The sequence below is a fragment of the Pseudomonas sp. MIL9 genome, assembly GCF_016887925.1.
GTDB classification, from domain to species: Bacteria; Pseudomonadota; Gammaproteobacteria; order Pseudomonadales; family Pseudomonadaceae; genus Aquipseudomonas; species Aquipseudomonas mohnii.
In genome coordinates this window covers 1-57,671 of record NZ_JAFEHE010000011.1, presented here as the reverse complement: position 1 = coordinate 57,671, position 57,671 = coordinate 1, and the positions used below count along the sequence as shown (strand labels likewise).

The following is a 57,671-nucleotide window of genomic DNA, read 5'->3' as shown; positions in this document are numbered from 1 at the left end:
GGTCTTGCGGCTGTAACGGATCACTGCCGGGAGGCCGTCCGGATCCTTCTTCGGCGCTTCGCAGAGGAAGTGATACTTTGGATCGATCTCATCCTTGTGCGGCAAGATTTCCATGACCAGTGGCGCACGAGTTTCACGGTTTTTCGGGAACTGGCTGGCCGCCAGGAACAGACCGGACGCACCGTCGCGCAGGATGTAGGTGTCGTTGACCTTTTCGCATTTCAGCTCAGGCATCTTCACCGGATCCATCTTCGGCGGCGCCGCATCACCACTCTTGAGCAGTTTGCGAGTGTTCTTGCACGTCGGGTTGGTGCAACCGAAGAACTTGCCGAAACGGCCGGTCTTGAGCTGCATCTCGCTGCCGCACTTGTCGCACTCCAGGCTCGGACCTTCGTAGCCCTTGATGCGATAGGTGCCCTCTTCGATTTCGTAGCCCGCGCAATCCGGGTTGTTACCACAGATGTGCAGCTTGCGCTTCTCGTCGAGCAGATAAGCGTCCATCGCCGTGCTGCAGATCGGGCAACGATGCTTGCCACGCAACACCAGGGACTCCGACTCACCCTCGTCGTCCGCAGCGATTTCATCGCCGGGAACCAGGTTGACGGTGGCCTTGCAGCGCTCTTTCGGTGGCAGGCTGTAGCCCGAGCAACCGAGGAACACGCCGGTCGATGCAGTACGAATCTGCATCGGGCGACCGCAGGTCGTGCACGGAATATCGGTCATCACCGGCTGGTTGGCACGCATGCCGTTTTCCGGGCTTTCGGCCACTTCGAGTTTTTTCTTGAAGTCGCCGTAGAACTCGTCGAGTACGTTTTTCCAGTCGCGTTCGCCCTGGGCCACGTCATCGAGATTCTCTTCCATGCCGGCAGTGAAACCGTAGTCCATCAGGTTGGAGAAGCTTTCGGCCAGACGCTCGGTGACGATGTCACCCATCTTTTCCGAATAGAAACGACGATTGTGCAGCGCCACGTACCCGCGGTCCTGGATGGTCGAAATGATCGCCGCATAGGTCGAAGGACGACCGATGCCGCGTTTTTCCATTTCCTTTACCAGGCTGGCTTCCGAATAACGCGCCGGCGGTTTGGTGAAATGCTGGGTCGGATCAAGCTTGATCAGCTTCATCGCGTCGCCCTGGCCCATGTCCGGCAGTACGTCATCATCGCCCGGCTTGGCGATTTGCGGCATGACGCGGGTGTAACCATCGAACTTGAGGATACGGCCCTTGGCACGCAACTCGAAGTCACCGGCACCGACAGTGACCGTGGTCGACAAGTATTGGGCCGGCAGCATCTGACAAGCGAGGAACTGGCGCCAGATCAGCTCGTAGAGGCGCTCGGCGTCACGTTCCATGCCCGAGAGCTTGCTTGGCTCGGTGTTGGCGTCGGACGGACGAATCGCTTCGTGAGCCTCTTGCGCGCCTTCCTTGCTGCTATAGACGTTCGGCGTTTCCGGCAGGTACTTCTTGCCGAACTCGCCTTCAATATAAGTACGCGCCATCGCCACGGCGTCAGCCGAGAGGTTGGTGGAGTCGGTACGCATATACGTGATGTAGCCGGCTTCATACAAACGCTGGGCCATCATCATGGTTTTCTTCACACCGAAGCCCAGGCGGTTACTCGCGGCCTGCTGCAGGGTGGAGGTGATGAACGGGGCCGACGGCTTGCTGCTGGTCGGCTTGTCTTCGCGCTTGACGATGCTGTAGCTGGAAGCCTTGAGCTTCTCCAGCGCGGCCATGGCCTGGGCTTCGTTGAGCGGCTTGAAGGCTTCGCCCTTCTCGCGAGCGACATCGAAACGCACGGTTGCACCCTTGGCGGTGCCGAGGTCAGCGTGAACTTCCCAATATTCTTCCGGGATGAACGCGCGGATCTCACGCTCACGCTCGACCACCAGTTTCACGGCAACCGACTGCACACGACCGGCGGACAGGCCACGGGCAATCTTGGCCCACAGCAGTGGCGACACCATGTAACCCACGACGCGGTCGAGGAAACGACGCGCCTGCTGGGCATTCACACGATCGATGTCCAGTTCGCCCGGCTGGGAGAAAGCTTCCTGAATCGCCTTCTTGGTAATTTCGTTGAACACCACGCGCTTGTAGCGGCTGTCGTCACCACCGATGGCTTCGCGCAGGTGCCAGGCAATGGCTTCCCCCTCGCGATCCAAGTCGGTTGCGAGATAGATGGTGTCAGCATCCTTGGCGAGCCGGCGCAGCTCTTCGATGACCTTTTCCTTGCCCGGAAGGATCTCGTACTTGGCTTTCCAGCCATGTTCGGGATCGACCCCCATGCGAGCGACCAGCTGCTTGCGTGCCTTTTCTTTCGGCGACAGTGCCGGCGCTTCACCCGCAGCGGCCTTGCCGCGCTTGGCGGCTGGCTCTTTGCTGGCGCTAGCCGAACCGCTGGTGGGCAGGTCTCGGATATGGCCGATACTCGACTTCACCACGTATTGGTTACCCAGATACTTGTTGATGGTCTTGGCCTTAGCCGGGGATTCCACAATGACCAGCGATTTGCCCATGGATCAGAAAATTCCTGAATTCTAGAAGTGAAAGGCGTTGGCGCCTGACGCGGCACCGCTATATATAGTGGCTACAAGGTGAGGTCAAGCGCAGGGTTTTGCGCGCACTCAGCTTATGGCTTGGAAAAAACACTCGGTTCGGGTTGCACCAAAGCAAAGCGTGGCACCTGCTCGCCGTCAACTTCGACCGACTCCAGGAACATGCTCAAGGGACGCACCCAAAAGCCGTAATCGCCATACAGGGCTTGGTAGAAGACCACTTCTTCTTCGGTTTCCGAGTGCCGTGCAACACTGAATACACGGTACTGCGGACCTTTGTAATGTTGGTAGAGCCCAGGTTGTATCGGCATGCTTCGGCCCTCACTCAAATCTTTTCAAAATAAAAATATAAATAAACCCGAAAAAACAAAAACCGGGGCACTTGGCCCCGGCTTCCGTCAGCGAGACGCTTAAACGCGTTCGAAGACGGTGGAGATGCCTTGGCCGAGACCAATGCACATGGTCGCAACCCCGAAGGTGCCGCCATTTTGCTTCATTACATTGAGCAAAGTGCCGGAGATACGCGCACCGGAGCAACCGAACGGGTGACCCAGGGCGATCGCGCCGCCGTGCAGGTTAACCTTCTCGTTCATCTTGTCGAGCACTTTCAGATCTTTCAGCACGGGCAGGGCCTGTGCGGCGAAAGCTTCGTTGAGCTCGAAGAAGTCGATATCGTTGATGCCGAGGCCCGCGCGCTTCAGTGCTTTCTGTGTGGCCGGTACTGGACCATAGCCCATGATCGCCGGATCCACACCTGCCACTGCCATCGAGCGAATCACCGCCATAGGCTGGATACCCAGGTCCTGTGCGCGCTGCGCCGACATCACGATCATGCACGAAGCACCGTCAGTGATCTGCGACGAAGTACCCGCCGTCACGGTTCCGCCCTTTGGATTGAAGGCCGGCTTGAGGGCCGCCAGACTTTCCAGGGTAGTTTCCGGACGAATGGTTTCGTCGTAGTCGAACAGTTTCAGGAAACCGTTCTCGTCGTAGCCCTGCATCGGGATGATTTCGTCTTTGAACTTGCCTTCCACGGTCGCCTTGTGGGCGAGTTGGTGGGAACGCATGCCGAAAGCATCCTGCTGCTCACGAGTGATACCGTGCATTTTGCCCAGCATTTCAGCGGTCAGGCCCATCATGCCCGAAGCTTTCGCCGCGTACAGGGACATGTGCGGGTTCGGATCGACACCGTGCATCATGCTCACGTGACCCATATGCTCGACGCCGCCAACGACGAACACGTCACCATTACCGGTCATGATCGCTTGCGCGGCAGTGTGCAGCGCGCTCATCGACGAGCCGCACAGACGGCTGACGGTCTGGCCAGCCGAGGTGTGCGGGATCTGGGTCATCAGCGACGCCATGCGGGCGATATTCCAGCCCTGTTCCAGGGTCTGGTTCACGCAGCCCCAGATCACGTCTTCGACTTCGTTCGGGTCGACCTTGACGTTGCGTTCCAGCAGTTTGCTGATCAGGTGCGCCGACATGTCTTCGGCGCGGGTGTTGCGGTGCATGCCGCCCTTGGAGCGGCCCATCGGAGTACGACCGAAGTCGACAATCACGACGTCTCTAGGATTCAAGCTCATAAGTTCACTCTCACTCTAGTTGGGGGCGCTTAACCGAAAAAGCTCTGGCCGTTTTTGGCCATTTCGCGCAGCTTCGCGGTCGGGTGGTACAGCGCGCCCAAATCAGCGTACTGGTCAGCCAGGGCAACGAACTCTGCAACACCGATCGAATCGATATAGCGCAGTGCACCGCCACGGAATGGAGGGAAACCAATACCGTAGACCAGACCCATGTCGGCTTCGGCAGCGGTTTCGACGATGCCGTCTTCCAGGCAACGCACGGTTTCCAGGCACAGCGGGATCATCATCCAGTTGATGATGTCTTCGTCAGTGACTTCGCGCTGTTCGAACACGATTGGCTTGAGCACTTCCAGGACCGACGGATCGGCGACCTTCTTCTGCTTGCCCTTCTTATCGGTCTCGTAGGCATAGAAGCCCTTGCCGTTCTTCTGGCCCAGGCGCTTGGCTTCGTAAAGCACGTCAACGGCCGAACGACGGTCGTCTTTCATGCGATCCGGGAAACCGTCCGCCATCACGTCACGACCGTGGTGGCCGGTGTCGATGCCGACCACGTCCATCAGGTAGGCCGGACCCATCGGCCAGCCGAACTTTTCCATGACCTTGTCGATACGGACGAAGTCCACACCGGCGCTGACCAACTTGGCGAAACCGCCGAAGTACGGGAACAGAACGCGGTTGACCAGGAAACCCGGGCAGTCGTTGACCACGATCGGGTTCTTGCCCATTTTCTTGGCGTAGGCAACGGTGGTGGCAACGGCCAGCTCACTGGACTTCTCGCCACGGATCACTTCGACCAGCGGCATCATGTGCACCGGGTTGAAGAAGTGCATGCCGACGAAGTTTTCCGGACGCTTGAGGGCCTTGGCCAACAGGCTGATGGAAATGGTCGAGGTGTTCGAGGCGAGGATGGTGTCCTCTTTGACCTGGTCTTCGACTTCAGCCAGAACGGCTTGCTTGACCCTCGGGTTCTCGACGACCGCTTCAACCACCAGGTCGACGTGGCCGAAGTCACCGTAGGACAGGGTCGGGCGAATGCCGTTGAGCACTTCAGCCATTTTCGCGGCGGTCATGCGGCCTTTCTCGACGCGGCCAACCAGCAGTTTGGCGGCTTCGGCCAGCCCCTGCTCGATACCGTGCTCGTTGATATCCTTCATCAGGATCGGCGTGCCTTTGGAAGCCGACTGATAGGCGATACCGCCACCCATGATGCCGGCGCCGAGTACGGCAGCCTGCTTCACGTCCTTGGCGATTTCGTCATAGGCCTTGGCCTTTTTCTTCAGCTCCTGATCGTTCAGGAACAGGCCGATCAAGCTCTGCGCAGCAGAGGTCTTGGCCAGCTTCACGAAACCGGCGGCTTCGACTTCCAGAGCCTTGTCGCGACCGAAGTTCGCGGCTTTCTGGATGGTCTTGATCGCTTCGACCGGCGCCGGGTAGTTCGGGCCAGCCTGGCCGGCCACGAAACCTTTGGCTGTTTCGAAAGCCATCATTTGCTCGATAGCGTTCAGCTTGAGCTTCTCAAGCTTCGGCTGGCGCTTGGCCTTGTAATCGAACTCACCGGAAATGGCGCGTTTGATCAGTTCCAGCGCAGCTTCCTGCAGTTTTTCAGGAGCCACCACCGCATCGACGGCGCCGACTTTCAGCGCGTCTTCCGGACGGTTTTCCTTGCCGGCGGCGATCCACTCGATGGCGTTGTCGGCACCGATCAGGCGCGGCAGGCGAACGGTACCGCCGAAGCCCGGGTAGATACCCAGCTTGACTTCAGGCAAACCGATCTTGGCCTTGGTGGACATGACGCGGTAGTCCGCTGCCAGGCACATTTCCAGACCGCCACCCAGAGCGATGCCGTTGATCGCGGCGACGGTCGGGACGTTGAGGTCTTCGAAATCGCTGAAAATCTTGTTGGCTTCGAGGTTGCCAGCAACAAGCTCTGCATCCGGCAGCTTGAAGTTGTCGACAAATTCGGTGATGTCGGCGCCGACGATGAAGACGTCCTTGCCACTGCTGACGATCACACCCTTGATCGAAGCATCTGCCTTGATGGTGTCTACGGCCTGACGCAGTTCGTTCAGGGTTAGACGGTTGAACTTGTTGACGGACTCACCCTTGAGGTCGAATTTCAGTTCGACGATGCCACTTTCAAGAGCCTTAACCGTGATGGCTTTACCTTCGTAAATCATCAACTGATCTCCACGATATGGAAGCTGAACAGTACACGTCGGACGCAGGCGAATGGCTCGGCAGGGACGTTAAACGTCGATGCTACGCCTATCCACCCGACACACCCGCCAACGCGATAGTCGGGATTCTGTAGGAGCGATCTGAAATACAAACGCTCAATTCATACGCCCGTTTGATTTGGGTACGTCACCTTCACGGAATTTCCGACAATTGTCAATCGCCCGAAACAGGGGGTTGAAACGCGACTTTCCGGTCATTTCCGTACAGCGAAGACCTTCAACACGCCGAAGCATGTGAAGTCATTCATAGGATCAATCATTAGAAAAGTCGCCCTAATTCGCGGCAGCCCGTGTTTAACGAGCTACGCTGGCGAGACTCAGGAGAAAAATGTGAACGCTTTTGGCGAACGCTCAGCGTAAGATCAGCCCACACCGAATTTACCGGCCTGCCTGGCCAACCCCGCCCGATGATGTTGTCGGGCTTTTTATTGCCTGCATAAAAACCTGTGGGAGCCGGGCTGCCAGCGATGAACCTGACTCCCCGTGGCGCTCTCAGGTTCATCGCGAGCAGGCTCGCTCCTACATGGATTGTGTTTCAGGCCAGGGCTTTGAGGGTGGCATCGATTTGCTGCAAGACCTCGGCTTCGCCCTTCTCACCCCAATACAGGGCGATCATTTGTTTATCGGCTTCGACCTTGTAGACATTGTCTGGCAATTTTTCGAAATGATTGAGCAGTGACCGATCCTCACAGACTTCCTGCCACTGATTCACCCAAACACCCGGTGATTTTTGCCAGTAACTCCAGCACGCCGGTTGATTGCCACGCCGCGGTCTGTGGTACTGCGCACAAGGGTTGGGCGGCTCCTGGCCAAGCCAGTGCGGCCATTCCTGCGGCGCGAGCTGCATCGCCAACCCGATGCGTCGCGCCTCCATGCGCAGGGCCATACGGCCGCTCTGGTGGCGAGACGGTCGCAACCATGCCAGCGGACTGAGTACCACCAGCAGGATTGACACCACTATCCAGACCGTCATATCTGTACTCCCGATTCTTGATGAGCGTATTCAGTCGCTTTGAAACCAATACGCTTGAAACCAGCCATACTTATCAATATTGCAACCCTCAGGAGAGCACCTCATGCCCTACCACCATATTCTGGTCGCTGTAGATCTAACCGAAGAGTGCGACCCTGTAATCCACCGTGCTCGCGAACTGGCAGTGAGCAATAGTGCGAAATTGTCCCTGGTGCACATTGTCGAGCCGATGGCCATGGCCTTTGGCGGTGACGTGCCGATGGACCTGTCACAACTGCAACAACAACAACAGTTCGATCAGGCCAAAGAACGTCTTGACCGGTTGATCGTGAAATATCCGGAGCTGTCCAGGGAGTACAGCCACCTGACTTACGGCCAGCCACGCCAGGAAATTCACCACCTGGCCAAGGAGCAAGGGTGCGACATCATCGTGGTCGGCAGTCACGGGCGACACGGCCTGGCACTGCTGCTGGGCTCAACCGCCAACGATGTACTGCACGGCGCGCCTTGCGATGTGCTGGCGGTGCGCCTGCAAACCAAAAGCTGACAACACCCCCTGCAGGAGCGAGCTCGCTCGCGATGGTCGTCAACGATAACGCGGGAAGCCTGACACCCAGCGGAGCTTCCAGATTCATCGCGAGCAAGCTCGCTCCTGCAGGATATTCAGCACGGCATATGAAAAGCCCGGCATTCATGCGAATGAAGCCGGGCTTTTTCATTGCAGGATCAATCAGGCATCCAGCTCGGCCCAACGCTCGACCATCACGTCGAGCTCAGCCTGCAACTGCGCCAATTGAGCGATCACCGCAGCGGTTTCAGCGGCCGGACGCAGGTAGAAACCAGCATCAGCCATCTGCGCCTCGACGGTAGCGATCTGCTGCTCCATGGCTTCGATCTGCCCCGGCAAAGCTTCCAGCTCACGCTGCAATTTGTAGCTGAGCTTTTTCTTCGCCACCGGCGCTTCGACAGCCACCGCGACGGGCGCAGGTTCGGCCTTGACGACGGCGGAGTTCAGGTCGGCCTTGCCGGACTTGCTCTCGGTCACGCCCAACAGGCGCGGCGAGCCGCCCTGACGCAGCCAGTCCTGATAACCACCGACGTATTCGCGAACCTTGCCTTCACCTTCGAAGACCAGGGTGCTGGTCACCACGTTGTCGAGGAATGCCCGGTCGTGGCTGACCATCAGCACGGTGCCGTTGAAGGTCAGCAAGACCTCTTCCAGCAGTTCGAGGGTTTCGACGTCGAGGTCGTTGGTCGGTTCGTCGAGGACCAGCAGGTTCGCCGGCTTGCTGAACAGTTTGGCCAGCAACAGACGGGCACGCTCACCACCGGACAGCGCCTTGACCGGCGTACGGGCACGCTGCGGGCTGAACAGGAAATCGCCGAGGTAGCTCAGGACATGGCGGCTCTGGCCGTCGATGTCGATGAAGTCGCGACCTTCAGCGACGTTATCGATCACGGTTTTTTCCAGATCCAGTTGATGGCGCAACTGGTCGAAGTAGGCGACATCGATCTTCGTGCCTTCTTCCACCTTGCCGCTGGTGGGCTGCAAGCCGCTGAGCATCAGTTTCAGCAGCGTGGTCTTGCCGGTACCGTTGGCACCCAGCAGACCGATGCGGTCGCCGCGCTGCAGCACCATCGAGAAATCCTTGATCAGGAACGGGCCGCCCGGGTGAGCGAAGCTCACATTTTCGAGGACCATCACCTGCTTGCCGGACTTGTCGGCCGTTTCCAACTGGATATTGGCCTTGCCGGTACGCTCACGACGTTCGCTGCGCTCGACACGCAACGCCTTCAGGGCGCGCACGCGACCTTCGTTACGGGTACGACGAGCCTTGATGCCCTGGCGAATCCACACTTCTTCCTGAGCCAGACGCTTGTCGAACAGCGCGTTGGCGGTCGCCTCGGCGGCCAGTTCGGCCTCTTTGTGCACGAGGAAACTGGCGTAGTCGCCGTTCCAGTCGATCAAGCCACCGCGATCCAGTTCGAGGATGCGGGTCGCGAGGTTTTGCAGGAAGGAACGGTCGTGCGTAATGAAGAGCACGGCGCCCTGGAAGTCCTTGAGCGCTTCTTCGAGCCAGGCGATCGCGCCGATGTCCAGGTGGTTGGTCGGTTCGTCGAGCAGCAGCAGGTCGGGTTCGGAAACCAGTGCCTGGGCCAGCAGCACGCGACGACGCCAGCCGCCGGACAACTCGGCGAGGGTCTTGTCGGCGGGCAATTGCAGACGGCTGAGGGTGCTGTCGACCAGGGTCTGCAGACGCCAGCCATCGCGGGCCTCGAGATCGTGCTGGACGTGCATCAGCTTGTCCAGGTCGGCGTCAGTGACGATGTTCTGGCTCAGGTGGTGATATTCGGCCAGCAATGCGCCCACGCCGTCCAGGCCTTCGGCCACCACGTCGAACACGGTCCGCTCGTCGGCTACCGGCAATTCTTGCGGCAATTCGCCGATCTTGAGTCCGGGTGCGCGCCAAACGGAGCCGTCATCGGGCTTCTGGTCGCCCTTGACGAGCTTCATCATGCTGGACTTGCCAGTGCCGTTGCGGCCGATGATGCACACCCGCTCTCCACGGGCGATCTGCCAGGACACCTTGTCCAACAACGGCATAGCGCCGAAAGCAAGGGACACATCGCTGAATTTGAGCAGGGTCATGAGCTTCTCCAAAAACCGGGCGCGCATTCTACCTGACTTGAGGCCTCAGAAGGCCGGCAATTTCACTGTCGAAGCACTCTGCACAACAAATGTTGCGAACTTATACAGACAGGTGGGCAAAGCTTTCATCCCCTGCTGGCAAAAGGCTAAGCTACAGTTAATTAAGTGTTGGCATTGTCAGCACTTGTTCATGATTTCTCTGCCCGGACGTCCCATGCGCAGTCGCATTTTCAAGCTTTTTTCATGTCTTTTACTGTCTGCCGCTGCCGTTAATTCCGCCCAGGCGGTGGACCTGTCTACCCAGCGCCAATATTACGACGAAGCCAAACGTGCCCTGGCCAAGGGCGATAGCGGTCCTTATTTCCGCTACAGCCAGGCCCTCAGCGATTACCCGCTGGAACCCTACCTGGCATATGACGAACTGACCGCGCGCCTGAAAACCGCGAGCAATGACGAAATTGAAAAATTCCTCGCCGAACATGGCGACCTGCCACAAGCCAACTGGATGAAATTGCGCTGGCTGCGCTGGATGGCCGATCGCGGCGATTGGCAGACGTTCGTCAAATATTACGACCCCAAGATGAACTTCACCGAACTGGACTGCCTGAATGCGCAGTATCAGATCAGCCATAACCTCAAGTCCGAAGGTTACGCCAACACCAACAAACTCTGGCTGACAGGCAAATCCCTGCCGGCCGCCTGTGATGCACTGTTCGGCATGTGGGCCGCCGAAGGTCAGTTGACCGAGCAAAAACGCTGGGAGCGCGCCAAGCTTGCCGCCCAGTCGCGCAACTACCCGCTGGCCAGCAGCCTGGCCAACGGCCTGACCACCCTCGCCCCTCGCGGTCGCCTGTTGATCGATGTGGCGCAAAAGCCCGAGCTGCTCAATCAGCCGTCGCGTTTCACGCCAGCCGACGAACCGATGTCGGACATCGTCAGCCTTGGCCTGCGCCGCCTCGCCCGCCAGGATCCGGACAAGGCCATGGATCTGCTCGATGGCTATGCCAGCAGCATGCACTTTTCCCGTGACGAAAAAGTGGCCATTGCCCGTGAAATCGGCCTGACGCTCGCGCGCCGCTTCGACAGTCGCGCGCTGGACGTCATGACCAAGTACGACCCGGAACTGCGGGACAACACCGTTTCCGAATGGCGCTTGCGCCTGCTGCTGCGCCTGGCCCGCTGGGACGACGCCTATCAACTGACCCGTCGCCTGCCGCAAGACCTGGCCACCACCAACCGCTGGCGCTACTGGCAGGCCCGCAGCCTGGAACTGGCGCAACCGCAGAACCCTGAAGCGCAGACGCTCTATAAAACCCTCGCCCGCGAACGCGACTTTTATGGTTTCCTCGCCGCCGATCGTTCGCAGTCGCCCTATTCACTGGTCAACAAACCGCTGGTGCTGAGCCAGGCGACGATCAACAAAGTGCGCAACACCCCCGGTATTCGCCGAGCCCTGGAGTTTCATGCCCGCGGGCAGATTGTCGACGGTCGTCGCGAGTGGTACCACGTCAGCCGCCACTTCAGTCGCGAGGAAATGGTTGCCCAGGCCAAACTGGCCTACGACCTGAAATGGTATTTCCCGGCGATCCGTACAATCAGTCAGGCTCAGTATTGGGACGACCTGGACATCCGCTTCCCGATGGCGCACCGCGAATCCCTGGTGCGTGAAGCCAGAAACCGTGGCCTGCATTCGAGCTGGGTATTCGCCATCACTCGCCAGGAAAGCGCCTTCATGGACGACGCCCGCTCCGGCGTCGGTGCGTCGGGCCTGATGCAACTGATGCCCGGTACCGCCAAGGAAACCGCGCGCAAGTTCAGCATTCCCTTTGCCTCGCCCCAGCAGTTGCTGGAGCCGGACAAGAACATCCAGCTCGGTGCCGCGTACCTGAGCCAGGTCCACAGTCAATTCAACGGTAACCGCGTCCTCGCCTCCGCCGCCTACAACGCCGGCCCCGGCCGTGTACGCCAGTGGCTGCGCGGCGCCGACCACCTGAGTTTCGACGTGTGGGTGGAAAGCATCCCCTTCGACGAAACCCGTCAGTATGTGCAGAACGTGCTGTCTTATTCGGTGATCTACGGCCAGAAGCTCAACTCACCGCAACCGTTGGTGGATTGGCATGAGCGGTACTTCGACGATCAATGATCGTGTGGGCGTCGACGTACAGAGGAATGGCGAAACGCGGTGCACCTGACGCACCGCTTTCGCTGGCAAGCCATACCCTAGAGTTCGGCCGGTGCCTTGCCATCACTGAACTGCAACGCCGCCAGCCGCGCATACAACGCATTACTGGCAATCAACTCCTGATGCGTGCCCACCGCGACCAGCTTCCCCTGATCCATCACAGCGATCCGGTCGGCGTTTTTCACCGTGGCCAGGCGATGGGCGATGACCAGGGTGGTGCGATTCTTCATCAGCGTTGGCAGGGCTTGCTGGATCAGGTGTTCGCTTTGGGCATCGAGGGCGCTGGTGGCTTCGTCGAGCAGCAGGATTGGCGCGTCGACCAGCAGCGCGCGGGCAATCGCCAGGCGCTGGCGCTGGCCGCCGGACAATCCAAGGCCACCGTCCCCCAGATGGGTCTGGTAACCCTGGGGCATGGCTTCGATAAAGTCGTGGGCATAGGCGACTTTCGCCGCCTCCTGAACCTCGCTCAGCGTTGCCGTCGGCTTCCCATAGCGGATGTTCTCTTCGATGCTGCCGAAAAACAGCGCCGGCGTTTGCGAGACGAGGGCAAAGCAACGACGCAGGTCCAGCGGATCGAGCCGGGTCAGCGGCACGCCATCGAGCAGGATGGAACCTTCGGCGGGGTCGTAAAAGCGCAGCAGCAGGTCATACACCGTTGATTTTCCAGCCCCGGATGGCCCGACCAGTGCCAGGGTTTCACCCGCGGTGATGGTCAGGTTCAGACCGTCGACGGCATAGCTTTCGGGACGCGACGGGTAGGAAAACCGCACATCTCGCAGCACCAGATCCCCCTTCACCCGCTCCGGCAAGGTCACCTGATCGGTACCGGGTGGCTGGATGATGTTTTCCGAACGCAGCAACTCGGCAATCCGCTCGGCTGCGCCCGCCGCGCGCTGCAACTCGCCAATCACTTCGCTCAGGGTGCCGAACGCACTGCCGACGATCAGGCTATAGAAGACAAACGCCGCCAGCTCGCCGGCAGAAATTCGCCCGGCAATGACGTCCATGCCACCGACCCACAACATGACGCCGACTGCGCCCAGCACCAACACGATCACCAATGTGATCAACCAGGCCCGCTGAAAAATACGCTTGCGTGCCGTGTCGAACGCTTCTTCGACGGTCAAGGCAAAACGTCGCTCGTCCTGAGACTGGTGGTTGTAGGCCTGCACGGTTTTGATCTGACCCAGGGTTTCCGAGACATAACTGCCGATATCGGCAATCCGGTCCTGACTCAAACGCGACAGGTTGCGTACCCGGCGACCGAAAATCAGGATCGGCGCGATCACCAGAGGCAAAGCGACGACGACGATACTGGTGAGTTTGGGGTTGGTCACAAACAGCAGGACGATACCGCCGATCACCATCAGCAGGTTGCGTAGAAAAAGTGACAAAGAAGAGCCGATGACCGATTGCAGCAACGTCGTATCGGCGGTCAACCGCGACTGGATTTCAGAGCTGCGGTTGTTTTCGTAGAACCCAGGATGCAGGTAAATCAAGTGGTTGAATACCTGACGGCGGATGTCGGCGACACAACGTTCGCCAATCCACGACACCAGATAGAAACGCGCAAAGGTCCCGACCGCCAGGCCGAACACCAGCAACATGAACAGGCCGATGGACTGATTGAGCAAGTGCGGTGACTGGGTCATGAAGCCCTGATCCACCAGCAGGCGAATACCCTGCCCCATGGACAACGTGATACCTGCCGTGACGATCAACGCGAGCAAGGCACCGAACGCGTGCCAGCGATAAGGCGCAATGAAACGACTGGCCAGGCGAATCGCACGGCGGTGACGAACAGAAAGCATTGGCATCATCCAGAACGGTTAATAAGGTCAGCCTAGTCCGGCCAAATGGGATGGAACCTGGTAAATCACAATGAGTCAGGTTAATTATGACCGCCGCTACTAGGCGCTAGACGCTATCGGTCTAAGGTTCGGGTGGCAACCGCGCGCCATTTCTGGTGGACTGGGCTTGCCGCCGCGTAGAGATCGCAGGGAGCTGTCACAGCCTGGTCACCTGGCGGTTCTACAGTAAGCACACACCTGAAGAGGAGACAGGCCATGTCCTTGCAAAACAGCAGAGATGACAAGATTCAAGTAATCCGCACACAGCCAAACCAGTCTCTGGGTTGCTCGATTATCGATGCCGATGGCCGCGAAGTACCGATCACTGAAGACATGATCCAGGCCGCGTGCCGTGAACTGGAAAAGCGATTGGTCAAGCCTGCCGAACAAAAGTGATATAGCCACCGTCTTCTTTGACCCGGCCCCTGTTGGCCGGGTTTTTTATGCGTTTTTTTTGAGGGCGCTGCCAATGTTGCCGCATGACCTGTGGGAGCGTGGCTTGCCCACGATGGGGCCAACACGGTTTTCAGATCGCCGACGCGCCCAACGCCGCTACGATCTGCCGCAACGCCAGCGAATCCCCTTCAATGCGCACTTTCAACCCATCAATCTCACGCCGCGATGGATAATTTTTGCGCAAAGCATCGAACGCCGCACGTTGCTCGCTCACGCTGCCTACAAGGCTGCGGCGGAAATCCGCGTCGTCACGGCGCGGGTCGTACACGCCGCGGCACAACATCGCCAGTGCCCAGGCCGGATCGCTTTCAGCGCTCAGGGTCGCTTGTGACAACCACGGCGCCGGCAGCAAATCGCTCAGGCTGACCTCGGCCGATTGTCCGAGAAAATCGCAATACGCCTGGTAGATCTGCGCCGTTCCGCGCTGTTTGCCATCCAGGCTGTAGCCGGCAATGTGCGGCGTGGCCAGCACACAGAGTTCGGCCAGTGCCACATCGACCTCCGGCTCACCCTCCCAGACATCGAGCACCGCTTGCAGGTCTTCACGTTGCAACAGCACCTGGCGCAGGGCGCTGTTATCCACCACGGGACCACGACTGGCATTGATCAGCCAGGTGCCGGACTTGAGTCGGATCAGGTGCTTTTGATCGAACAAATGCCAGGTCGAATGCGCGCCCTGCTTGGTCAACGGCGTGTGCAGGCTGATGACATCGCACCGTTCGATGATCTGCTCCAGGCTGACGTAATCGCCTCCTTCGGCGGCCTGGCGCGGCGGATCGCAGACCAGTACCTTCCAGCCCAGCCCTTGCAGGACCTTGACCAGGCGTGCGCCCACTTCACCGGCGCCGACCACCCCGTAAGTACGCTGAGTCAGGTCGACGCCTTCGATTTCGGCCAGGGTCAACAGACTGCCGAGCACATAGTCGACCACGCCACGGGCATTGCAACCCGGCGCGCTGGACCAGGTGATCCCGGCTTTTTGAAAGTAATCCAGATCCAGATGATCGGTGCCAATGGTGCAAGTGCCGACAAAACGCACCTTGCTGCCTTCGAGCAACGCGCGGTTGACGTTGGTCACCGAGCGCACCAGCAGCACATCGGCCTGTTCGACGGTGGCACGGTCGATGGAACGTCCTGGCACCCGGCGGATTTCACCGAAACTTGCAAAGAAAGCATCGAGCAGGGGGATATTTTCGTCGGCAACAATCAGCATGGCAGGCTCCTTAGGCGGATCGGCAGTGTAGGCGTAGATGCGGGTGGTGAGCCAGCGTGCATTGTGCATCCTGGAGATGAAGGACTGCATATTTCCTGTGGCGAGGGAGCGTGTGGATTCATTCAAGCGGTCGATTACAAATCGGTAACACAGGTCTTTTCCTGACCGTTACGTCAACGCGTAGAATGCGCGCCTGCGCATCAATACCTTCTGGACGTTTTACCCTTGAATTCTGTGACCGACCGTCCCACCGCTACCCCCCTCAATCGCCCGGCCCGGGTTCGCCTCGAGCTGAAAAACCTGCTCGCCCTGGCGCTGCCGATCATGATCGCGCAACTGGCGACCACGGCCATGGGGTTCGTCGATGCCGTGATGGCCGGGCGGGTCGGGCCGCGTGACCTGGCCGCCGTGGCACTCGGTAACTCGATCTGGGTGCCGGTGTTCCTGCTGATGACCGGCACCTTGCTGGCCACCACACCGAAAGTCGCCCAGCGTTTCGGCGCCGGCACCCACAGCGAAATCGGTCCGATCGTGCGTCAGGCGCTGTGGCTGGCGTTGGCGGTGGGGTTGATGGCGACCGGCATTCTGTTCAGTGCCGAACCGGTTTTGCGCGTCATGAAGGTCGACCCCGAACTGATCGGCCCGTGCATGCAGTATCTGCATGGCATCGCCAGCGGCTTGCCTGCCGTTGCCATTTACCATGTGCTGCGCTGTTTCAGCGATGGCCTGGGCCGTACCCGCCCGGCGATGGTGCTGGGTCTGTGCGGGCTGGCGCTGAATATTCCTCTGAACTACATCTTCATTTATGGCCACTTCGGTGTCCCGGCCATGGGTGGCGTCGGCTGCGGCTGGGCCACGGCGATCGTGATGTGGGTCATGGCGCTGGGCATGGCCGGTTGGGAGCGCTGGGCGCCGGCGTACCAGTCGAGTGAACTGTTCAGCCGTTTCGACTGGCCGCAATGGTCAGTGATCAAGCGCTTGCTGGGTATCGGCCTGCCTATCGGCATCGCGGTGTTCGCCGAGTCGAGCATCTTTGCCGTGATCGCCCTGCTGATCGGCAGCCTCGGCGCCACCGTGGTCGCCGGGCATCAGATCGCCCTGAACTTCAGCTCGCTGGTGTTCATGATCCCCTACTCCCTCGGCATGGCTGTGACGGTACGCGTCGGCCAGGCGCTGGGGCGTCAGGAGCCGCGCGAAGCACGCTTCGCCGCCGGGGTCGGCATGGGCACGGCCCTGGCCTACGCCTGCTTGTCGGCGAGCATGATGCTGTTACTGCGCGAACACATCGCTACGATCTACACCGCTGACCCGACGGTCATCAAAGTGGCGGCGATGCTGATTGTCTACTCGGCACTGTTCCAGTTTTCCGATGCGGTCCAGGTCACGGCGGCCGGTGCGCTGCGCGGTTATCAGGACACCCGGGTAACGATGATCCTGACGCTGTTCGCGTATTGGGGCATTGGCTTGCCGGTGGGTTACGCCCTTGGCCTGACCGATTGGTTCGGCGCACCGAGTGGCCCGAGCGGGCTGTGGCAGGGCTTGATCGTGGGCTTGAGCTGTGCGGCGCTGATGCTGTCGATCCGCCTGACACGCAGTGCGCGCAAGCGGATCCGCATGAGTCATTCGCTGGGTTGACCCAATGGTGTAGGAGCGAGCTGGGGCGTTCCGACGATGGACCTGAGGGCACCGCACTTATCCAGCAAATGCGCGTTAACGTTAACGTCCATCGCGAGCGGGGCTCGCGCCTGCAAAGGGCAGCGTCGGTTATTCGGACTTCTTGCGGATCCAGTAGAGGTAGGTGCCTGCCTCTTCCTGCTGACCGACCAGTTCGTGATCGAGAAACACGCAGAATTTGGGGATGTCGCGCCGGGTCGACGGATCGGTGGCGATCACCTTCAACAGACCGCCAGGCGCCAGGTCACGGATGTGCTGGTGCAGCATCATGACCGGCTCCGGACAATTGAGACCGGTGGCATCCAGGGTGCCGTCAACCGGTGTATCGATCATTTCACTCATGAGCTACTCCTGAAACTTGCCGGCATTCTCGCGCATTGCCGGGCTTAACGTCATCTGTGTCGTACACCGGACCTGTGGGAGCGAGCCTGCTCGCGATGAGGGCATCAGATCCAACATTGATGCTGGCACCGCTATCGCGAGCAGGCTCGCTCCCACATTTGGTCCGTGTGATTCAGCGGGACTTGGGTTTCTTCACATCGAGTCGACGCAAATGGCAGGTCACTTCCTCACGGTCGTGATACAGCTGTTTGCAGCCAATCTCGACCTTGATGCCCCGTGCCTTGAAGCCGTCGGCAATCCGCTCCAGCAGGCGCTTCACTTCGGCGTAACGCTGTTTCATCGGCAACTTGAGGTTGACCACGGCTTCGCGGCAATGCCCCTCGCCAATCCATTCTTCAAGCATCGCGGCGTTACGCGCCGGCTTCTCGACGATGTCGCACACCATCCAGTCCACCGGTTGCTTGGGCTTGAAGGTGAAGCCGTCGGCCATCAGATGTTGCACCAACCCGGTATCCATCAGGCTTTCGGCCATCGGGCCGTTGTCGATGGCGGTCACCAGCATGCCCCGATTGACCAGTTGCCAGGTCCAGCCACCGGGCGCAGCGCCCAGATCGACGCCGGTCATGTCGCCATGCAGGCGCTCATCCCACTGGTCGCGCGGGATGAAATGGTGCCACGCCTCTTCCAGCTTCAGCGTCGAACGGCTTGGCGCCTCGCGGGGGAATTTCAAACGAGGAATGCCCATCGGCCACATCGCCGAGTTGTTCGCCTCTGCCAGGCCCATGAACACTTCGCGGCCGCTCTTGAAGGTCAGCAACAGACGTGGCTTGTGGGCGTCTTCCACCAGTTTTCCGGCAGCCATCAGCGCCTTGCGCAGGTGGACTTCGAATTTCTTGCAGAAATTCGACAGTTCCTTGCCGTCGTTGGTGTCGACCATCTCCAGCCACAGGCTGCCGCACAGCGGAAAGTCGGCCATATGGGCGAGGATCACGCTGATGCGATCGGTTTCCGGCAAATCGATGAAGATCCCCCGGGCCCACTGGCGCGGGAAGATCAATTGATCGAAACGCTGACCGCGCATCAGCCGTTCGGCGCCGTCTTCTTCGGTGCAGACAAACTCGGCGCAGGCGCTGGCGGTCTTGGCCTTGGCATAACCGGCCACGTTCAGCCGCGCGGCGAGGTCGGAAATCTCGGAACAGACTTCGCCTTCGAAGCCCGGCCGGCAGTGCATAAAGAGGGTGTTCATTCTTACTCCTGGGCAGATGGCGAGACATTCAACCACTGCGCGATGCCCAGACTTGCGTTGAAGCAAAGCCTGTCACGAAAACCGGCGCATGATAACTGACTTCGGAACCTCGGACTTATCGATAGAGTCCAGTAATTAGCCAGCTACTCAAAACAGGGCTAGGTTTAATGCTCTGCCCGTCCCCTCCGTCCGTAGCCGTGCGGACTCAAAGGAGTGATTGCAATGCCCTCCCTCAACAGTTTGAACACCCTTAAAACCCTGCAAGTCGACGACAAGACCTATCACTACTTCAGCCTGCCGGATGCCGCCAAGAGCCTGGGCGATCTGGACAAGCTGCCGATGTCGTTGAAAGTGTTGCTGGAAAACCTGCTGCGCTGGGAAGACGAAAAAACCGTCACCGGTGCCGACCTCAAGGCGATTGCCGCCTGGCTCAAGGAGCGCCGCTCCGACCGCGAAATCCAGTACCGCCCGGCGCGGGTACTGATGCAAGACTTCACCGGCGTACCCGCCGTGGTCGATCTGGCGGCCATGCGCGCGGCGATGGCCAAGGCTGGCGGTGACCCGCAACGAATCAATCCACTATCGCCGGTAGACCTGGTGATCGACCACTCGGTGATGGTCGACAAATTCGCCAGCAGCAGCGCCTTCGAACAGAACGTCGACATCGAAATGCAGCGCAATGGAGAACGTTATGCCTTCCTGCGCTGGGGCCAGAGCGCCTTCGACAATTTCAGCGTGGTGCCGCCGGGCACCGGGATCTGCCATCAGGTGAACCTGGAGTACCTCGGTCGCACGGTCTGGACCAAGGACGAGGACGGACGCACCTATGCCTTCCCGGACACACTGGTGGGCACCGACTCCCACACCACCATGATCAACGGTCTGGGCGTGCTCGGCTGGGGTGTTGGCGGGATCGAGGCGGAAGCGGCGATGCTCGGCCAGCCAGTGTCGATGCTGATCCCGGAAGTGATCGGCTTCAAGCTCAGCGGCAAACTCAAGGAAGGCATCACGGCCACCGACCTGGTGCTGACGGTCACCCAGATGCTGCGCAAGAAAGGCGTGGTCGGCAAGTTCGTCGAATTCTATGGTGACGGGCTGGATGACTTGCCATTGGCCGACCGCGCGACCATCGCCAACATGGCCCCGGAATACGGCGCCACCTGCGGTTTCTTCCCGGTGGACGACGTGACGCTGGAGTATCTGCGCCTGTCCGGCCGCCCTCTCTCGACCGTCAAACTGGTCGAGGCCTATAGCAAGGCGCAGGGCCTGTGGCGCCTGCCGGGCAAAGAGCCCGTATTCACCGACAGCCTCGCGCTGGACATGGGCAGCGTCGAAGCCAGCCTCGCCGGGCCGAAACGCCCGCAAGACCGCGTGTCGCTGCCGAACGTCGCGCAAGCGTTCAGCGATTTCCTCGGCGTCCAGCTCAAACCCACCAGCAAGGAAGAAGGCCGCCTCGAAAGCGAGGGCGGTGGCGGTGTGGCCGTGGGCAATGCGGACATGGCCGGCGAAGCGGACTATGAATACGAAGGCCAGACCCATCGGCTGAAAAACGGCGCGGTGGTGATTGCCGCGATCACCTCCTGCACCAACACCTCGAACCCGAGCGTGATGATGGCCGCCGGTCTGGTGGCGAAAAAAGCCGTGGAAAAAGGCCTGCAACGCAAACCCTGGGTGAAAAGCTCGCTGGCGCCTGGCTCGAAAGTGGTCACCGACTACTACAAGGCAGCCGGGCTCACGCAGTACCTGGATCAACTGGGTTTCGCCCTGGTCGGCTACGGCTGCACCACCTGCATCGGCAACTCCGGGCCTCTGTCGGAACCGATCGAAAAAGCCATCCAGCAGGCCGACCTTACCGTGGCCTCGGTGCTCTCGGGCAACCGCAACTTCGAGGGCCGGGTTCATCCGCTGGTGAAAACCAACTGGCTGGCCTCCCCGCCGCTGGTGGTCGCCTATGCGTTGGCGGGCACAGTGCGCATCGACCTCAGTACCGAACCGCTGGGTAAGGACCAGAACGGCAACCTGGTTTACCTGCGCGACATCTGGCCGAGCAGCAAGGAAATCGCCGAAGCCGTGGAGCAAGTCAACACTGCGATGTTCCACAAGGAGTACGCCGAAGTGTTTGCCGGCGACGCGCAGTGGCAAGCCATCGAAGTGCCGCAGGCCGCCACTTACGTCTGGCAGGCGGATTCGACCTACATCCAGCATCCACCGTTCTTCGATGACATCGGCGGGCCGCCCCCCGTGGTCAAGGACATTGCCGGCGCCCGCGTCCTCGCGCTGCTGGGCGACTCGGTGACCACCGACCACATCTCACCGGCCGGCAACATCAAGGCCGACAGCCCGGCGGGCCGCTATCTGCGCGAGAAAGGCGTGGAACCGCGGGACTTCAACTCCTACGGTTCGCGGCGCGGCAACCATGAAGTGATGATGCGCGGCACCTTCGCCAACATCCGCATTCGCAACGAAATGCTCGGTGGCGAAGAAGGTGGCAACACCCTCTACATACCGACCGGCGAGAAACTGGCGATCTACGACGCGGCCATGCGCTATCAAGCCTCGGGTACGCCGCTGGTGGTGATCGCCGGGCAAGAATACGGCACCGGGTCGAGCCGGGACTGGGCGGCCAAGGGTACCAATCTGCTGGGGGTCAAAGCGGTCATCGCCGTAAGCTTCGAGCGCATCCACCGCTCCAATCTGGTGGGAATGGGCGTGTTGCCGCTGCAGTTCAAACTCGACCAGAATCGCAAAAGCCTGAACCTGACCGGCAAGGAAACCCTGGACATCCAGGGCCTGACCGGCGTCGAGCTGACGCCACGGATGAACCTGAACCTGGTCATCACCCGCGAAGACGGCAAGAGCGAGAAAATCGAGGTGCTGTGCCGAATCGATACGCTGAACGAAGTGGAATACTTCAAGTCGGGAGGGATCTTGCATTACGTGCTGCGGCAGTTGATTGCCTCATGACGGCGTACTGACAAAGACACCGCCTTCGGGCGGTGTTTTTTTGGGATCACAAAAATCCATGTGCGGGCCTGCTCGCGATGACGGTGTACCATTCATGGACGATGATGAATGACCCTCCGCTATCGCGAGCAAGCTCGCTCTTGCACCGGAGATGGGGTCACCCCACAGAACGTCAGACACAAGGACCTGCAATGCTCGCCCTGCCATGGACATTTCTGGCCCTGCTCTCCCTCGGCTACGGCATGGCCCTGGCCTATGGTCACCTCGGCTGGTTCGCCGGAATCTCCGTCGCGTTGTTGCTGATTGCCGCTTTCGCCGCTCGCCAACAAAAAATTCAGTTCGGCCGCTACCTCGGCCACGGCCTGTTCATCTTTCTGGCCCTGGCACTGGCGCTGCACTGGCTGCCCGGTTTCTACAATGGTCGCGTTATCGCCCCCCAGCGCTTCACCGACGACGCCTTGCCGTTTTCCATGTACCTGAATCTGGACAAACCCCTGATCGGTTTCTGGCTATTGTTGGTGTGCCCGTGGATTGTCGGCCAGCGGTCGTTGCGACTGTCCCTGTATGCCACCGCGCTGGCGTTGACCTTGAGTGCAGTGCTGGCACTGGGTGGCGCGCTGTTGCTGGGCGACATCGCTTGGGCGCCGAAATGGCCGGACCAGGCCTGGATCTGGCTGCTCAACAACTTGCTACTGGTGACGCTGGTCGAAGAAGCACTCTTTCGCGGCTATATACAGGGTGGCCTGAACCGTTGCCTGAAAAACCTGGCTTATGGCGAAAACCTCGCCCTGCTGCTCGCCTCACTGCTGTTCGGCCTGGCGCATGCCGGTGCGGGCTGGCAATGGGTACTGCTGGCGAGCCTGGCCGGGGTCGGTTATGGTCTGGCCTACCGTCTTGGCGGACTGTCTGCCGCCATCGCCACCCACTTCGGTTTGAACCTGCTGCACTTCGGACTGTTCACCTATCCGATGCTCACCGGCTGACGCATGGGTCATTTTGCGACGCGCCGCTAATAATCGAAAAATCATCTCAACAAATGGCCATGGGTGCCGATATAGCACTTGAAAGCCTTGCGGATAAAAAAAAGCCATGCGTAACAACCAACCAATTACACAACGCGAACGGACCTTTCCGGCTCAGCAACGGTTGATTTCCACCACTGATGCCAAAGGCCTGATCACCTACTGCAACGACGACTTCGTCGAGATCAGCGGGTTTTCTCAGGAAGAACTGATCCGTGCCCCGCACAACCTGGTGCGTCACCCCGACGTCCCGGCCGCGGTGTTCTCGCACATGTGGGCAACACTGAAACAAGGCTTGCCATGGATGGGTATCGTCAAGAATCGCTGCAAGAGCGGTGATCACTATTGGGTCAACGCCTATGTGACGCCGATCTTCGAAGGCACACAGGTGATCGGTTACGAGTCGGTGCGGGTCAAGCCCACCGCCGAGCAGATCCGCCGTGCCGAAGCGCTTTACCAGCGCATCAATCAGGGCAAGTCGGCCATTCCTTCCACCGATAAATGGTTGCCGATCCTGCAGGACTGGTTGCCGTTCATCCTGGTCAGCCAACTGAGTTTCATGATTGGAGCCACGCTGAACTCCCACTGGGGGTTTGCCCTGGCCGCCGGTCTCTCGGTGCCGCTGGGCCTGATGGGCCTGGGCTGGCAACAACGCGGGATCAAGCGCTTGCTGCGACTGGCCGAGCAGACCACGTCCGACCCGCTGATCGCGCAGATGTATACCGACAGCAGCGGTGCCCAGGCACGTCTGGAGATGTCGATCCTCAGCCAGGAAGCCCGTCTGAAAACCTGCCTGACCCGCCTGCAGGACACCGCCGAGCACCTGACCGATCAGGCGAAACAATCCGACACCCTGGCCCACAACAGCTCCTCGGGCCTGGAGCGCCAGCGCGTCGAAACCGAGCAGGTGGCCACCGCCGTCAATGAGATGGCCGCCACCACCCAGGAAGTCGCCAGCCACGTGCAACGCACCGCCGACGCTACCCAGGAAGCCAATCGCCTGACCAGTCGCGGCCGTGACATCGCCGGGGAAACCCGCGAAGCCATTCAGCGCCTGTCGGTGGTGGTCGGGGAAACCGGCCAGACCGTGACCCAACTGGCCAAGGACAGCGACGAAATCGGCGGCGTGGTCGACGTGATCAAAGGCATCGCCGACCAGACCAACCTGCTGGCACTCAACGCTGCCATCGAAGCGGCCCGCGCCGGTGAGATGGGTCGCGGTTTTGCAGTGGTGGCCGATGAAGTACGCCAATTGGCGCAACGCACCAGCGAATCCACCGGGCAGATTCACGCCCTGATCGCCAAGCTCCAGCAAACGGCCAGCACAGCGGTGCAGACCATGGAAGCCGGGCATCGTCAGGCTGAAGAAGGCGTGGCGCGGGTACTGGAAGCGGATCAGGCCTTGGTCGGCATCAGCGAAGCGGTGGCCAATATCACTGACATGACCACCCAGATCGCTGCCGCGACCGAAGAGCAAAGCGCGGTCGCCGAGGAAATCAGCCGCAACATCAGCAACATTTCCACCCTCGCTGACCAGACCTCGGAACAGGCACAGAACTCGGCACTGCTGAGTGAAGAACTGACCAAAACCGCGAATACCCAGTATTCGTTGGTGGAGCGGTTCAACCGCTGATTGCTGCTGGAAAAACAAAACCCGGATCGCGAAAGCTTCCGGGTTTTTTTTGAGCCTGTGAACGGGATGCTGCCGGGTAGTCCCTCATCGCGAGCAAGCTCGCTCCCACAGGGTTTCGCGTTGTTCAGCCAATCAAGCCACGCACCCCATCACTGCTGGAGCGAACCTGCTCGCGACGGGACCATCACAACCTCAACAAAACCTCACTGAAGGAATGAAGCCACCTTCTGCGCTGCAGCCGCCAAGTGCTGCTCATGGCTAAACCCCGAAGCCTTCAACGGCTTCAAGTCGTGATCCCCCGCCACCAGCCACATCACCTCGATACTCGGCGATAATACATACCCCTCGACCGTCTCGCGATTGCCCAGCGCATCCCGCTCGCCCTGCACGATCAGCGTCCGCGCCTTCAACCCCGCCAGATGTTCCACTCGCGGTTTCTCCGGTTTGCCCACCGCATAAAACGGATAGCCCAGGCACACCAACGCATCAGCGCCCATTTCATCCGCTAGCAAACTGGCCATCCGCCCGCCCATGGACTTGCCGCCGATGGCCAGGCGCCCAGTGACATGACGTCGCACCACGGCGTACACCTCGCGCCAGCACTCCAACAGCTTCGGTGCCGGGTTGGGTGGGCGCTTGCCGCCGTCGACACGCCGCTGCGCCATGTATGGAAATTCAAAGCGCAGCACGTTGACGCCTTGCGCCGCGAGGCGTGTGGCCATGTCGTTCATCCAGTCGCTGTCCATCGGCGCTCCGGCACCATGGGCCAGGATCAAGGTCGCGTGCGCGGGCGCCACGCCGGCATCCCACCGCCATCCATGATCCCGCACGCACTGCGCCCATTGATCCCCGTCAATACCGGCCATGTGCTTCTTGTCCATGCTTGCCTCGCTTTTAGTCTGCCTATAACTCCGGCCGAAGAGTGCACTGCCTTGCGCAAGCGCGCTCACTTCAGCTGAACCGTGGATGGGGAACCATGAACACTTCTATCAGTACCGCCTACAACTACAAGGTGGTCCGCCAATTCGCCATTATGACGGTGGTGTGGGGCATCGTCGGCATGGGGCTCGGGGTTTTTCTCGCCGCCCAGTTGGTCTGGCCCGAACTCAACTTCAACTTGCCGTGGACCAGTTTCGGCCGTTTACGCCCGCTGCACACCAACGCGGTGATCTTCGCCTTCGGCGGCTGCGCCCTGTTTGCCAGTTCGTTCTACTCGGTGCAGCGCACCTGCCAGACACAGCTGTTCGCGCCAAAGATCGCCGCGTTCTGCTTCTGGGGCTGGCAACTGGTGATCCTGCTGGCCGCCATCAGCCTGCCGCTGGGCTACACCAGCTCCAAGGAGTACGCCGAGCTGGAATGGCCGATCGATATCCTGATCACCATTGTCTGGGTCGCCTATGCCGTGGTGTTCTTCGGCACGATCATGAAGCGCAACACCAAGCACATCTACGTCGGTAACTGGTTCTTCGGCGCGTTCATCGTCACCGTGGCGATTCTGCACATCGTCAACAACGTTGAGCTGCCAGTGAGTTTCACCAAGTCCTACTCGGTGTATGGCGGCGCGACCGATGCCATGGTGCAGTGGTGGTACGGGCACAACGCCGTGGGCTTTTTCCTCACCGCCGGTTTCCTGGGGATGATGTATTACTTCGTGCCGAAACAGGCCGAACGCCCGGTGTACTCCTATCGCCTGTCCATCGTGCACTTCTGGGCGCTGATCACCCTGTACATCTGGGCCGGTCCGCACCACCTGCACTACACCGCGCTGCCGGACTGGGCACAGTCGCTGGGCATGGTGATGTCGCTGATTCTGCTGGCGCCGAGCTGGGGCGGGATGATCAACGGGATGATGACGCTCTCGGGCGCCTGGCATAAGTTGCGCAGCGACCCGATCCTGCGTTTCCTGGTGGTGTCCCTGGCGTTCTACGGCATGTCGACCTTCGAAGGGCCGATGATGGCCATCAAGACCGTCAACGCCCTCTCCCACTACACCGACTGGACCATCGGCCACGTACACGCCGGCGCACTCGGCTGGGTAGCAATGATCTCGATCGGCGCGCTGTACCACATGATCCCGAAAGTCTTCGGTCGCCCACAGATGCACAGCATCGGCCTGATCAACGCGCACTTCTGGCTCGCGACCATCGGCACCGTGCTGTACATCGCCTCCATGTGGGTCAACGGCATCGCCCAAGGCCTGATGTGGCGTGCAGTCAACGAAGACGGGACGCTGACCTACTCCTTCGTCGAAACCCTGGCGGCCAGCCACCCGGGATTCATCGTGCGGCTGGTAGGTGGTGCGATCTTCCTCAGCGGCATGTTGCTGATGGCTTACAACACCTGGCGCACCGTGCGGGCCTCGCAGCCTGCCGACGCCGCCGCTGCCGCGCAGATGGCCTGAGGAGTCCGCCATGAAACACGAAACAATCGAAAAAAACGTCGGCCTGCTGCTGTTGCTGATGATCTTTGCCGTGAGCATCGGCGGTCTGACCCAGATCGTCCCGCTGTTCTTCCAGGACGTGACCAATAAACCGGTGGAAGGCATGAAGCCCTACACCGCGCTGCAACTCGAAGGCCGCGACCTCTACATCCGCGAAGGCTGCGTCGGCTGCCACTCGCAGATGATCCGTCCGTTCCGCGCCGAGACCGAACGCTACGGGCACTACTCGGTGGCCGGTGAAAGTGTCTGGGACCACCCGTTCCTGTGGGGCTCGAAACGCACCGGACCTGACCTGGCCCGGGTCGGCGCGCGTTACTCCGATGACTGGCACCGCGCGCATTTGTACAACCCGCGCAACGTCGTGCCGGAATCGAAAATGCCAGCCTACCCGTGGTTGGTGGCCAACGCGCTCGACAGCAGCCACACCGAGACCAAGCTGCGCGCCATGCGCACCCTCGGCGTGCCGTACACCGACGAAGACATCGCCGGTGCGGCCGAGTCGCTCAAGGGCAAATCGGAAATGGATGCCCTGGTCGCCTACCTGCAAGTGCTCGGCACTGCGATCAAGAGCAAGAGGTGAGCCGTGGTCTTTGAAATAAGCAGTGGAATGATTCGCGGCCTGGGCACGGTCGTGGTGTTCGTGGCCTTTGTCGGCCTGACGCTCTGGGTGTTCAACGGCAAGCGCAATCCGGAATTCGCCGAAGCGCGCCTGCTGCCATTCGCCGACGAGCCGCAACCCGACAGTGTCACCCCCCAAGAATCTGTAACAAGGAGTACCCGGACATGACCACCTTCTGGAGTACGTGGATCTGCGTACTGACCATCGGCAGCCTGATCGGCCTGACCTGGCTGCTGATCGGCACCCGCAAGGGCGAAACCAAGGGCAGCGTCGACCAGACCATGGGCCATAGCTTCGACGGCATCGAGGAGTACGACAATCCGTTGCCGCAGTGGTGGTTCATGCTGTTCGCCGGCACCCTGGTGTTTGCCGTTGGCTACTTGATCCTCTATCCGGGCCTGGGCAACTGGAAAGGCATCCTGCCCGGCTACGACAACGGCTGGACCGGCGCGCACGAATGGGAAAAGGAGATGGCCAGGGCTGATGCGAAGTTCGGTCCGATCTTCGCCAAATTCGCTGCCATGCCGCTGGAAGAAGTGGCCAAGGATCCGCAAGCGTTGAAAATGGGCGGGCGCCTGTTTGCCTCCAACTGCTCGGTCTGCCACGGCTCGGACGCCAAGGGTGCATTCGGCTTCCCCAACCTGACGGACCGTGATTGGCGCTGGGGCGGCAACGCTGACACCATCAAGACCACCATCATGGGTGGGCGCATGGCGGCGATGCCGGCCTGGGGTGAAATTCTCGGTGAAGCCGGCGTGAAAAACGTCGCGGCTTATGTGCGCCATGAACTCTCCGGCCTGCCGCTGGCCGCCGACAGCGGTGCGGATCTGCAAGCCGGAAAGCAAGTGTTCAGCACCACCTGCGTCGCCTGCCACGGGGCAAACGGCCAGGGCACTGAAGCCATGGGCGCGCCGAATCTGACGCACCCGACCGGTTTCATTTACGGTACAAGCCTGACGCAGCTTGAACAAACGATACGCCATGGTCGCCAGGGCCATATGCCAGCGCAAAGCGAACTGCTCGGCAACGACAAGGTTCAATTGCTGGCGGCGTATGTGTACAGCCTGTCGCATGCGGCCGGTACCGAGCGCTTGCAGGCTGAAGGCAAAACCGAGTAATCGATGACCGCTCTACTGCCGCATTCTCCGGAATGCGGCAGTTTCCCGCCCCTTTGCGACCCATTGTCGCACCCTCATTCAGACTTCCTTTCGGTTCGCCAGATTCGGGTCTAAGCTTGCTCCGATGCGGACTGGCAAGTACCGGTTCCAGGTCGACCCTAACCGATGTGTTCGACGATTCAGCTCGATGACAGGCCGCAAAGGCTGGTAGATACCGGCTGTCGCGCGAATTGCCATCGGTCACCTGATCGTTGCGATTGAACACACCTCGTTACATGTGACCTGACCCCCTTGCCTATTTAGTCCGGCGGGACAATTTGCCGGCGTGCAAATTTGTCCTTACGCGGCGCATGGAAAGGCCGCAGAATCAGCATTTGAAAGCATTGACCCAGGTCATGGCGCGTTGCAATGACCCCCCGCTTTCTACATACTTGCGGCCGATTTTTAATCCTAATAAAACACCCAAACCGTGGAACCTTAGAATGAGCACAGCAATCAGTCCGACTGCTTATAACTATAAGGTAGTCCGCCAGTTCGCCATCATGACGGTGGTCTGGGGGATCCTTGGCATGGGGCTCGGTGTCTTCATCGCCTCACAGCTCGTATGGCCGGAATTGAATTTCGGTCTGCCGTGGACGACTTTTGGACGCCTGCGCCCGTTGCACACCAACCTGGTGATTTTCGCCTTCGGTGGATGTGCACTGTTTGCCACTTCTTATTATGTCGTGCAGCGAACCTGCCAAACGCGACTGATTTCCGACAGCCTCGCGGCCTTCACCTTCTGGGGATGGCAAGCGGTGATCGTCGGCGCCATCGTTACCTTGCCGCTGGGTTACACCACCACCAAGGAATACGCTGAGCTGGAATGGCCCCTCGCCATTCTGCTGGCCATCGTCTGGGTCACCTACGCTCTGGTGTTCTTCGGCACCATCGTCAAGCGCAAGACCAAGCACATCTATGTGGGTAACTGGTTCTACGGTGCCTTCATCCTCGTGACCGCGATGCTGCACATCGTCAACCACGCCTCCCTGCCGGTCAGTTTCTTCAAGTCCTATTCCGCCTACTCGGGCGCCACGGACGCGATGATCCAGTGGTGGTATGGCCACAACGCCGTGGGCTTCTTCCTGACCACCGGCTTCCTGGGGATGATGTACTACTTCGTGCCAAAACAGGCCGAGCGTCCGATCTACTCCTATCGCCTGTCCATCGTGCACTTCTGGGCACTGATCACCCTGTACATCTGGGCCGGCCCGCACCACCTGCACTACACCGCGCTGCCGGACTGGGCCCAATCCCTGGGCATGGCGATGTCGATCATCCTGCTGGCTCCGAGCTGGGGCGGCATGATCAACGGCATGATGACCCTGTCGGGTGCCTGGCATAAGCTGCGCACCGACCCGATCCTGCGCTTCCTGGTCGTGTCCCTGGCGTTCTACGGCATGTCGACCTTCGAAGGCCCGATGATGGCCATCAAGACCGTGAACTCGCTGTCGCACTACACCGACTGGACCATCGGCCACGTACACGCCGGCGCCCTGGGTTGGGTAGCGATGATCTCGATCGGCGCGATCTACCACATGATTCCGAAACTGTTCGGCCGCGCGCAGATGCACAGCACCGGCCTGATCAACACGCACTTCTGGCTCGCGACCATCGGTACCGTTCTGTACATCGCTTCGATGTGGGTCAACGGCATCACCCAGGGTCTGATGTGGCGTGCAATCAACGATGACGGCACCCTCACCTACTCGTTCGTCGAAGCACTGCAAGCCAGTCACCCGGGTTTCATCGTCCGCGCACTGGGCGGTGCATTCTTCGCGACCGGCATGCTGTTCATGGCCTACAACGTATTCCGTACCGTACGCGCCTCGAACCCGGTTGAAGCCAAAGCCGCCGAACAGATTGCTGTAGTTGGAGCTCACTGATGAAGCATGAAGCAGTCGAGAAGAATATTGGCCTGCTGGCCTTCTTCATGGTTATCGCCGTCAGTATCGGCGGCCTGACCCAGATCGTTCCGCTGTTTTTCCAGGACGTCACCAACAAGCCGGTCGAAGGCATGAAGCCGCGCACCGCCCTTGAACTGGAAGGCCGCGACATTTACATCGCCAACGGTTGTGTCGGCTGCCACTCGCAGATGATCCGCCCGTTCCGCGCTGAAACCGAACGTTACGGCCACTACTCGGTCGCCGGTGAAAGCGTCTGGGACCACCCGTTCCTGTGGGGTTCCAAGCGTACCGGTCCGGACCTGGCCCGTGTCGGCGGTCGTTACTCCGATGACTGGCAACGTGCGCACTTGTACAACCCGCGCAACGTCGTGCCCGAGTCGAAAATGCCGGCCTACCCGTTCCTCGTGGAAAACAAGCTCGACGGCAAAGACACCGCCAGGAAAATGGAAGTCTTGCGCACGCTCGGCGTCCCTTACACCGACGAAGACATCGCCGGCGCCAAGGATGCTGTGAAGGGCAAAACCGAAATGGACGCGCTGGTGGCCTATCTGCAAGGCCTGGGCACCATCATCAAAAGCAAACGGTGATCTAGATGGATATCGGGATGATTCGTGGCCTGGGCACCGTTGTCGTGATGGTGGCCTTCATCGGTCTGGCGTTGTGGGTATTCAGCCCAAAGCGCAAGTCGGAGTTTGAAGACGCGACCTTGCTGCCTTTCGCGGATGATCCCGAAGCCATCAAGCACGTCGAGCAAGCTTCTAGGAGTAACAAAGAATGACTACATTCTGGAGTCTGTATGTCACAGTCCTCAGTCTCGGTACGATCTTTTCCCTGACCTGGCTGCTGCTGTCGACCCGCAAGGGCCAGCGCACCGAGGCGACGGAAGAGACGGTTGGCCACTCCTTCGACGGGATCGAGGAGTACGACAACCCACTGCCGAAATGGTGGTTCATGCTGTTCGTGGGCACCATCATTTTCGCCCTGGGCTACCTGGTACTGTATCCGGGCCTGGGCAACTGGAAAGGCCTGTTGCCAGGTTACAACTACCTGGATAACGAGAAGCAGACCGCGTTCGCCAACGGCCAGACCGGCTGGACCGGCGTTCACGAGTGGGAAAAGGAAATGGCCAAGTCGGACGCCAGGTTCGGTCCGATTTTCGCCAAGTTCGCTTCCATGCCAATCGAAGAAGTCGCCAAGGACCCGCAAGCCCTGAAGATGGGTGGCCGCCTGTTCGCCTCCAACTGCTCGGTTTGCCACGGTTCCGACGCCAAAGGCGCCTATGGCTTCCCTAACCTGACCGACGCCGATTGGCGCTGGGGCGGCGAGCCGGAAACCATCAAGACCACGATCATGGGCGGCCGTCACGCGGTCATGCCGGCGTGGGCTGAAGTGATCGGTGAACAAGGCGTTGCCGACGTTGCCGCGTTCGTGGTGACCAACCTCGATGGCCGCAAGCTGCCGGAAGGCACCAAGGCTGACCCGGTTGCCGGCCAGAAACTGTTCGCGGCCAACTGCGTGGCCTGCCACGGTCCGGAAGGCAAAGGCACCCCGGCAATGGGCGCACCGAACCTGACCCACCCCGCCGCGTTCATCTACGGTTCGAGCTTCGCTCAACTGCAGCAGACCATCCGCTACGGCCGTCAGGGCCAGATGCCTGCGCAAGAGCAGCTGCAGGGTAACGACAAGGTTCACCTGCTGGCCGCTTACGTCTACAGCCTGTCTCACGGCGAGAAGGCTGCGGCGGCAGACGCTCAGTAAGGCAAACGCTCGACGCAATGCAAAAGACCCCGTCATTCGACGGGGTCTTTTTTTTAGCCGCAAGACATGATCCCGATCACGCAGCCCCTTTGCCGTAACAGTCGGCTAACGTTGTCACCGATACCCAGGACCGGGCAGCTATACTTCACCTGTCAATTGACCTGCATCATGTTTTGTTACATTCGCTACACCATCTGTGAATTTCACCCAACGCGACCAAAGGTCGCACCCTTGGGCCAGAGCGACAGGCGTATCATTGCGCCACTGCAACACCTCTTTTTGACCGCGGCCAGCATGTACTGACCGGGGCATTTTTCCACTGCCGTGGGATGCAATGATGAGCAATCAGATTCCGGTACACGACGTCACACCGCCCAGCAAAAACGCGAACAACAGCGTCGATCTCTACGCCTCTCGAGAAAAAATCTACACCCGTGCCTTCACCGGTCTGTTCCGCAACCTGCGGATGATGGGCGGCGCCTTTTTATTCCTGTTGTATTTCGGCACGGTCTGGTTGAACTGGGCGGGCCATCAGGCCGTCTGGTGGAATCTGCCGGAGCGAAAATTCTTTATTTTCGGCGCGACCTTCTGGCCGCAGGACTTCATCCTGCTCTCGGGCATTTTGATCATCAGTGCCTTCGGCCTGTTTTTCATTACGGTGTACGCCGGGCGGATCTGGTGTGGCTATACCTGTCCGCAGAGCGTCTGGACCTGGATTTTCATGTGGTGCGAAAAGGTCACCGAAGGCGACCGCAACCAGCGTATCAAGCTCGACAAGGCGCCCATGAGCGCCAACAAGTTTCTGCGTAAATTCAGCAAGCACACCCTGTGGCTGCTGATTGGCTTTGTGACCGGCATGACCTTCGTCGGCTATTTCTCGCCGATTCGTGAGTTGGTTATCGACTTTTTCACCGGCGAAGCCGATGGATGGTCGTATTTCTGGGTCGGCTTCTTCACCCTCGCCACCTACGGCAACGCCGGCTGGCTGCGCGAACAGGTGTGCATCTACATGTGCCCGTACGCACGTTTCCAGAGCGTGATGTTCGACAAGGACACGCTGATCGTGTCCTACGATCCGCGTCGTGGCGAAAGCCGTGGCCCGCGTAAAAAAGGCGTCGACTACAAAGCCCAGGGCCTGGGCGACTGCATCGACTGCACCATGTGCGTTCAGGTCTGCCCCACCGGCATCGACATTCGCGACGGCCTGCAGATCGAGTGCATCGGTTGCGCCGCCTGCATCGATGCCTGCGACAGCATCATGGACAAAATGGAGTACCCGCGCGGGCTGATCAGCTACACCACCGAGCACAACCTGTCCGGGCAGAAAACCCATAAACTGCGCCCGCGCCTGATCGGCTATGCCGTGGTGCTGCTGGCGATGATCAGTTTGCTGGTCACCGCGTTTTTCATGCGTTCGCTGGTGGGTTTCGACGTCAGCAAGGACCGCGTGCTGTACCGTGAAAACGCCGAAGGGCGGATCGAAAACGTCTACAGCCTGAAAATCATGAACAAGGATCAGCGCGACCACACTTACGTGCTGGAAGCCGCCGGTCTACCGGACCTCAAACTGCAAGGCCAGCGCGAAATCAAAGTGGCGGCCGGGGAGATCGTGAGCCAGCCGGCCGAACTGTCCGTGGCACCGGAACACCTGCCGTCGAGCACCAACGAGGTGAAATTCATCCTCAAGGATGCCGATGACAACAGCGTCCACGTTGAAGCCAAGAGCCGATTCATCGGCCCACAAAATCGTTGAGAGAAGTGAACATGCCCGCAGCAAACGCCGCAAGCCCTTGGTACAAGCACCTTTGGCCATGGATCATCATCGGGATTCTGGCTTGCTCGGTGACCCTGACCCTGTCCATGGTGACCATTGCGGTGAATCACCCGGACAACCTGGTCAACGACAACTACTACGAGGCCGGCAAAGGCATCAACCGTTCCCTGGACCGTGAACTGCTCGCCCAGACCCTGCTGATGCGCGCCTCGGTCCACCTGGATGACGTGACCGGCGAAGTCGATCTGCGCTTGAACGGCAATAGTCAGCCGAAGACCGTGGAGCTGAACCTGATCTCGCCGACCCAACCGGAAAAGGACCGCAAAATTGTCCTGACCCGCAGTGAAACCGAACAGGGCCGTTACATCGGTCAATTGAGCGACAAGATCGAAGGCCGGCGCTTTGTCGAACTGCTCGGCACTCAGGATGACCACACATGGCGCCTGTTCGAAGAAGAGCTGGTCAGCCATGACAAGGACCTGCTGCTCGGTGACGAGCCGCTGCAAGGCGCGGAAGACCTGAAAAAGTAAAACCACGCTTCGCGCATCGCGAGCAAGCTCGCTCCCACGGTCAATCACTGTTGCATACAGATTTTGATATCACCAATGATCCCTGTGGGAGCGAGCTTGCTCGCGATGCGGCCCTTCCTGAAGACAAAGATTCAGCGGCGCTAGTGAAAACCTGATGACCACCCCACTCCCCTGCTACCACTGCGCCCTGCCCGTCCCGGCCGGCAGCCGTTTCACCGCGGCGGTTCTTGGGCAAACCCGCGAATTCTGCTGCCCGGGTTGCCAGGCGGTGGCCGAGGCGATTGTCGCCGGAGGGCTGGAAAACTATTACCAGCATCGCAGCGAAGCGTCGGCCAACCCTGAAGCGCTACCGGTGCAACTGGTGGACGAACTGGCGCTGTACGACCGTGCGGATGTGCAACAACCCTTTGTCCGCCACGAAGGCGAACTCGCCGAAACCACACTGTTGATGGAAGGCATCAGTTGCGCCGCCTGTGGCTGGCTGATCGAGAAACATCTGCGTGCACTGCCCGCCGTGGCCGAAGCGCGCCTGAACCTGTCCAACCATCGCCTGCATGTCCGTTGGGCCGACGCCCAATTGCCGCTGAGTCAAGTGCTCGGCGAGTTGCGTCACATCGGTTACGCCGCCCACCCCTACCAGGCCGACCGCGCCAGCGAACAACTGGCCAGCGAAAACCGCCGGGCCCTGCGTCAATTGGGCGTCGCCGGATTGCTGTGGTTCCAGGCGATGATGGCGACCATGGCCACCTGGCCGGAATTCAACATCGACCTCAGCCCCGAACTGCACACGATCCTGCGCTGGGTCGCGCTGTTCCTCACCACCCCGATCGTGTTCTACAGCTGCGCACCTTTCTTCAAAGGCGCGATGCGCGACCTGCGCACCCGGCACCTGACGATGGACGTTTCTGTGTCGCTGGCCATTGGCAGTGCCTACATCGCCGGCATCTGGACCTCGATCACCGGCGTGGGTGAACTGTATTTCGACGCCGTCGGCATGTTCGCGCTGTTCCTGCTGGCGGGGCGTTATCTGGAACGCCGCGCCCGGGAACGCACGGCCGCCGCCACCGCACAACTGGTCAATCTGCTGCCGGCCTCGTGCCTGCGCCTGAGTGCCGACGGCCAGAGTGAACGCATCCTGCTCAGCGAACTGCGCGTCGGTGACCAGGTGCTGGTGCACCCCGGCGCGATTCTCCCGGCCGACGGCAAGATCCTTGAGGGCCAGTCGAGCATCGATGAATCGCTGCTCACCGGCGAATACCTGCCACAGGCCAGGACCACGGGCGATGCGGTCACTGCGGGCACCCTGAACGTCGAAGGCGCGTTGACCGTGGAAGTCCAGGCCCTGGGTCAGGACACTCGTCTGTCCGCCATCGTCCGCCTGCTCGATCGCGCCCAGGCTGAAAAGCCGCGACTGGCAGAAATCGCCGACCGCGCGGCGCAATGGTTCCTCCTGCTGTCACTGATCGCCGCCGCTGGCATCGGCCTGCTGTGGTGGGAACTGGATGCTTCGCGGGCCTTCTGGATTGTCCTGGCGATGCTGGTTGCGACCTGCCCGTGCGCCCTGTCCCTGGCCACGCCGACGGCCCTCACCGCGGCCACCGGCACGTTGCACAAGCTGGGGCTGTTGTTGACGCGCGGTCATGTGCTCGAAGGCCTGAACCAGATCGACACGGTGATTTTCGACAAGACCGGAACCCTCACCGAAGGACGCCTGGCGTTACGCTCGATCCGCCCTCTCGGCGCCCTGGACAGCGATCAATGCCTGAGCCTCGCCGCCGCGCTGGAAAACCGCTCCGAACACCCGATTGCCCGCGCCTTTGGTCGTGCGCCCCTGGCCGCCGAAGACGTGCACAGCACCCCCGGCCTCGGCCTCGAAGGGCGGGTCGGCGAGCAGCGTTTGCGTATTGGCCAACCCGGTTTTGTCTGCGAACTCAGTGGCACCGCCCTGCCATCGATGCCGGATGAAGCCGGGCAATGGCTGTTGCTCGGCGATACCCACGGGCCGCTGGCGTGGCTGGTCCTCGACGACCGCCTGCGTGCCGATGCCCGCGCCCTGCTGGATGCCTGCAAGGCGCGTGGCTGGCACACATTGTTGCTGTCCGGCGACAGCTCGCCGATGGTCGCCAGTGTCGCCGCCGAGCTGGGCATCGACGAAGCCCGCGGCGGATTGCGCCCGGACGACAAGCTGCAAGTCCTGCAACAGCTGCACAAGGAAGGTCGCAAGGTTTTGATGCTCGGTGACGGGGTCAACGACGTGCCGGTGCTGGCGGCTGCCGACATCAGCGTGGCCATGGGTTCGGCCACCGACCTGGCGAAAACCAGTGCGGACGCGGTGCTGCTGTCCAATCGTCTCGATGCCCTGGTGCAAGCCTTCAGCCTGGCGCGACGCACCCGTCGGGTAATCATCGAGAACCTGCTGTGGGCCGGGCTGTACAATGGCCTCATGTTGCCGTTCGCCGCCCTCGGCTGGATCACTCCGGTATGGGCCGCGGTCGGTATGTCCATCAGTTCGCTGACCGTGGTGCTGAACGCGCTGCGCCTGACTCGCCTGCCGAGCGCGCCCGCCACCAGCAGCACGCCACAAACCCGCCCACTGCCGGCCTGAGCCGCGCGGGCATGGAGTCCAGATGCCAGCTCTTTACGTGATGATCCCGGCTGCACTGCTGATCGTGGCCATCGCCGTCTACATCTTCTTCTGGGCGGTCGACAGCGGGCAGTACGACGACCTCGACGGCCCGGCCCACAGCATCCTGTTCGACGACCAGGACCCGAACCACACCGCCGCAGTCGACGAGGCCAGCGGCCATCCGGCCAAACCCGACGACAAGGCGCCGCCCCATGCTTGAATTGGCGCCACTGTTGGTCTCGGCGTTGATTCTCGGCCTGCTCGGGGGCGGTCATTGCCTGGGCATGTGCGGTGGCCTGATGGGCGCGCTGACCCTGGCGATCCCCAAGGAACAACGCAGCCGGCGCTTTCGCCTGCTGCTGGCCTACAACCTCGGGCGAATTCTCAGCTATGCCACGGCCGGCCTGTTGATCGGCCTGGCGGGCTGGGCGGTGGCCAACAGTCCGGCGGCGATGTTCATGCGCGTGCTCGCCGGTTTGCTGCTGATCGCGATGGGCTTGTACCTCGCTGGCTGGTGGAGCGGCCTGACCCGCATCGAAAGCCTCGGACGCGGCCTGTGGCGGCATATCCAGCCGGTTGCCAACACACTGCTGCCAGTGTCGAGCGTGCCCCGTGCGCTGCTCTTGGGTGCGCTCTGGGGCTGGTTACCGTGCGGCCTGGTCTACAGCACGTTGCTGTGGTCGGCCAGTCAGGGCAATGCGCTCGACAGTGCGTTGCTGATGCTGGCTTTCGGGTTGGGCACCTGGCCGGTGCTGCTCGCCACGGGGCTGGCGGCCGAACGGGTGACGGCGCTGTTGCGCAAGCGCAGCGTGCGCATGGCCGGTGGGTTGCTGGTGATGTTGTTCGGCATCTGGACCTTGCCGGGGCCGCATCAGCATTGGCTCATGGGGCATTAGATCGACGGTGCGCCCTTCGCGTGCAGGCTCGCTCCCACAGGGGAATGCATTCCAAATGTGGGAAGCCTGCTCGCGATGAGGCCCGCACTGACAGCACGAATTCCGACCCTTGACGCAAATCAAGATGTCCAATCGACGCAACCCCTAGACTGGCCGACACTGCAAGCCTATCCGGGGGAACGCCCGCATGATGCTCGACGCCATTCGTTGGGATACCGATTTGATCCGCCGTTATGACCTGGCGGGGCCGCGCTATACCTCCTACCCGACCGCCGTACAATTCAACAGCCAGGTCGGCACGTTCGACCTGTTTCACGCCCTGCGCGACAGCCGCAAGGCCCAGCGCCCGTTGTCGCTGTATGTGCACGTGCCGTTCTGCGCCAACATCTGCTACTACTGCGCCTGCAACAAAGTCATCACCAAGGATCGCGGCCGCGCCCAGCCCTACCTGCAGCGCCTGGAACAGGAAATCCAGTTGATCGCCTGCCACCTCGACCCTGCGCAAAAAGTCGAGCAACTGCACTTTGGTGGCGGTACGCCAACCTTTCTCAGTCACGACGAACTGCGTCAGCTGATGGCTCACCTGCGCAAACATTTCAATCTGCTGGACGACGATTCCGGCGACTACGGCATCGAGATCGACCCTCGCGAGGCCGACTGGTCGACCATGGGGTTGCTCCGGGAGCTGGGTTTCAACCGGGTCAGTATCGGCCTGCAAGACCTCGACCCCGCAGTGCAGCGTGCCGTCAATCGCCTGCAAAGTCTTGAAGAAACCCGCGCCGTGATCGACGCCGCCCGCACCTTGCAGTTTCGTTCGATCAACATCGACCTGATCTACGGCTTGCCAAGACAAACCCCGGACAACTTCGCCCGCACCGTCGAAGAAGTGATCAACCTGCAACCCGATCGTCTTTCGGTGTTCAACTACGCTCACCTGCCGGAACGCTTCATGCCGCAACGGCGGATCAACAGCAACGAACTGCCGACGCCCGCGCAGAAACTGGAAATGTTGCAGCGCACCATCGAGCAACTGACGGCTGCCGGTTATCGCTACATCGGCATGGACCACTTCGCCCTGCCGGACGACGAACTGGCGATGGCCCAGGAAGAATCGACCCTGCAACGCAACTTCCAGGGCTACACCACCCACGGACATTGCGATCTGATCGGGCTGGGCGTGTCGGCGATCAGCCAGATCGGCGACTTGTACTGCCAGAACAGCAGCGACCTGAATCAGTACCAGAGCGCTTTGGACTCTTCACAGCTGGCCACCAGCCGCGGCCTGTTGTGCAACGCCGATGACCGGCTGCGGCGTGCGGTCATTCAGCAACTGATCTGCAATTTCAGCCTGGAGTTCGCCCAGATCGAACAAGCCTTCAACATCGACTTTCAGGGCTATTTCGGCGAGCTTTGGCCACAGCTGCACAATATGGCCAAGGATGGCCTGATCGAACTCGACAATGAACGAATCACCGTGCTGCCGGCCGGCCGCCTGCTGGTACGCTCGGTTTGCATGGTTTTTGATGCGTACCTGGAACATCACAATCGCCAGCGGTTTTCCCGCGTGATCTAAGTCTTGACGGCAAATCCGCCGTACGCTGGCCTCCATGTCCTTCGGTGGGTTACCCTTACGTCTTACGCGTGTTTTCCCACAAGGATTGAAGAAATGTCTGAGCCAGTAAAGTTGCGTGCTCATAATCAGGCCCATTGCAAGGATTGCAGCCTGGCCCCACTGTGTTTGCCACTTTCACTCAACCTGGAAGACATGGATGCCCTGGATGAAATCGTCAAACGTGGCCGCCCGCTGAAAAAAGGCGAGTTTCTGTTCCGCCAGGGTGACACCTTCGACTCCGTTTATGCCGTACGCTCCGGTGCGTTGAAAACGTTCAACCTGAGCGATGTCGGCGAAGAACAGCTCACCGGTTTTCACTTGCCGAGTGAACTGGTCGGCTTGTCGGGCATGGACACCGAGAAACATCCGGTGTCGGCACAAGCGCTGGAAACCACGTCGGTCTGTGAAATCCCCTTCGAACGTCTCGACGAACTGGCCCTGCAACTGCCGCAGCTGCGCCGTCAGCTGATGCGCGTGATGAGCCGCGAGATTCGCGACGTTCAACAGATGATGCTGCTGCTGTCGAAAAAGACCGCAGACGAGCGTATCGCCACATTCCTGGTCAACCTGTCGGCACGTTTCCGCGCCCGTGGATTCTCGGCCAATCAGTTCCGCCTGAGCATGTCCCGCAACGAAATCGGTAACTACCTGGGCCTGGCGGTGGAAACCGTTTCGCGGGTGTTCACGCGCTTCCAGCAGAACGAACTGATCGCCGCCGAAGGCAAGGAAATCCAGATTCTCGATCCGATCCAGCTCTGTGCACTGGCTGGCGGCTCGATCGAAGGCTGATCTCGATCCGCGGTTGAGCGAACCGTTTCAGCCGCGGGTATACTGCGCCGTTTGCAGCCCTGCCAGGACACCTTGACGATGGCCTTCGACTCCTTCGACATCAAATCCCTCATTCGCCCCGTGATCGACTTCCCCAAGCCGGGGGTGATTTTTCGTGACATCACCCCGCTGTTCCAGTCGCCCACGGCCCTGCGCCTGGTGATGGACAGCTTTGCCCATCGCTACGTCGAGGCTGATTTCACCCACATCGGCGCCATGGATGCCCGTGGTTTCCTGATCGGTTCAGTGCTGGCCTATCAGTTGAACAAACCGCTGGTGCTGTTCCGCAAGCAAGGCAAGCTGCCCGCCGATGTGCTGGCCGAAGGCTATGCGACCGAATACGGTGAAGCCTTTCTGGAAGTGCACGCTGACAGCCTCTGCGAAGGCGATTCAGTGGTGATGTTCGATGACCTGATCGCCACCGGCGGCACCCTGATTGCAGCGGCTAACTTGATCCGCCGCATGGGCGCACGGGTGCATGAAGCGGCGGCGATTATTGATTTGCCGGAGCTGGGCGGGTCGCGGCGCCTGGAAGACATGGGAATTGCGACGTTCTGCCTGACGCAGTTTGCGCTGACCGACAGGTAAGCGGCGCCTTCACTGGCGCCATCGCGAGCAGGCTCGCTCCCACATTGGATTTGTGGAGTTCACAAAATTCTGTGGGAGCGAGCCTGCTCGCGATAGCGTCGGTCGCTACAACATCAATCCAAAGCCTGTCATAGCCCCATCTGCTTGCTGATAATCTCGTTCATCACTTCCCGCGTACCGCCGCCAATCGAAAGAATCCGGTTATCCCGGTACAACCGCTCCACCAGGCTTTCGCGCATGTAACCCATGCCACCCAGAATCTGCACCGCGTCCGAGGTGATGCGATCCGCCGTATCCGTCGCAAAGTTCTTGGCCATGGAAATTTCCTTGATGACGCTCTGCCCCGCGGCCATTTTCGCCGCCTGGCGGTAGGTGAATTCGCGCGACACCTCCAGTGCCGTAGCCATCTCGGCGAGGCGGTGTTTGATCACCTGGAACTTGCCGATGGGTTTGCCAAAGGCCTCGCGTTCCCGCGCCCATTTCAGGCTTTCCTCCAGCGCCAGCTGAGCGGTCATGTTGGCCATCAATGCCAGGGCCAGGCGCTCGCTCTGGAAGTTGCCCATGATGCAGGCAAAACCCATGTTCTCGCTGCCGATCAAATTGCCCACAGGCACCTGGCAATCGTCGAAGAACAGTTCAGCGGTGTCCGAGGCCCACCAACCCATTTTCTTCAACTGACGCCCCACGGTGAAACCGGGCGTGCCCTTCTCGATCAATAACAGGCTGATGCCGGCGAAACCCGGCTCACCGGTTCGCACGGCGACGGTGTAGAAATCCGCGCGCACGCCGCTGGTGATGAAGGTTTTACTGCCACTGACCCGGTAAAAGTCACCGTCACGCATGGCGCGGGTCTGCAGGCTGGCAACGTCGGAACCGCCGCCGGGTTCGGTGATGGCCAAAGCGCTGATTTTCTCGCCGGACAACACCTGCGGCACAACCCGATCACGTACATCAGGCCTGGCCCACTTGAGAATCGGCGGCAGGCCGATGTCCAGCGAGCCAAGCCCCGCCACCAGGCCACCCGAGCCACAGCGCATCAATTCTTCGCTGGCGGCGACCTTGGCGAACAGATCACCTTGGTGGCTGCCACCCAGGCTCTCGGGGTAACCGATGCCGAGAATGCCCGCCGCACCGGCCTTGAGGTAGAGCTCGCGGGGGAAGCTTTCGGCTTCTTCCCATTGGTCGATGTCCGGAAGAATCTCGCGCTCGACGAAACGTCTGACGCTGTCGCGGACCAATTGGTGGCTGGGGTCGAAGTATTCCTGGAAGGCAGACATCGGCGAACTCCACTGAAGGGTTCAGCGACGTTAACCGAGCGCTTGCTTGGTTTTCAACAGGATTGTGCGTGTGTCAGATAGACCGTGTCGCCCGCATCGCGAGCAGGCTCGCTCCCACATTGGATTTGCGGTGCACACAAAAAACCTGCTCGCGATGACGTCAACCCAAACGACACAAGTTACAAACTGATCGGCTTACGCCCGGCAAACGAATGCGCCAGCGTTCCGCCATCCACCAGTTCCAGCTCGCCGCCCAATGGCACGCCATGGGCGATGCGCGAGGCGATCAGGCCTTTGCTGCTGAGCAATTGGGCGATGTAGTGCGCAGTCGCTTCACCTTCCACGGTCGGGTTGGTGGCGAGAATGACTTCGGCAAACGTGCCCGCCTCTTCGATTCGCGCCATCAATTGCGGAATGCCGATGGCTTCCGGCCCCAGCCCGTCGAGTGGCGACAGGTGGCCTTTGAGCACGAAGTAGCGACCGCGAAACCCGGTCTGCTCTACGGCGTAGACATCCATCGGCCCTTCCACCACGCAAAGCAGGGTGTCGTCGCGGCGAGTGTCCGCGCATTGCGGGCAAAGGTCATCTTCCGTCAAGGTGCGGCACAAACGGCAATGTCCGACACCTTCCATGGCCTGACTCAAGGCCAACGCCAGGCGCGAGCCGCCGCTGCGATCACGTTCGAGCAACTGCAACGCCATGCGCTGGGCGGTTTTCTGACCTACACCAGGCAAAATTCGCAGGGCATCGATCAGTTGGCGAATCAAAGGGCTGAAGCTCATGGGGGAAAAATCCGACAAAACAACGAGACGCGGTTTATACCCGCGCCTCTGATTAGCGTCAAATTGCAGCGTCAGTCTTTTGCGACCCGCACCACCAGTTTGCCGAAGTTACGCCCTTCCAGCAGACCGATGAACGCCTCGGGCGCCTGCTCCAGACCATCGACCACGTCTTCGCGGAACTTGACCTTGCCGTCGCGCACCCACGGCGCCATGGCACTGACGAATTCCGGCTGACGGTCGCCATAGTCGTCGAACACGATGAAGCCCTGAATTCGCACGCGCTTGGTCAAAAGCGTGCGCTGCAATTGCGGCAGGCGATCCGGACCGCTCGGCGCCTCGCTGGCATTGTACGAAGCGATCAACCCACAGAGCGGAATCCGCGCCTTGGGATTGAGCAGTGGCACGACCGCGTCAAACACCTTGCCGCCGACGTTTTCATAATAGATATCGATGCCTTTGGGGCAGGCCCGGGCCAGCTCATCGGCGAAGTCTGGGCTCTTGTGGTCGATACAGGCGTCGAAGCCCAACGCCTCAACCACGTAGCGGCACTTGTCCGCGCCACCGGCCACGCCCACCACGCGCAAGCCCTTGATTTTCGCCACCTGCCCGACCACCGAGCCGACTGCACCCGATGCGGCCGCGACCACCAGCGTTTCGCCGGACTTCGGCTGGCCAATGTCCATCAAGCCCATGTAAGCGGTCATGCCCGGCATGCCGAGGACACCCAGGGCCATCGACGGGCTCGGCAGCCCCGACGGCACCGGCACAATACTGCGACCGTCGTTGATGCTATGGCTTTGCCAACCCGTGGCGCCGACCACCAGATCGCCTTCCTGAAACCTGGGATTGAGCGAACGCTCGACCCGGCTGACGGCGCCACCTGTCATCACCCCACCGATTTCCACCGGCGCGGCGTAGGACGGCGCGTCACTCATGCGCCCGCGCATGTAAGGGTCCAGCGACAGATAAAGGGTCTTGAGCAATACCTCACCCTCAGCCAGCTCGGGCAACGCGACCCGCTCCAGGCGGAAATTCTCGGGCGTCGGCGCACCCACCGGGCGGGAGGCCAGGACGATACGTTGGTTGAGGGTCATAGGGTCGGACATGTCAGCGTCTCCTTGATCGTTGAGTTCGGTGGTATAGGGAGAAGACCTTTGTGGCGGTACTGCGTTCGATGATTCTTCCGTTTTGCCGAGTTGACGCCATCGCGATCAGCCGGAAACAAAAATGCCAGGCGCGATGCCTGGCATTTTTTTGTAGCTCATCTGACGCCTGAAGGCGAATCAGAACGGCAGTTTCATGCCCGGTGGCAGTTGCATGCCTGCGGTCATGCCGGACATTTTGTCCTGGCTGTTGGCTTCGATCTTGCGCACGGCGTCGTTGACCGCTGCCGCGAACACCGCTTCCAGCATTTCCTTGTCATCTTCGCTCAGGCCTTCGACCAGGCTTGGGTCGATGGTCACGCGCTTGACGTCGTGACGACCGGTCATGACCACGGTGACCATATCGCCACCGGCCTTACCGGTGACTTCGGCATTGGCCAGCTCTTCCTGCATCTTGGCCATTTTTTCCTGCATCTGCTGCGCCTGCTTCATCAGGCCGGCCATGCCACCTTTCATCATGGGAATCACCTCAAAAGTACTTGGATAAAAACAGCGCCCGGCCCTGCTGGCCGAACGCCCTCAGTTATTAGCCCTGACTGACCAGAGCTTCGACAGGTTCAATAGTATCGTTACGGATCACCGCACCGAACTGCTGCATCATTTGCTGGATGAACGGATCGCCATGGATCGACTCCTCGGCCTCGCGCTGGCGGTCGGCACGACGGCGCGACGCGGCCTGGGCCGGGGTTTCCTGCTCGGGCTTGATCAACTCCATGGTCAGGGTCAGCGTACGCCCGTGGTACTGATTCAACGCATCGTTGAGGCGGCGTTGCTGGGTGGCGTTGAACAAGGCGCTGTGGGCCGGGTCCAGGTGCAACAGCCAATTGTCGCCATCAACGGCGATCAGCGTGCAGTTGGCGGCGATGCTGCCGGTCATGCCGGAGATCGGCAGGTTCGGGAACAGTTCCAGCCATTGCAGGGCCAGTCCCGTGGCCGGCGCGGCGGCAGGCTCGGGCTCCGGTTCGGCGGCAGGCTCGGCGGCGTGCTCGCTGGCCAGTTCGTCGAGGTAGCTGTAGGCGGAGTCCATGTCCGGCTCGATGTAGTCCTCGTCCAGCGGCGGCTCGTCGTCCAGGTCCATGCCCGGCGTGGCGGCATCGACCTCGGCCACCGAGGGTTCCGGAATAGGCGCGGCGGCCCACTCCGGCGCGTCCGGCACCACGCTGTCGGGCGTCGGCAACGGCATCGGAGACAATTCGGGTTGTTCGCTGGCGGTTTCCAGTACCGGCTCGACCGCTGGCTGCTGGACGACTTCCGGTTCGACTGGATCATTCCACGGCAGGTCGACCACTTCTTCGACCACGACCGCCTCGACCAGCGGTTCGGGCTCAGGCACCGCGACCGACTCAGGCAACGCTACCGGAGCCACGACAGGCGCGGGCGCCACGGGTGCAACTGCCGCAGCGACCACCGGCGCAACAACGGGCGCGGCAGCCACGGATTTGGCGGAATCAACTGTGGCCTGGCTGATCCCCACTGGCTTTAGCGGTTGCCTCGGGGCATCCGCGGTGTCGGCGGGCCGGAAGGCGAGCATTCGCAGCAACACCATTTCGAAGCCGCCGCGGGGGTCCGGCGCCAGCGGCAAGTCGCGGCGGCCGATCAGGCCCATCTGGTAATAAAACTGTACGTCTTCGGCGGGCAGCGCCTGGGCCAGTGCCAGCACGCGGTCCCGATCACCATGGCCGTTATCGACGCCTTCAGGCAAGGCCTGGGCGATGGCGACACGGTGCAGCACGTTGAGAATTTCCGAGAGTACGCCGTTCCAGTCCGGGCCTTGTTCGGCCAAATGCCGAACGGCTTCGAGCAACGCCTTGGCATCGCCTTCGATCAGCGCATGCAGGACGTCATAGACTTGCCCGTGATCGAGTGTCCCGAGCATTGCCCGCACATCGGCGGCCATGACCTTGCCTTCACCGAAGGCAATCGCCTGGTCGGTCAGGCTCATGGCGTCGCGCATCGAACCATCGGCGGCGCGCCCCAGCAACCACAGCGCATCGTCTTCGAACGGCACGTTCTCGACGCCCAGCACGTGGGTCAAATGCTCGACGACGCGCTCCGGGGTCATGTTCTTCAGGGAAAACTGCAGGCACCGGGAGAGAATCGTTGCAGGAAGTTTCTGCGGATCAGTGGTGGCCAGGATGAACTTGACGTAGGGTGGCGGCTCTTCGAGGGTTTTCAACAGCGCATTGAAGGAATGGCTGGAGAGCATGTGCACTTCGTCGATCAGGTAAACCTTGAAGCGTCCGCGGCTTGGGGCGTACTGCACGTTGTCGAGCAGTTCGCGGGTGTCTTCGACCTTGGTGCGACTCGCGGCGTCGATCTCGATCAGGTCGACGAAACGGCCTTCATCGATTTCGCGACACACCGAGCACTCGCCGCAAGGCGTTGAAGTGATGCCTGTTTCACAGTTCAGGCATTTGGCGATAATTCGCGCGATGGTGGTCTTGCCGACCCCGCGCGTACCGGTGAACAGGTAGGCGTGGTGCAGCCGCTGGCTGTCCAAGGCATTGATCAGAGCCTTGAGCACATGGGTCTGGCCGACCATTTCGCGGAACGAGCGCGGACGCCATTTACGTGCAAGAACCTGATAACTCATCGAAAACCGTCGCAACGAAGGAAGCTGAAGCGGCTAATGCTAGCGGAGCAAGGGCAAAATTGCATCCGGTGCGCTCGTCTAATCTGGCTAAGCTCGATTTTGGGGGCTATTTGTTTCAAAGATCCATTGGTGCGTTTATGCGGCTGGCCTTGGGGGCACTGCTGTTGATCAGCCTGAACGGAGCGGCCGCCGGTGCGCCGTTGCGCTTTGTGGTGCCCGACAGTTGGGCGATGCCGATGGTGCAACTGGAACATGGCCGACCGACCCAGGGCATTCTGTACGACGTGATGCTCAGTCTCGCGAGCCAGGTCGGCGTCCCGGCGGAGTTTCACGTATTGCCTCGGGCGCGGGTGCAGAGCGCCATGGAGCACGGCGAGGTCGATATCCGCTGCTATGCCGCGCAGTCCTGGTTGCCGAACCAGTCCGGTGACTACATCTGGAGCATCCCGCTCTGGACCCAACCCGACATGCTGATCAGCCGCCCTCCCGGTCTCGCCTCGGTGAATCCGGAGAATTTATCGCATCAGTCCATCGGCACGGTGCTCGGCTATAGCTATCCGACCCTGCAGCCGCTGTTCGATAGCAGCCAGTTGCACCGCGACGACGCTCGCAATCAGGAACAGGTGCTGCAAAAGCTCCAGGCGGGGCGCAATCGGTACGCCGTCAGCAATCAATGGTCGCTGGAATGGTTCAATCAGCGCCTGTCGCCGGAGCAGCGACTGCAGAGTGTCGCGGTGCTGCAGGTACAGCACGTAGGCTGCTATGTGCGCAACGATCCCGAGGTGCCGGTGCAACGGATTCTGCGCACCTTGCTGCGGATGAAAATGTCCGGCGAGATCGACGCCATCATCGGGCTTTACATTGGCGACAAGTCCGAAACCAATCCCTGATCCCGGGCCGTTTCATCCCTGAGACGCCATTGGGCGGGCGCGACAAAACCCGCGACCCAGCCCGGTACGTCTGCGGGCGGCATCGGCCGGGCAATGAAATAGCCCTGCGCCACTTCGCAGCCCAACTGCAGCAACAACTCACCGTGCTCGACACTTTCCAGCCCTTCGGCAATCACCTGCCGACCAAACGCCCGCGCCAAGCCAATCACGGCGGACGTGAGGGCCAGGTCATCGTGGTCATGCAATATGTCGCGCACAAAAGATTTATCGATCTTGATGGTTTGGGTGCGCAGGCGCTTGAGGTAGCTCAGGGATGAATAACCGGTACCGAAATCGCCCAATGAAAACTGCACCCCCATTGCCTGGCAGGCTCGCAGGCAGTCACTGACGTGCTGAATGTTCTCGATGGCGACCGACTCGACGATTTCCAGGTCGAGTTTTTGCGGTGCGACCCGTGCGTAGCGCGAAAGCAGGTTTCCCAGCCGCTCGACAAAATCCGCCCGCTGAAAATGCCGCGCGGCGATATTGACGCTTACCGGCCAGTCATGCCCGGCCTGCTGCCAACGATCCAACTGAGACAACACCTGATCCATGACCCATTCACCGATTTCGATAATCAGGTCTGTCTCCTCAACCAGCACCAGAAACTCCTTCGCCGCCACCAGGCCTTCCTGTGGATGCTCCCAGCGCAGCAGGGCTTCGAAACCCACGACTTCGCCGCGGCGCATATTGACCTTGGGCTGAAAATGCAGGCGCAACTCATCGGAGGCCAGCGCCTGGCGCACCCGCTCGACCGTCTGGTGCGTAGCCTTGCCTTCGCGATCCCGTGACACGTCAAACACATGAAAACGCTTGCGCCCGCTCTGCTTGGCTACGTACATGGCTTGATCGGCGTGGCGTAGCAGGGTTTCAGCGTCTTCGTTGTCGTGGGGGAACAGCGTGACGCCAATGCTGGCGTACACATTGATGTCTTTGCCGTGCACCGAATACGGCACCGAGATCGTCCCCAGCACCCGGTTCAGCGCCGCACGCAGCTCCACCAAGTCGCGCACATAACGCAAGATGAGCACGAATTCGTCACCGGCCAGCCGCGCCACCACATCCTCGCCGCGCACGATGTCGCGCAGGCGTCTGGCCACTTCCACCAGCAACAGATCGCCACTGGCATGCCCGTAACTATCGTTGACGGTCTTGAAGCCATCGAGATCGAGCATGCACACCGCCAGCGGGATACTCTCCTGGCGCGAGAATTCCAGTGCCTGATCCAGCAGTTCCGAGAGAAATACGCGATTGGGCAGCCCGGTCAGTACATCGTGCCCGACCCGCCATTGGAGGGAATGCAGCAACTGATGCTTCTCACTGATGTCAAAACGTATGGAGACATAACGCTCGACCCGCCCGGTGACGCTGTCGAGCAAGGGCACCATGGAGCTTTCGACCCAATACAGGCTGCCGTCCTTGGCGCGATTGCAGATTACGCCCTTCCAGACGCTTCCCAAGGCGATGGTGCGCCACATTCCGGCAAAAAAATCAGTGGAGTGCATGCCGGAATTGAGCATGCGGTGGTTCTGCCCTAGCAGCTCCTCACGGCTGTAGCCGGAAATGGCGCAGAACTGATCATTGACGTGGGTGATCCGGCCGGAAAGGTCGGTCTCGGAAAAGATAGCGGCGGCATCGACGGCCCTGCGGTATTTCTCGTCCATGAGTCAGACTCGCTGTTGCTGGCGGTCGCCTGATTCAAGGGCGCACCACCAACAATGGTAAATTCGGCAGGTTTAGAGAGCTGGTTTAACAGGAACGCAACTGCCCGAGCGCGTGCCGTGCTGGCTTCTTCACATTATTCAAATTTCTGAAATCCGGTCACTGAAGCCCTGACTGGCGGGCAATTCTACGAAACACATCACATTTTGCAAAGCAAGGTGATGGATCAAGCAGTTGTCTAATGCAAAAATCTATCGTTAAGTTCTTGATTCTAAATGGGAATTGAGTAATGCAAATTTCAAGTTTGGGTCCAGCCATCCGGCGCTACCGCAAGGTCGCGGGGCTTACTCAGGCTGAACTTGGCGAAAGAACCGGTTTTGACCCCAAAACCATCAGCCGCTTCGAAACCGGCACCTATACCCCCAGCGTGGACGTTCTGTTCCAACTAGCCGATGTGCTGGGCGTGAAGCTGAAAGCCTTTTTCGCAGATTTGGGCGATGAAGATGAACAGCGGGCGTATCTGTTCGATGTCATTCATAAAGCAACCCCAAATGATCTGGGAAAGCTGATTGCAGCGGTTGACCAGGCCTTGTCCAAGCCTAATGGCAGAAAATGAAAAAGAGAGGCCGACCTGTCGCACTCGACAGGTCGGCCTCCTTTTTTGTACCTGAACCGCAAATCGCAGACGGCAAAAAACCGCAATGGACAAGATCCATGGCAGCGCAATGAAGAGTGTGTTTGAACAGATAACGCGAGAGAGGGCTCGCGGTGCGTTATGGAGGCAACCCCACCAGCCACACCCCGGCACACAATGTTCCCGCTGTGGCTGCTTCCTTCCGGATCTGACCAGGTTCACGGGTAATCGTTGCGGGGCCATGTATTACGGGGGTTTCAGGCTGTTGAGGTCGCTTCAAATCATCCGTCCCAGCACTCAGTACGGACTGTCAGCACTCGGGGTGTAGCCAGCATTGTCACACTTTGCTGTCACACATGGGTGTCACACACATGGCCTACCTGATCCGACGCGGAGCCTTCTATTACCTGAACCTCCGGCTACCCAAGCACCTCTTCCCACGCTGTAACACTTTGCGTTTGAGTTTGAATATTCGGCACCGTCAGAGCGCCCTATTTCTCGCGGCTTCCCTCGCCCAACAAGTGCATGAACACCTATCCGAACACCCTCTGGCAGACCTTCAGACGCTCCGTACCCTGTGTTCAGGGTGGCGAGACTCTAGCCCTACGCCAACGATCCAACCTGTCACACGGAAGGCACCAACCAATTCTCCGATACGGAATAGCGACGGCCCTACCCTGGCCTCCCTGTCAAAGATCTATATAGAAGAAGGCAAACGCGGTGGTACATGGCGGACGGTAAGCACCTTCGAGGTGGAACGTTCCCTACGCGATCTATTCGAGCTGATGGGGGACATGCCCGTTGAACGCTTCGACGCTCAGCAAGCCCGCCTACTGAAAGAACGGTTAAGCCGCTGTCCTCAATACTTCGGCATACGCCCTGAGTTCGCAGAAAAGACTTTGAGACAGGTTGTCGAGTCGGCTGGCACGTACAAAACGATCACGGCGGTTACGGTGAACAATCGGCTACGTAAACTCTCTGCCTTTCTTAACTGGTGCAAGGGCAACGGGTACATAACGGAGAATCCACTGGTGGGACTGAAAGTAATGACTGGAGCGGCCAAGGAAGCACGCCTGTCCTTCGACCAACACGACCTGACTATCCTCCTCGACCTCAATGTGCTCCAAGCCGAAGCTCGTAAACATCCTTGGCGGTACTGGCTACCGCTCATGGGGCGAGCCACCGGAGCTCGACTGGAAGAGTTATGCCAACTGCGTGTTGACGACTTTATCCAGCAACAGGGTATTCAATGCATCCGTATCGATGACAACAGTGAAGGCCAGAATCTGAAGAACTCCAGTAGCCGACGTGTACTACCCATTCACCCTAATCTGGTCGAACTTGGCCTGCTACGCCATGTTGAGTCAGTCAGGGCCACTGGGGCAGATCGCCTGTTCCCTGAACTTGACCCCGTACGAGGAAAGCTGGGCCATGCACCATCCAAATGGTTCGGACGTTACAAGGTGAAACGCGGGATCACCGACTCCAAGAAAACATTCCACAGCTTTCGACATACTCTGATCGATGATCTTCGGGACTCCGGAGCCCAGGACTCTCTAATCAAGCGAATAGCAGGACACGAGGACGGTGCCGTGACGTTCAGCATCTACGGCAGTCGCAGCCCATTGAAGGCAATGGTGGACGCACTGCGACACATTGAGCTGATACCCGGCGAATAAAAAAGGGGTGCCTCTCAAAGCTGTATCCATCGAGAAGGCACCCCAAATAATTAAATCAAACTAAAAGCAAACAACTAACACCACAGCACACCACCAACAAAACAGCGCCAATAACGATTTAATCAAATCATTATTCAATACAAACAAACAAGCCCCCAACAATATTCTTACACCCCCAAATTAAAAATTTAGATTCTGTTTAGAATCACCGGAATCAGTAGTAAGATCAGCTCAACAAAAACGAAATCCCCGCTGACACCGACGATCCCCGCCATTATCAGCTAGGATTAATTCAACCATAAAAAGGTACATTAGTAATGCCCACTAAATCTATTTACACCGCCATTGCGGCACCAGGCGCTGGGAAGACCCAAGCCGTAATCAACAAGATTCCAGGTTATATTAAACACGGATGCAAAATTGTAATGGCGCTTCCTACATTAAAATTAAATAATGATATTGTTAGCTCCATGAACACAGCGAAGCTAACCCCTAGGATCATCAACAGTGAGCAGGACGAAGTTAAGCACAATCAAACATCAGTAACCAAAGTGCTGACCGAAGCTCTGACAAATGGAAATGACTCTTTGATTATCATCACGCATGATTCACTGAGACGCGTAGATCCCAACCTTCTTAAACCCTACATTTTGATCATTGACGAAGTTCCGTCGGTCATTGATATCAATCACTTTACCGTAAAGGCTTGGGATGCAATAACAATTTTCGCTGCAACTGATGTATTTAACAACCAACTGAAAATCAAGGACAGGCAGCTTGCGGCAATCAAGGAACAGGTTAAGACTTACAAAGAATCTTTGACAAATAATGGATATGCGTCCACGTTATCCGGATTGGAACATAAAATTTATGACGCCATTCTGACCGGTAATATCGTTCATTTTGATGTGGAAGATGGTGGAAAGATAACTTTCCACATCATTGTTGAACGGTCTATCTTCCCCCAAATTGACCGAGCTCGGCGAACACACATTTTGGCAGCAAATATCGACGGAGGTATCTTCGACCTTTTTGCTAAGAAATTAGGGTACCACTACAAAAAATCGGAGTTTACTCCTGAGTCACCCGGTTACATGTGCGATACTTATATTTACCCGATGCTGAATGGTCACTGGTCAAAACGTAAAGTATTAGGAAATGAACAAGGCGACCAAAGTCATATCCACACCGGAACAAATGATCAGATTATTGATAAAATTTTCGAAACCGCACTACAACACACTCCTAGCAGCAAACTGTTGATCGTACAAAATAAATGGGGGAAATTTAGCGAGCGTTATGCCCCGTCAAATTTGAAGGCAATGAAAAAAATTGATTTTCTTCAACTGGACTGCCGTGGCCTCAACTGCTATCAAGACAGTAATGCCGCACTTTTGTTATTTGGCGGAAATCCAAGCCCCAATGACAAGAGAAGCTTTAAAATGATCAGTGACAAGCACAATATCAGCGTAGCGAGCCTTAATGATGCGTGGATCGTACAAAATAAATACGAGGCTAGTTTACAAGCTTTAACTCGAACTGCAATTCGAACTCGAGGCAATACGAGTTCCGTTTATTTTTACGTGCAAGATATGGCAGTCGCAAATTATCTAAAATCAACCTATATGACAAATGCAATCATTGACGATTGCCTTGCTTTAACCATCGAAAAACCAGATGGCAGGTCTAAAGTCTCACCCGACGAAAAAGCTAAAGCTGTAAACTTTATCAAACAAGCTTTATACAAAGGCACCAAACAAGCCGATATCAATAACGCCTTGGTGGAGCTTTGGAGCGTAGCAAAGAGAACTGCCCGAACATGGACAAAGAATGTACGCGAAAGCTTACCAGCCGAGCCTGTCGAAGGTCTTGAACGGTTCTTCGTATAATACTGATTCCGCCCTGTGAAAGCTGGGCGGCTAGTCTGCATAAAACGGCCGCAACCCTAAGAATACTTCTTAGAGATATAGCCGCTTATAAAAACTTCAAAGCCTTAAAGCTTCTAAAAGTCTAAAAGCTTTAAGTTTTTCTAGAGCTCTATTAGCCATAACAATCGAAGACCAAATTAGAAGGCACGAAGTGCGTTCTCCGTGCGAAGCGCGGCTATCCAAACCCATGAACACTATGATAGCTCTAGACTTAGAAACAACTAGAACTGGATAGTCTCAGCCTTCGGCTTCGAACCTTAAATATTATCAACGACACTAGCCGCTATTAAATTATTTAAAAGTCAAAGATATTCATCAGTTCATGTTTATTCTCTGAGCCCGTACCGGGCACACTCGCGAGCTCGTGTAATCAAACCTAATGGAACATAACCCTAGAGATTCTATATGATGGCTTGAAAGCATAGATCTTTAATAAGCACATCCGTTTCCATCGCCCCTGGCGCTACATCGGGTATGAATCAGAAGTTCCGCATCAAACACTATGCAGCTTGAGTAAAATTACAACCAGCATAAAATAACAGGAAATATTAATGTAAAATGGTTTCTTGTTATTTTTAATGTCACAACATTCGCTGACCACAGCCTATGAACCTTAGGACAAGTAACAGAACCGTCATACCAATGCGCCAAAACACGCCATTTAGAGGCACTTCTTTAAACAACAGTATGATAGAGCGACCAGACCACATAGCACTGGCCTAATGTGCCTTTTTATATTTCGAGCTGAGTCATTCCATCCTATGACCTAATAAATTGGGGGCATCCTAGAGGACGCAATACAACAGACCAAATAACCTTCAGAAATAAATTCGCATGAAAAGCCCCTGAAAACGGGGCTTATACCATTAATTTTATCCCACCTTCAAACTTAACCAAACTTATAAAGAATGAGAAGCGACGATATCAAGGCACTGTTGAAGCACCTCGAACCTCAGAACGGTTTAGGCCTGCATAAGTGCGCTCGATCTGCGTCGGTCGACTGCGACACCCACACCCAAAGTACAGGAATTAAAATCCAAGGGGTTCGTCCAATCAGCCACAGCATCTGGCCTAGGAGTCAGTCTAAGCAACGTCAAAAGGTTGTGTAACAAGGCTGGATAAAACCTAATCTAGCCTACCTTCCCGACCTAAAATTTGATATCCCCCAATTTTAGGGGCTGAAGCCCTATTTGGATCCCCGTGGCCTGATTGGAACTAGGCTCTAAGTTAGAAGCTTAAAAAAGCGCCATCATTTAGCCATAGTTCAGATTTTTCCTTTAGACTCGTTTTTTTTGGATACCGTGAGAATATGGAAGTGGGCCAATCATTCGTGAAAAAGAGTTGGAATTGCTATGCACGTCCGTTGCTTCTGGGGCTTTGCCTCATGCAGACGGCGCTCTATACGCATGCTTCGCAGGATCTAATCGAAAACAAGAGTATGGCCGAAAACGGCGATACCTCTGCCCAAACGTTGTTCCATTCCAAAGAAAGTGCCGAGGCGGAAGCTAAGGCAAAGGCCGCAGAATATGCCAAGGCTCGGATGGTAGAAGATGCTAGAACTATCAAACAGCTAAAATCGATAGAAAATGCCAATAACTTGAAGTATTCAGGGGGGCTATCAGAAGCACTACAAAACAACAAAGATAAGGGGTTAGACTGGTTCAAGAACAAGCTGTTCAAGCTAGACAAAGCCTCTGTCATCACCATGTGCGATCCAGGCATATGCTACGTTGTTGCATTTAGTGGGTTATCGGGTCTTGGAATAACCTCAGAAAATGGAGACTTCAACGGTCGACAGCTGCAAGGGCAGCTTGTACGTGTTATTGGCACGGACCGGTTCGGAAATATTGTGGTAACTCGATTAACCACAAATGATAAACCCTCGCAAAACTCACGCCCAGCGAAACATGTGGAGGAAGTGCGACAAGTACCTATAGCTATAGACAAACCTGAACGTCAGCCTATAGATAAACCTGAGCGCCAGCAGGAACCAGCCGATCATGGTGGTGAAGAAGTTACGGGCACTTTCCAAGATCTGATTCTTGCTCGGGCATCAGAAGGCTGGGCTCGCCCACCGTCAGCAAAGAAAGGCATGAAGGTCGTACTACAGATCAATATGTTACCGGATGGCTCAATGAAGTCAGTCAGTGTAGCCAGGTCCAGTGGAGATACTCCATACGATAACTCGGCGGTGGCTGCTGTCAAAAACGTCGGTCGATTGCCAGAAATGCAGGGGCTTAGGCCTAGTGATTTCCAACAGTACAGTTCATTCAGGATGACGGTAACGCCTGATGATCTAGCCTTGTAATCAATGGGGCCCAACATGCACGTGAGATGCGTTGAGGATGCGTGATATGCGCGTCTTCGATGCTGGGGTCACCATAGCCAAATATCCACTGCCCAGCCCCCAGCGTCATTCCGCAGTGGGCTTGGACTATTAAAAATCTGCTTGCTCGATCCCGGCAGCCCACATTCGATCACAACCCATTCAAGGATGACCACCATGCCAGACAACACAGATGCCGACATCGCCACAGCGGACGTACTGACCTTGCTACTGCACAACCAGCACGCACTAGCCGCAGCAATTGAAGAAGTCGCCTTGTGGGCAAGGTCAACTGGTTCGCCCGAAGCACATAACAACGCCATCACGGCGCTGGATACACTCGACACAAATGCCTCGGCCATCACCGCTGGGATTCTCAAGTTGAGGCAATAACCGCTATCAAAGACGCCTAGGATCAAGGAAAGAGCCACTGTGGTGTTCAAATAGAGCTCCCGTCTTCCTCACCTCCAAGCCCTGATTAAGCTGGGGTAATATGATCACCAGGAAGCCAGGAGTAATTTATGGATAGCAAGCAGGCGATAGAACTTGGCGCTAAGGTCATAGCAATACAGACATTAATGATCGCGTTTGCCACCGATGGCCGGACCTCTACTCAACCTGCCGAATACCGAGAGCTCTATGCGGAGGTGACGATTGATCTGGAAGAAGCGAAATATGCGAATCCCAACCCGCACAAATCTCTCGAAGTCTTCATGGCATTTTGCAAGCTCCAGGTAATGAGCACCTATGCTAGTCGGCGTGTCTACGTGCAGGAACTCTATGCAGATGTCTTGCTCGACCTAAAACGGATACAACGACACGCGCCATCATCTAGGAATTGGGCCAAAGCAAATGAAGCGTTGGCCAACGAACTGACGCCAATCCGTGCGCAATGGCTAAAGGCGAAGAACTTCATCTACTCAGCAACGCCTGACTTCGAAAACTCCATAAAGGAGTCAATCAGCTCCGTTGAATCAAGCCTCATGGTGCTTCTGAATGAGCCGAACGGAACGCTCGGCAAGATCATCAGACAAGCAAAGCTTGACGCTGATATTGAACGCTTGATTACCCAAGCCTATGGCTATGCGAGTAACAAAGATTTCGTTAGGCACGGTGGCACAATCGAGTCAAGGCTTTCAAAGGCAGAAGCAGAGTTTTTCCTTGAGTTCGCAGCAACATCCATCGTCTACATCACGAATCGGCTAAAAAAGGGGTGACACGGGGGGACCGACTACGTGCTCTCAGAAAGGGCTAAAGGGGCTAAATCGATCCACCTTATTGGTATCGTCGGATCAAAAAATCGTAAGTGTCCGGTAAAGTCATCTGGCTTTTTCCACGTTTTCGTTTATGACGGCCTACCGACAGGAAGGTCATCGAAT

At 58.7% G+C, this 57,671-nt stretch carries 47 protein-coding genes and 1 other RNA gene (1 of these 48 running past the window's edge); 30 read left to right on the top strand and 18 right to left on the bottom strand.

Annotated elements, in window-relative coordinates; all coding sequences use genetic code 11:
- The 5 genes from topA to JQF37_RS13775 form a co-directional block, all read right to left on the bottom strand.
- Positions 1-2,517 carry the 5' portion of a type I DNA topoisomerase gene (gene topA / locus JQF37_RS13795; RefSeq protein WP_130205904.1) on the bottom strand. Its footprint begins 111 nt before the window's first position, so the window shows 2,517 of its 2,628 coding nt (coding positions 1-2,517); its start codon is at positions 2,515-2,517; the stop codon falls past the left edge of the window.
- A gap of 113 nt (positions 2,518-2,630) precedes the next feature.
- Positions 2,631-2,867 (bottom strand): DUF1653 domain-containing protein, encoded by a 237-nt coding sequence (locus JQF37_RS13790; protein ID WP_130205902.1) that lies wholly within the window; start codon positions 2,865-2,867, stop codon positions 2,631-2,633.
- Between the two features lie 99 nt (positions 2,868-2,966).
- Positions 2,967-4,142 carry an acetyl-CoA C-acyltransferase FadA gene (gene fadA / locus JQF37_RS13785; protein WP_047531371.1) on the bottom strand — a complete coding sequence of 392 codons (1,176 nt, stop codon included), beginning with the start codon at positions 4,140-4,142 and terminating at the stop codon, positions 2,967-2,969.
- A gap of 29 nt (positions 4,143-4,171) precedes the next feature.
- Positions 4,172-6,319 carry a fatty acid oxidation complex subunit alpha FadB gene (gene fadB / locus JQF37_RS13780; protein ID WP_130205900.1) on the bottom strand — a complete coding sequence of 716 codons (2,148 nt, stop codon included), beginning with the start codon at positions 6,317-6,319 and terminating at the stop codon, positions 4,172-4,174.
- Between the two features lie 595 nt (positions 6,320-6,914).
- On the bottom strand, positions 6,915-7,352 hold the full coding sequence (locus JQF37_RS13775) for a hypothetical protein (protein WP_130205898.1): 438 nt from the start codon (positions 7,350-7,352) through the stop codon (positions 6,915-6,917).
- A 103-nt stretch (positions 7,353-7,455) separates the two neighbouring features.
- Here JQF37_RS13775 and JQF37_RS13770 point away from each other — a divergent pair, with 103 nt between their 5' ends.
- A complete protein-coding gene (locus JQF37_RS13770) occupies positions 7,456-7,899 on the top strand; it encodes a universal stress protein (protein WP_204149682.1) in 444 nt (147 codons plus the stop codon).
- 183 nt (positions 7,900-8,082) lie between these two features.
- Here JQF37_RS13770 and JQF37_RS13765 read toward each other — a convergent pair whose 3' ends face one another.
- Positions 8,083-10,002 carry an ATP-binding cassette domain-containing protein gene (locus JQF37_RS13765; protein WP_047531378.1) on the bottom strand — a complete coding sequence of 640 codons (1,920 nt, stop codon included), beginning with the start codon at positions 10,000-10,002 and terminating at the stop codon, positions 8,083-8,085.
- A 214-nt stretch (positions 10,003-10,216) separates the two neighbouring features.
- On the opposite strand from JQF37_RS13765, the gene JQF37_RS13760 reads away from it, so the two are divergent.
- Positions 10,217-12,145 carry a transglycosylase SLT domain-containing protein gene (locus JQF37_RS13760; RefSeq protein WP_103402664.1) on the top strand — a complete coding sequence of 643 codons (1,929 nt, stop codon included), beginning with the start codon at positions 10,217-10,219 and terminating at the stop codon, positions 12,143-12,145.
- Between the two features lie 77 nt (positions 12,146-12,222).
- On the opposite strand, the gene JQF37_RS13755 is transcribed toward JQF37_RS13760, so the two are convergent.
- Complete coding sequence (locus tag JQF37_RS13755) at positions 12,223-14,004, bottom strand: ABC transporter transmembrane domain-containing protein (RefSeq protein ID WP_189340349.1); 1,782 nt, start codon at positions 14,002-14,004, stop codon at positions 12,223-12,225.
- A 246-nt stretch (positions 14,005-14,250) separates the two neighbouring features.
- On the opposite strand from JQF37_RS13755, the gene JQF37_RS13750 reads away from it, so the two are divergent.
- A complete protein-coding gene (locus JQF37_RS13750; RefSeq protein WP_130205892.1) occupies positions 14,251-14,430 on the top strand; it encodes a PA1571 family protein in 180 nt (59 codons plus the stop codon).
- Positions 14,431-14,560: 130 nt separating this feature from the next.
- Here JQF37_RS13750 and pdxB read toward each other — a convergent pair whose 3' ends face one another.
- Entirely contained in the window at positions 14,561-15,703 is a 1,143-nt protein-coding gene (gene pdxB / locus JQF37_RS13745; protein ID WP_130205890.1) for a 4-phosphoerythronate dehydrogenase PdxB, read from the bottom strand.
- Positions 15,704-15,928: 225 nt separating this feature from the next.
- Here pdxB and JQF37_RS13740 point away from each other — a divergent pair, with 225 nt between their 5' ends.
- Complete coding sequence (locus tag JQF37_RS13740) at positions 15,929-17,338, top strand: MATE family efflux transporter (protein ID WP_130205888.1); 1,410 nt, start codon at positions 15,929-15,931, stop codon at positions 17,336-17,338.
- A 129-nt stretch (positions 17,339-17,467) separates the two neighbouring features.
- Here the strand turns inward: JQF37_RS13740 and tusA are convergent, their stop codons facing one another.
- Together tusA and rlmM are read right to left on the bottom strand one after the other, a co-directional pair.
- Positions 17,468-17,719: a sulfurtransferase TusA gene (gene tusA / locus JQF37_RS13735; RefSeq protein ID WP_047531388.1), complete on the bottom strand. Its 252-nt coding sequence runs from the start codon at positions 17,717-17,719 to the stop codon at positions 17,468-17,470.
- A 172-nt stretch (positions 17,720-17,891) separates the two neighbouring features.
- Positions 17,892-18,965: a 23S rRNA (cytidine(2498)-2'-O)-methyltransferase RlmM gene (rlmM, locus tag JQF37_RS13730; protein WP_047531390.1), complete on the bottom strand. Its 1,074-nt coding sequence runs from the start codon at positions 18,963-18,965 to the stop codon at positions 17,892-17,894.
- A 222-nt stretch (positions 18,966-19,187) separates the two neighbouring features.
- On the opposite strand from rlmM, the gene acnA reads away from it, so the two are divergent.
- The 3 genes from acnA to JQF37_RS13715 all read left to right on the top strand — a co-directional run bounded on the left by acnA (position 19,188) and on the right by JQF37_RS13715 (position 24,584).
- Positions 19,188-21,929, top strand: coding sequence for an aconitate hydratase AcnA (gene acnA / locus JQF37_RS13725; protein ID WP_130205886.1), 2,742 nt, complete (start codon positions 19,188-19,190; stop codon positions 21,927-21,929).
- Between the two features lie 191 nt (positions 21,930-22,120).
- Entirely contained in the window at positions 22,121-22,912 is a 792-nt protein-coding gene (locus tag JQF37_RS13720) for a CPBP family glutamic-type intramembrane protease (RefSeq protein ID WP_204149681.1), read from the top strand.
- A 106-nt stretch (positions 22,913-23,018) separates the two neighbouring features.
- Positions 23,019-24,584 (top strand): PAS domain-containing methyl-accepting chemotaxis protein, encoded by a 1,566-nt coding sequence (locus JQF37_RS13715; RefSeq protein ID WP_130205882.1) that lies wholly within the window; start codon positions 23,019-23,021, stop codon positions 24,582-24,584.
- 203 nt (positions 24,585-24,787) lie between these two features.
- Here JQF37_RS13715 and JQF37_RS13710 read toward each other — a convergent pair whose 3' ends face one another.
- Complete coding sequence (locus JQF37_RS13710; protein ID WP_130205880.1) at positions 24,788-25,465, bottom strand: alpha/beta family hydrolase; 678 nt, start codon at positions 25,463-25,465, stop codon at positions 24,788-24,790.
- Between the two features lie 95 nt (positions 25,466-25,560).
- Here JQF37_RS13710 and ccoN (JQF37_RS13705) point away from each other — a divergent pair, with 95 nt between their 5' ends.
- The 16 genes from ccoN (JQF37_RS13705) to JQF37_RS13630 all read left to right on the top strand — a co-directional run bounded on the left by ccoN (JQF37_RS13705) (position 25,561) and on the right by JQF37_RS13630 (position 41,319).
- A complete protein-coding gene (gene ccoN, locus JQF37_RS13705) occupies positions 25,561-26,985 on the top strand; it encodes a cytochrome-c oxidase, cbb3-type subunit I (protein WP_130205878.1) in 1,425 nt (474 codons plus the stop codon).
- A 10-nt stretch (positions 26,986-26,995) separates the two neighbouring features.
- Positions 26,996-27,604, top strand: a complete 609-nt coding sequence (gene ccoO / locus JQF37_RS13700; protein ID WP_130205876.1) for a cytochrome-c oxidase, cbb3-type subunit II — start codon at positions 26,996-26,998, stop codon at positions 27,602-27,604.
- Positions 27,605-27,607: 3 nt separating this feature from the next.
- A complete protein-coding gene (locus tag JQF37_RS13695; RefSeq protein WP_130205874.1) occupies positions 27,608-27,811 on the top strand; it encodes a cbb3-type cytochrome c oxidase subunit 3 in 204 nt (67 codons plus the stop codon).
- Positions 27,808-28,761: a cytochrome-c oxidase, cbb3-type subunit III gene (gene ccoP / locus JQF37_RS13690; protein ID WP_130205872.1), complete on the top strand. Its 954-nt coding sequence runs from the start codon at positions 27,808-27,810 to the stop codon at positions 28,759-28,761. Before JQF37_RS13695 ends, ccoP (JQF37_RS13690) begins: the two co-directional genes overlap by 4 nt.
- A gap of 482 nt (positions 28,762-29,243) precedes the next feature.
- Positions 29,244-30,686 carry a cytochrome-c oxidase, cbb3-type subunit I gene (gene ccoN, locus JQF37_RS13685; protein ID WP_130205870.1) on the top strand — a complete coding sequence of 481 codons (1,443 nt, stop codon included), beginning with the start codon at positions 29,244-29,246 and terminating at the stop codon, positions 30,684-30,686.
- Positions 30,686-31,294, top strand: a complete 609-nt coding sequence (gene ccoO, locus JQF37_RS13680) for a cytochrome-c oxidase, cbb3-type subunit II (protein ID WP_047531418.1) — start codon at positions 30,686-30,688, stop codon at positions 31,292-31,294. The genes ccoN (JQF37_RS13685) and ccoO (JQF37_RS13680) overlap by 1 nt, the downstream gene beginning before the upstream one ends.
- Before the next feature lie 5 nt (positions 31,295-31,299).
- The gene (locus tag JQF37_RS13675; RefSeq protein WP_003175465.1) at positions 31,300-31,485 is read left to right on the top strand and encodes a CcoQ/FixQ family Cbb3-type cytochrome c oxidase assembly chaperone; all 186 of its coding nucleotides are present in this window, start codon (positions 31,300-31,302) and stop codon (positions 31,483-31,485) included.
- A complete protein-coding gene (ccoP, locus tag JQF37_RS13670) occupies positions 31,482-32,465 on the top strand; it encodes a cytochrome-c oxidase, cbb3-type subunit III (RefSeq protein WP_130205868.1) in 984 nt (327 codons plus the stop codon). Before JQF37_RS13675 ends, ccoP (JQF37_RS13670) begins: the two co-directional genes overlap by 4 nt.
- Before the next feature lie 337 nt (positions 32,466-32,802).
- Entirely contained in the window at positions 32,803-34,218 is a 1,416-nt protein-coding gene (gene ccoG / locus JQF37_RS13665) for a cytochrome c oxidase accessory protein CcoG (RefSeq protein WP_130205866.1), read from the top strand.
- An 11-nt stretch (positions 34,219-34,229) separates the two neighbouring features.
- Positions 34,230-34,769, top strand: a complete 540-nt coding sequence (locus tag JQF37_RS13660; protein ID WP_130205864.1) for a FixH family protein — start codon at positions 34,230-34,232, stop codon at positions 34,767-34,769.
- 154 nt (positions 34,770-34,923) lie between these two features.
- A complete protein-coding gene (locus tag JQF37_RS13655; protein WP_130205862.1) occupies positions 34,924-37,374 on the top strand; it encodes a heavy metal translocating P-type ATPase in 2,451 nt (816 codons plus the stop codon).
- A gap of 22 nt (positions 37,375-37,396) precedes the next feature.
- The gene (gene ccoS / locus JQF37_RS13650) at positions 37,397-37,615 is read left to right on the top strand and encodes a cbb3-type cytochrome oxidase assembly protein CcoS (RefSeq protein ID WP_047531427.1); all 219 of its coding nucleotides are present in this window, start codon (positions 37,397-37,399) and stop codon (positions 37,613-37,615) included.
- On the top strand, positions 37,608-38,291 hold the full coding sequence (locus tag JQF37_RS13645; protein ID WP_090463798.1) for a sulfite exporter TauE/SafE family protein: 684 nt from the start codon (positions 37,608-37,610) through the stop codon (positions 38,289-38,291). The genes ccoS and JQF37_RS13645 overlap by 8 nt, the downstream gene beginning before the upstream one ends.
- 190 nt (positions 38,292-38,481) lie before the next feature.
- On the top strand, positions 38,482-39,864 hold the full coding sequence (gene hemN, locus JQF37_RS13640) for an oxygen-independent coproporphyrinogen III oxidase (RefSeq protein WP_130206054.1): 1,383 nt from the start codon (positions 38,482-38,484) through the stop codon (positions 39,862-39,864).
- 93 nt (positions 39,865-39,957) lie between these two features.
- Positions 39,958-40,692, top strand: coding sequence for a fumarate/nitrate reduction transcriptional regulator Fnr (gene fnr, locus JQF37_RS13635; protein WP_204149680.1), 735 nt, complete (start codon positions 39,958-39,960; stop codon positions 40,690-40,692).
- A 78-nt stretch (positions 40,693-40,770) separates the two neighbouring features.
- The gene (locus tag JQF37_RS13630; RefSeq protein WP_130205860.1) at positions 40,771-41,319 is read left to right on the top strand and encodes an adenine phosphoribosyltransferase; all 549 of its coding nucleotides are present in this window, start codon (positions 40,771-40,773) and stop codon (positions 41,317-41,319) included.
- Positions 41,320-41,447: 128 nt separating this feature from the next.
- Here JQF37_RS13630 and JQF37_RS13625 read toward each other — a convergent pair whose 3' ends face one another.
- The 5 genes from JQF37_RS13625 to dnaX all read right to left on the bottom strand — a co-directional run bounded on the left by JQF37_RS13625 (position 41,448) and on the right by dnaX (position 47,134).
- Positions 41,448-42,596 carry an acyl-CoA dehydrogenase family protein gene (locus tag JQF37_RS13625; protein ID WP_130205858.1) on the bottom strand — a complete coding sequence of 383 codons (1,149 nt, stop codon included), beginning with the start codon at positions 42,594-42,596 and terminating at the stop codon, positions 41,448-41,450.
- Positions 42,597-42,775: 179 nt separating this feature from the next.
- Entirely contained in the window at positions 42,776-43,378 is a 603-nt protein-coding gene (recR, locus tag JQF37_RS13620) for a recombination mediator RecR (protein WP_008050204.1), read from the bottom strand.
- A 71-nt stretch (positions 43,379-43,449) separates the two neighbouring features.
- Positions 43,450-44,484 carry an NADP-dependent oxidoreductase gene (locus JQF37_RS13615; RefSeq protein ID WP_130205856.1) on the bottom strand — a complete coding sequence of 345 codons (1,035 nt, stop codon included), beginning with the start codon at positions 44,482-44,484 and terminating at the stop codon, positions 43,450-43,452.
- Between the two features lie 177 nt (positions 44,485-44,661).
- Positions 44,662-45,000 (bottom strand): YbaB/EbfC family nucleoid-associated protein, encoded by a 339-nt coding sequence (locus JQF37_RS13610; protein WP_008028561.1) that lies wholly within the window; start codon positions 44,998-45,000, stop codon positions 44,662-44,664.
- 67 nt (positions 45,001-45,067) lie between these two features.
- Entirely contained in the window at positions 45,068-47,134 is a 2,067-nt protein-coding gene (dnaX, locus tag JQF37_RS13605; protein ID WP_130205854.1) for a DNA polymerase III subunit gamma/tau, read from the bottom strand.
- A 137-nt stretch (positions 47,135-47,271) separates the two neighbouring features.
- Between dnaX and JQF37_RS13600 the strand changes: the two genes are divergently transcribed.
- A complete protein-coding gene (locus tag JQF37_RS13600) occupies positions 47,272-48,024 on the top strand; it encodes a transporter substrate-binding domain-containing protein (protein ID WP_130205852.1) in 753 nt (250 codons plus the stop codon).
- Here JQF37_RS13600 and JQF37_RS13595 read toward each other — a convergent pair.
- Positions 47,991-49,727 carry an EAL domain-containing protein gene (locus JQF37_RS13595; RefSeq protein ID WP_130205850.1) on the bottom strand — a complete coding sequence of 579 codons (1,737 nt, stop codon included), beginning with the start codon at positions 49,725-49,727 and terminating at the stop codon, positions 47,991-47,993. The genes JQF37_RS13600 and JQF37_RS13595 overlap by 34 nt on opposite strands.
- A gap of 287 nt (positions 49,728-50,014) precedes the next feature.
- Here JQF37_RS13595 and JQF37_RS13590 point away from each other — a divergent pair, with 287 nt between their 5' ends.
- Positions 50,015-50,341: a helix-turn-helix transcriptional regulator gene (locus JQF37_RS13590; RefSeq protein ID WP_047531444.1), complete on the top strand. Its 327-nt coding sequence runs from the start codon at positions 50,015-50,017 to the stop codon at positions 50,339-50,341.
- Positions 50,342-50,517: 176 nt separating this feature from the next.
- Here the strand turns inward: JQF37_RS13590 and ffs are convergent.
- An RNA gene (gene ffs / locus JQF37_RS13585) (signal recognition particle sRNA small type) lies at positions 50,518-50,602 on the bottom strand.
- Between the two features lie 128 nt (positions 50,603-50,730).
- On the opposite strand from ffs, the gene JQF37_RS13580 reads away from it, so the two are divergent.
- The 5 genes from JQF37_RS13580 (at position 50,731) to JQF37_RS13560 (ending at position 57,509) form a co-directional block, all read left to right on the top strand.
- Complete coding sequence (locus tag JQF37_RS13580; RefSeq protein ID WP_130205848.1) at positions 50,731-52,038, top strand: site-specific integrase; 1,308 nt, start codon at positions 50,731-50,733, stop codon at positions 52,036-52,038.
- A gap of 317 nt (positions 52,039-52,355) precedes the next feature.
- On the top strand, positions 52,356-53,927 hold the full coding sequence (locus JQF37_RS13575; protein WP_130205846.1) for a hypothetical protein: 1,572 nt from the start codon (positions 52,356-52,358) through the stop codon (positions 53,925-53,927).
- Between the two features lie 1,348 nt (positions 53,928-55,275).
- Positions 55,276-56,274 carry a cell envelope integrity protein TolA gene (locus tag JQF37_RS31830; RefSeq protein ID WP_130205844.1) on the top strand — a complete coding sequence of 333 codons (999 nt, stop codon included), beginning with the start codon at positions 55,276-55,278 and terminating at the stop codon, positions 56,272-56,274.
- 195 nt (positions 56,275-56,469) lie between these two features.
- The gene (locus JQF37_RS13565) at positions 56,470-56,685 is read left to right on the top strand and encodes a hypothetical protein (protein WP_130205842.1); all 216 of its coding nucleotides are present in this window, start codon (positions 56,470-56,472) and stop codon (positions 56,683-56,685) included.
- A gap of 128 nt (positions 56,686-56,813) precedes the next feature.
- Positions 56,814-57,509, top strand: a complete 696-nt coding sequence (locus JQF37_RS13560) for a hypothetical protein (protein WP_130205840.1) — start codon at positions 56,814-56,816, stop codon at positions 57,507-57,509.
- Positions 57,510-57,671: the final 162 nt, after the last annotated feature.

Coding starts and splice junctions, on each gene's coding strand:
- ccoN (WP_130205870.1), top strand. CDS start 29,244: ATGAGCACAGCAATCAGTCCGACTGCTTATAACTATAAGGTAGTCCGC.
- JQF37_RS13765 (WP_047531378.1), bottom strand. CDS start 10,002: ATGACCCTGCTCAAATTCAGCGATGTGTCCCTTGCTTTCGGCGCTATG.
- JQF37_RS13580 (WP_130205848.1), top strand. CDS start 50,731: ATGGCCTACCTGATCCGACGCGGAGCCTTCTATTACCTGAACCTCCGG.
- JQF37_RS13595 (WP_130205850.1), bottom strand. CDS start 49,727: ATGGACGAGAAATACCGCAGGGCCGTCGATGCCGCCGCTATCTTTTCC.
- JQF37_RS13565 (WP_130205842.1), top strand. CDS start 56,470: ATGCCAGACAACACAGATGCCGACATCGCCACAGCGGACGTACTGACC.
- JQF37_RS13750 (WP_130205892.1), top strand. CDS start 14,251: ATGTCCTTGCAAAACAGCAGAGATGACAAGATTCAAGTAATCCGCACA.
- JQF37_RS13755 (WP_189340349.1), bottom strand. CDS start 14,004: ATGATGCCAATGCTTTCTGTTCGTCACCGCCGTGCGATTCGCCTGGCC.
- JQF37_RS13720 (WP_204149681.1), top strand. CDS start 22,121: ATGCTCGCCCTGCCATGGACATTTCTGGCCCTGCTCTCCCTCGGCTAC.
- fadA (WP_047531371.1), bottom strand. CDS start 4,142: ATGAGCTTGAATCCTAGAGACGTCGTGATTGTCGACTTCGGTCGTACT.
- tusA (WP_047531388.1), bottom strand. CDS start 17,719: ATGAGTGAAATGATCGATACACCGGTTGACGGCACCCTGGATGCCACC.
- fadB (WP_130205900.1), bottom strand. CDS start 6,319: ATGATTTACGAAGGTAAAGCCATCACGGTTAAGGCTCTTGAAAGTGGC.
- fnr (WP_204149680.1), top strand. CDS start 39,958: ATGTCTGAGCCAGTAAAGTTGCGTGCTCATAATCAGGCCCATTGCAAG.
- dnaX (WP_130205854.1), bottom strand. CDS start 47,134: ATGAGTTATCAGGTTCTTGCACGTAAATGGCGTCCGCGCTCGTTCCGC.
- JQF37_RS13600 (WP_130205852.1), top strand. CDS start 47,272: ATGCGGCTGGCCTTGGGGGCACTGCTGTTGATCAGCCTGAACGGAGCG.
- ccoN (WP_130205878.1), top strand. CDS start 25,561: ATGAACACTTCTATCAGTACCGCCTACAACTACAAGGTGGTCCGCCAA.
- JQF37_RS13715 (WP_130205882.1), top strand. CDS start 23,019: ATGCGTAACAACCAACCAATTACACAACGCGAACGGACCTTTCCGGCT.
- hemN (WP_130206054.1), top strand. CDS start 38,482: ATGCTCGACGCCATTCGTTGGGATACCGATTTGATCCGCCGTTATGAC.
- JQF37_RS13645 (WP_090463798.1), top strand. CDS start 37,608: ATGCTTGAATTGGCGCCACTGTTGGTCTCGGCGTTGATTCTCGGCCTG.
- ccoO (WP_047531418.1), top strand. CDS start 30,686: ATGAAGCATGAAGCAGTCGAGAAGAATATTGGCCTGCTGGCCTTCTTC.
- JQF37_RS13615 (WP_130205856.1), bottom strand. CDS start 44,484: ATGTCCGACCCTATGACCCTCAACCAACGTATCGTCCTGGCCTCCCGC.
- JQF37_RS13660 (WP_130205864.1), top strand. CDS start 34,230: ATGCCCGCAGCAAACGCCGCAAGCCCTTGGTACAAGCACCTTTGGCCA.
- JQF37_RS13655 (WP_130205862.1), top strand. CDS start 34,924: ATGACCACCCCACTCCCCTGCTACCACTGCGCCCTGCCCGTCCCGGCC.
- JQF37_RS13760 (WP_103402664.1), top strand. CDS start 10,217: ATGCGCAGTCGCATTTTCAAGCTTTTTTCATGTCTTTTACTGTCTGCC.
- JQF37_RS13775 (WP_130205898.1), bottom strand. CDS start 7,352: ATGACGGTCTGGATAGTGGTGTCAATCCTGCTGGTGGTACTCAGTCCG.
- acnA (WP_130205886.1), top strand. CDS start 19,188: ATGCCCTCCCTCAACAGTTTGAACACCCTTAAAACCCTGCAAGTCGAC.
- JQF37_RS13710 (WP_130205880.1), bottom strand. CDS start 25,465: ATGGACAAGAAGCACATGGCCGGTATTGACGGGGATCAATGGGCGCAG.
- rlmM (WP_047531390.1), bottom strand. CDS start 18,965: ATGAACACCCTCTTTATGCACTGCCGGCCGGGCTTCGAAGGCGAAGTC.
- ccoO (WP_130205876.1), top strand. CDS start 26,996: ATGAAACACGAAACAATCGAAAAAAACGTCGGCCTGCTGCTGTTGCTG.
- ccoP (WP_130205872.1), top strand. CDS start 27,808: ATGACCACCTTCTGGAGTACGTGGATCTGCGTACTGACCATCGGCAGC.
- JQF37_RS13625 (WP_130205858.1), bottom strand. CDS start 42,596: ATGTCTGCCTTCCAGGAATACTTCGACCCCAGCCACCAATTGGTCCGC.
- pdxB (WP_130205890.1), bottom strand. CDS start 15,703: ATGCTGATTGTTGCCGACGAAAATATCCCCCTGCTCGATGCTTTCTTT.
- recR (WP_008050204.1), bottom strand. CDS start 43,378: ATGAGCTTCAGCCCTTTGATTCGCCAACTGATCGATGCCCTGCGAATT.
- ccoG (WP_130205866.1), top strand. CDS start 32,803: ATGAGCAATCAGATTCCGGTACACGACGTCACACCGCCCAGCAAAAAC.
- JQF37_RS13560 (WP_130205840.1), top strand. CDS start 56,814: ATGGATAGCAAGCAGGCGATAGAACTTGGCGCTAAGGTCATAGCAATA.
- JQF37_RS13575 (WP_130205846.1), top strand. CDS start 52,356: ATGCCCACTAAATCTATTTACACCGCCATTGCGGCACCAGGCGCTGGG.
- JQF37_RS13790 (WP_130205902.1), bottom strand. CDS start 2,867: ATGCCGATACAACCTGGGCTCTACCAACATTACAAAGGTCCGCAGTAC.
- JQF37_RS31830 (WP_130205844.1), top strand. CDS start 55,276: ATGGAAGTGGGCCAATCATTCGTGAAAAAGAGTTGGAATTGCTATGCA.
- ccoS (WP_047531427.1), top strand. CDS start 37,397: ATGCCAGCTCTTTACGTGATGATCCCGGCTGCACTGCTGATCGTGGCC.
- ccoP (WP_130205868.1), top strand. CDS start 31,482: ATGACTACATTCTGGAGTCTGTATGTCACAGTCCTCAGTCTCGGTACG.
- JQF37_RS13610 (WP_008028561.1), bottom strand. CDS start 45,000: ATGATGAAAGGTGGCATGGCCGGCCTGATGAAGCAGGCGCAGCAGATG.
- JQF37_RS13770 (WP_204149682.1), top strand. CDS start 7,456: ATGCCCTACCACCATATTCTGGTCGCTGTAGATCTAACCGAAGAGTGC.
- JQF37_RS13590 (WP_047531444.1), top strand. CDS start 50,015: ATGCAAATTTCAAGTTTGGGTCCAGCCATCCGGCGCTACCGCAAGGTC.
- JQF37_RS13675 (WP_003175465.1), top strand. CDS start 31,300: ATGGATATCGGGATGATTCGTGGCCTGGGCACCGTTGTCGTGATGGTG.
- JQF37_RS13630 (WP_130205860.1), top strand. CDS start 40,771: ATGGCCTTCGACTCCTTCGACATCAAATCCCTCATTCGCCCCGTGATC.